The organism is Actinoplanes sp. NPDC000266 (assembly GCF_042899005.1).
Classification (GTDB): Bacteria; Actinomycetota; Actinomycetes; order Mycobacteriales; family Micromonosporaceae; genus Actinoplanes.
Genome location: NZ_JBIAZI010000012.1, coordinates 1 through 55,837, shown reverse-complemented (window position 1 = coordinate 55,837; position 55,837 = coordinate 1). Strand labels below are relative to the sequence as shown.

Sequence of the window (55,837 nt, the reverse complement as noted above, 5' to 3'; positions counted from 1 at the left end):
GCCGGAACTTCATCCCGAGTTGCGGCAATTACGCCTCTTGAGGGAACTCTTGGGAGTGTTTTACGACTTTCCCAGTCGACTTTGATCAGATGGCCGCGTGGCCCGGCGAGTCTTTCTGCACATCGGTGCGCCGAAAACCGGCAGCACCTACATCCAGAACGTCCTGTGGGGCAACGCGGACACCCTCCGCGACCGCGCCGGTGTTCTGGTCCCGCACACCCTCTACGCCCACGACCAGGGCATGGCCGACCTGCGTGAGGTGCCCTGGTACGACCCGTCGTCGGGCTGGACCTGGGACCGCCTGGCCGGGCTGGCCAACGCGTGGCCGGGCGACGCGGTGATCAGCAGCGAAGGTCTGGGCGCGGCGACGCAGACCCAAGCCGCGCGGGCCCTGGAGAGCTTCGGCGCGGCCGAGGTGCACGTCGTCGTGGCCGGGCGCGACCTGTGGCGCACGCTGCCGTCGATGTGGCAGCAGAGCATCCGGGGCCGCAGCACCTGGCGCTTCGAGGACTTCCTGTCGGCCGTCGAGAAGGGCCGCTACCAGGCCTTCTGGGACGAGCACACGGCCGACCGGATGCTGCGCCGCTGGGGCGACCTGCTGCCGCCCGGGCAACGGCATCTGATCACCGTGCCGCCCGCGGGAGCGCCGTACGACCTGTTGTGGCAGCGCTTCGCCGGTGTCATCGGGGTGCCCGCGGACCTCTGCGAGCTCGCCGCGCCCACCGCGAACGTCTCGCTCGGCGCGGCCGAGATCGAGCTCCTGCGCCGGGTCAACCAGGCCCTGGGCGACCTGTACCCGCACCGGGTTCCCTACCAGCGGGTCGTCCAGCGGCACCTGGTCGACGCGGTCCTCAAACAGCGGGCCAACACGCTGCGCTTCGGCATCGGCGCCGACCGGGCGGCCTGGGTCCTCTCGGTGGCCGAGGAGCAGATCGCGACCCTGCGCGACTATCCGTGCGACATCGTGGGCGACCTGGACGAGCTGCGGCCGGTGGCCGTGCCGGTGACCGGGCCCACCCCCGACCAGCTGCCGGACACGCAGGTGCTGGAGGCGGCGATCGACACCATCGTCGGCATGCTCGGCCACGCCGCCTCGCTCGACCAGCCGCTGGAGAAGCGCCCGCCGGGCCCGCTGACCCGGCTGCGCGGCATGAAGCGACGGCTGCGCGACTCGGTCACTTTCGGCACCCGCGTAACCGATCCGGCCGACCGGGTACCCGGGGCGCGCCGCCGGGCATAGCCTGGGCCCATGCCGTACGTCGCCGCCCGCGACGGCCGCCGGCAACGCGGCCCTCAGGATCGGGCACCCTCCGTCCCCGAACGACTCGACGACCTGCGTGGCCACAGCGTGGGGGTGCTGGAGCTCCCGCACCACATGGCCGCCGGTCACAAGTCCCGCCGCCGGTTCGATCTGGAGGACCCGGCCCAGCAGCGTCTGGCCTATCAGACCGTGCTGTGCCAGGCCGCGGACTGCTGCGAGATCAACGATCTCCTGCATCCCGGCGTGCTGCGCCGCCTCTGGCGCCACCTGCACATTCCCGACCGCGTCCGGCAGGCGTGGGAAAACCGCTACCCCGATCTCACCGCGCCCGCGCCGGCCTCCGAGACCAAGGTCCCGACGGCCGAGCTGATCGCGCCGCGCACCGACGACGGCTTCCGCCGCGCCGGTCGCCGGCCGACCGCCTCGGTGCCGGCCGATCGCCTGACGGCCTCGCAGATGATCGCCGCCCGCACGGCCTCCAGCCGTTGATCTCGGTTCGGGGCATCGGCCTGGGCCTCGCCGCCGTCGCCCGCCCGGGATACATCAACCTGGGCCGCGACGCCGACCTGCCGGCCGACCGCACGGTCGACGCGATGCGCTCGCTGGTGTTCACGCTGCTCGACGAGGCGTACGCCCAGGGGGTCCGCTATTTCGACGCCGCCCGTTCCTACGGCCGCGCCGAGGAGTTCCTGGCCGCGTGGCTGGTCGCCCGCGATCCGGTGGGCGTCGTCGTGGGCAGCAAGTGGGGTTACACCTACACCGCCGGCTGGCGGGTCGACGCCGACGTGCACGAGGTCAAGGACCACAGCGTGGCCACCTTCGACCGGCAGATCGAGGAGACCCAGGACCTGCTCGGCGAGCACCTCGACATCTACCACGTCCACTCGGTCACGCCGCACAGCACGGCGCTGACCGACAAGGTGCTGCACCGCCGCCTGGCCGGTCTGGCCGCCCAGGGCATCATCGTCGGCGTCTCCACGAGCGGTCCGGCCCAGGCGACGGCGATTCGAGAGGCTTTGGCCGTACGCATCGACGGCGAACCCCTGTTCCGCAGCATCCAGGCCACGTGGAACCTCCTCGAGACCTCGGCCGGCCCGGCCCTGGCCGAGGCCCACGAGGCGGGCTGCCTGGTCATCGTCAAGGAGGCGATGGCCAACGGCCGCTTGGCCGCCATGCCTTCCCTGGGTGCCTCGCCGGACGCGGTCGCCTTGGCCGCGGCCTTGCGACAGCCGTGGGCCAACGTGGTGCTCTCCGGCGCGGCCACCCGCGAACAGCTCGACTCGAACCTGCGCGCCCCGACCCTCGACGTCGACATCGACGCGCTGGCCGACCTGGCCGAGCCACCCGAGAAATACTGGTCACACCGCTCGGCCCTGGCCTGGAGCTGACTCAGGCGGCGGTGACGCGGCGGGACTTCACCTCGTACATGGCGCCGTCGGCGCGGCGCAGCACCGAGACGGCGTCGTCGCCGGGGGCGGCCCGGACCGCGCCGACGCTCACGCCGACGGCGGCGTGCTCGCCGGTGACCACGAACGGCGCGGTGAAGGCGGCCTCGATCCGCGGCACCACCTCGGCCGAGGCGTCGCGGCAGAGGACGACGAACTCGTCGCCGCCGTACCGGGCGAGCAGGTCGGTCCCACGGACGCAGCCCGTCAGGCGTACGGCGACCTGTCGCAGCAGTTGATCTCCGGCGACGTGACCCAGGCCGTCGTTGACCGCCTTGAAGCCGTCGAGGTCGCAGAACAGGATGAGCGGGGCCCCGCCGGCGGCCAGCTCGGCGTCCCGGCCGTCCAGGAACTTCTTGCGGTTGGCCAGGCCGGTCAGCGCGTCGTGGGTGGCCTCGTGGGCCAGCGCCCGCTCGGCCCGGGACCGCTGAGCCGACAGCATGCCGATGCGGATCATCACCATCGGCACGATCACCGCGGTGCCGACCGCGAGCAGCACGGCGTCGATCGGCCGGCCGGCCAGCTGCTGGACGGCGGCGACGATCGGGTTGAGCGCGAGCGCGCCGCCCAGAAAGGCGAGCCGTCCCGGGCCGAGCCGGTCCACCGAGACCGGGCCGGGGCGCTGCAACTGGTCCATCGAGCGGTCGGCGACGCCGGTCCCGGCCACGATGTAGCCGGCCAGGAAGAGCGTGTCGACCCAGCCCGGCCGGGTCAGCGGGGTGTCGGCGGCGTACCAGAGCAGGCTCAGGTTGCCCACGAGGGCCAGCGGCAGGACCACGATGAAGGCGCGCAGGGCGAGCAGGGACTCGCGGCCCGCGCTCTCCACGCGCAGCAGGGCGCCGAGCATGCCGGCCAGGCACAGGGCCATCACGAGCAGGCCGGCCCGCGAGCCGGTGGACATCGCGGTGGCGTCCAGCCGCGGCTGCACCAGCACGGTCCAGAGCAGCCCGACCAGGCCCACGGCCATCACCGCCGCGTCGAGGATGCCGCCGATGTCGCCGCGCCCGTGCCGCAGAACGATCCACACGGCCGCCGCGAGCAGCAGCAGATGGCCCGCCACGATGAAGACCAGCGAGGTCAGGTCGCGGTTGTCGGTCAGGCCGAGCTGGACCGCCGCCCACAGCCCGCCGGCGTTGATGACGGCGAGCCCGGCGACGATGAGCACCGACGGCCCGCGCCGCTTCCGCAGGGCGAGCGCGGCCGGCACCAGGGACGCCGAGCCGATCAGGAAGTACAGCAGGGGATGGGCGCCTTCCGGCGCCATCGGATAGGCCGAGGCCGCCAGGAGAGCCACCACGGCGTACGCGAGCAGGGGTCCCCGGGGCATGACGCGCCCATCGCCCACGCGGCCCCCGACTTGAGCTTTTCTCCGCGTCGGGCAGGATCGGGCGGGTGACACGGATCGAGGAGTTCCCGGTGCCCGGCGGCCCGTACGCCCTGGCGACCGGCGCCGACGGCGCCCTCTGGTACACGCTGGTGTCGCTCGGGCAGATCGGGCGGCTGACGCCCGCGGCGACGTTCGACGCCGGTTCCGCCTCCCGGCCGACGATCATCACGGCCGGGCCGGACGGAGCGCTCTGGTTCACGTCCTACGGAACGCACCGCCTCGGCCGGATCACGGCCGCCGGCGAGCTGAGCGACGTCGTGCTGCCGACGCCGGAGGCGGGTCCGTTCGGCATCGCGGCCGGCCCGGACGGGGCGATGTGGTTCACCGAGAGCGCGGCCGACCGGATCGGGCGGGTGACGGCCGACGGCACGGTGACGGAGTTCCCCACCGGCTCCTTCCCGTCCGCCATCACGGCCGGGCCCGACGGCGCGATGTGGTTCACCCTGAACCAGGGCAACGCGATCGGCCGGATCGACATGAACGGCGCGACGGCGGTTCATCCGCTGCCGGCCGAGGGCGCGGCCCCGGTCGGCATCACCGCGGGCCGCGACGGCGCCCTGTGGTTCGTGGAGATCGGCGCCGGGCAGATCGGCCGCATCACCCCGGACGGCGGCATCACCGAGTTCCCGCTGCCCGACCGGGCCGGGCGCCCGCACGCCATCACCAGCGGCCCGGACGACCGGTTGTGGTTCACCGAGTGGGCCGGCAACCGGATCGGCTCGATAACCCCCGACGGCACGATCGAGTCGTACGACCTGCCGACCCCGAACAGCGAGCCGCACGGCATCGCGCTCGGCCCGGACGGGGCGGTCTGGGCCGCCCTGGAGATCGGCGCCCTGGCCCGGCTGGAGGTACGGCCTGGGTAGGCTGCGGCCCGTGGGGACGACGATCGACGCGGTGATGTGGCCGGACCGTCCGTGGCGGGAGCTGCGGGGCGAGTGGGAGCGGGCCGAGCGGCTCGGCATCGGGCGGGGGTGGCTCTGGGACCATCTCGTTCTCGGTGGGCGGCCGGTCTGGCACGACGCGTACGCCGTGCTCGCCGCCGCCGCGGCCACCACGGACACCATCGGGGTCGGCACGATGGTGACCGCGCCGAACTTCCGTCATCCCGTCACCACGGCCAAGGCGGCGCTCGCCCTCGACGACGTCAGCGGCGGCCGGTTCGTGCTCGGGCTGGGCGCCGGCGGCCCCGGCGACGACGCCGAGGCGCTGGGCACGCCGCCGCTGAGCGCGGCCGAGCGGGGACGGCGGTTCGTGGAGTTCACCGAGCACGTCCACACGCTGCTGACCGAGCCGGCGCCGACGCTCGAGGGGGAGTGGTTCACCGCCCGCGCGGCCGACATCGGCGGGGGACTGCCGCGGCGGCCGCCTCTCGCGGTGGCCGCGACCGGGCCGCGGGGCATCGCGCTCGCCGCCGAACGGGCCGACTGGTTCGTCACCCAGGACATCCGCAAGCGGTCGGCCACACCACAGGCCGAGGTGGCCCGGCAGTTCGACCGGCTGCGTGAGGCGTGCGCGCTCGCCGGGCGGGCGATGCCGTCGACGGTGGTCGTGCTCGGTTACGGCGGTGAGCAGCCGCTCGCCTCGGCCGAGGCTTTCCACGACTGCGTGGGCCGCTACACCGAGCTCGGCGCGACCCGCGTCGCCGTGCTGTGGCCGCGCGGCGAGGACGCCGAGCGGCAGTTCGCCGTACTGGAGAAAGCCGAGTTAACGGCGTAGAAACCTCCGATACTTCTGGCCGAAGCACCGCGTCCCTAACTTCTTTCTCAGCTTGAGTCTCGCGAGTCATATCCTCGTATTCGCCTCGCACGCTTCTCCGGCTCCATTGACGATTTCTATCTGTCTGGAGACCGCTATGTTCGGAAATTCCGCATGAGCGGAGAGATCCGCGTGACCGGAGTGCGCCGGGTCTACGACATCGGCGCCGGCGGCTCGCTGACCGCCCTCGACGACGTCGATCTCACCGTGGAGACCGGCACCTTCGTCAGCGTGATCGGGCCCAGCGGCTGCGGCAAGTCGACGCTGCTGCGGGCCGTGGCCGGGCTCGAGACGCCGGACGCCGGCCAGATCACCGTCGGCGGGCTCACGCCGGAGCGGGCGGCGGCCGACAAGATGCTCGGCCTGGTGCCGCAGACCCCGGCCCTGCTGCCGTGGCTGTCGGTCCTCAAGAACGTGTCGCTGCCGAAGAAGGTGAACCGCAGGAAGGGCCGCCGCACGGCCGACATGGTCGACCTGCTGAGCAAGGCCGGGCTGGCCGACGTCATGCACAAACTGCCGTCGCAGATCTCCGGCGGCATGCAGCAGCGGGCGGCCATCGTGCGCGCCTTCGGCCTGCACCCCGACGTCCTGCTCATGGACGAGCCGTTCTCGGCGCTCGACGAGTTCACCCGTGAGGCCCTCCAGGAGCAGCTGCTCGACCTGTGGGACGAGCTCAAGGCCACGGTCCTGTTCATCACGCACTCGGTCAGCGAGGCCGTCCGGCTCTCCGACCGGATCGTCGTGATGGCGCCCCGGCCCGGCCGGATCACCGACGTCATCGACATCGATCTGCCTCGCCCGCGCGGCCAGGCCCTTCTGAAAACCCCTGAGTTCCATGCGTACGAGGACCTCGTGCGTGACCGGCTCCGCGGGGCGTTCCACTATGCGAATGCGATCGCCTCATGACCCTCGCCGAGCCCGCCCCCGCGGTAATTGTGGAACCACGCAAGCGCCTCACGCTCCATTTCCTGCATCCGGCGAAATGGCTGCCGCTGGTGCTCATGCTGGCCGTGCTCGGCGGGCTCTGGCAGTGGGGCGCGAGCCGCATGCCGTACCTGCTGCCACCGCTCGGCGACATCGGGCAGACCCTGGCCCAGGACGCCGGCTACTACCTCGAGAACGCCCTCGTGACGCTGCGGGAGGCCGTCGGCGGCCTCGCCATCGGCACGGTGGTGGCCTTCGTGCTGGCGGTCGTGGTCAGTGAGTTCACGCTGGCCCGGCGGGCCATCATGCCGGTCGCGGTCATCCTCAACGTCACCCCGCTGGTGGCGATCGCGCCCGCGCTGGTCGTGGCCTTCGGTTTCGGGGCCGCGCCCAAGCTCATCGTGACCGGGCTGATCTGCTTCTTCCCGGTGCTCATCAACATGTCGATGGGCCTGCGGGCGGTGCCGCTGCCGGTGCTGCAGGTCTACCGGACCATGCACGCCTCGCGGCTCGAGACGCTCTGGTACATCCGGGTCCCCAGCTCGCTGCCGTACCTGTTCGCGGCGCTGCGGATCGTCTTCCCGCTCTCGGTGGTGGGAGCGGTGGTCGCGGAGCTGTCGGCCGCGGGGTCGTCCAAGGGACTGGGCACGGCGATCAGCCTCGCCTCGTCCATGAACCGGCTGGCCGCCGTCTACGCGTCGATCGCCATCCTGGCCGTGCTCGGCTCCCTGCTGCTGCTGGTCGTGACGCTGCTGGAGCGCCGTCTCCTGCACTGGCACGAGACCCGCGCCGGCACCAAATAAGTCAACGCTCTCTCTGACGGGAACTTTCCATGCGTAGTCGTACCCTTTTTGCGGCTTTTTCCGCCGCCGCCCTCCTGATATCCACCGCCGCTTGTGGCTCCTCGGACGACGAAGTCGCCGCCGCCTCGGCCGGCACCGCGATCTCGGCCGACCGCTGCGCGAAGAACAAGGCGGCCGGGAAGATCACCTACCTGTCCGGTTACCAATGGCAGGCGTCCGCCTCGATCCTGGAGTACGCCGCGGCCAAGAAGCTCGGCTACTTCGACGCGGTCTGCCTCGACGTCACCATGCAGCCCGGCACCGGGGACACCAGCCAGAACACCAAGCTCCTGGCCAGCGGCAAGGTCACCGTCAGCCCGGTGAGCCAGCAGGACGTGCTCTCGGCCAACGCCAACGGCATCAAGGTCACCGGCGTCTCGTCGTACTCGAACGTGGGTCTCGAGGTCCTGATGACGAAGAACGACGTCACCGACCTCAAGCAGCTGGACGGCACGACGCTGGGCCAGAAGGGCGCCATGCCGATCGGCGTTCAGGCGATGCTGGTGCAGACGGGCGCCGACTTCGGCTCGGTCAAGCAGGTGACGGTCGGCTACGACCCGTCGGTGCTGACCCGCGGGCAGGTCAAGTCGCTCACCGGCTTCATCTCCAACGAGCCCAACCAGCTCAAGGCGGCCGGCACGCCGGTGACCGTCTGGCGGCCGTACGACTACAAGGTGCCCGGCTCGCTCGGCGCGATGGCCGTGAACCCCGATTTCGCCGCCAAGAACCCGGAGGCCGTGCAGGACTTCCTCCGGGCCGGCCTGCACGCCTTCGAATACTGCGAGGACAACGCCGAGGAGTGCGTGAAGGCGGCGGCCGAGCTGACCGGCGCCGGCTACGACGAGAAGCAGAACCTCGCCGTCTGGCAGACCGAGGACAAGGTCGTGCGGGACAGCCTCAAGCCGGGCGCGGCGCTGGGCGCGATCGACACCGCGAACGTCACCGCGCTGGCCGAGATGCTGAACAAGTACACGAAGACCTCGATCACCCCGGAACAGGCGGCGAGCGAATTCGACTCTTCGTACGTCTCCGCGATCTACCAGGGTGACAAGCTGATCTGGCCCGCACCGTAAGCGTCATCGGAAAGAGGAACGGTATGTCCAGCAAGGAATATGGCGTGTTCCTGCCGATCGGCAACGGCGGTTGGATGATCTCGTCGACGGCACCGCACCCGGAGGCGACCTACGCCTACAACCGGCGCGTGGCGGTGGAAGCGGAGCAGATCGGCCTCGACTTCATCATGTCGATGGCCAAGTGGAAGGGATTCGGCGGCACCACGGACCACTGGGGCCAGACGCTCGAGTCGATGACGATGATGTCGGCGCTGGCCGAGGCCACCTCGACGGTGAAGATCTGGGCCACCATGCACGCGAACATCCACCACCCGGCGGTGGCGGCGAAGATGTTCACCACGCTGCAGGACGTCTCGGGCGGGCGGGCCGGCATGAACATCGTCAACGGCTCGTACGCCGACGAGTTCCAGCAGATGGGGCTCTGGGACGCCGAGCTGTCGCACGCCGACCGCTACCGGATGACCGAGGAGTGGACGCAGGCGGTCGGCCGGCTGTGGACCGAGGACGTGGTGACGATGAAGAGCGACTTCTTCACGCTCGACGCCTGCGAGTCGCGCCCGCATCCGGCGGTGCGGCCGACCATCATCAGCGCCGGGCGCTCGGCGGCGGGCCGCGATTTCCAGGCCAAGTACGCCGACGGGGCATTCCTGAGCGCCGACAACCTCGACCAGATGCGCGAGTTCTCGCGGTACGTCCACGACAAGGGCGCCTCGCACGGGCGCCAGGTCAAGACGTACTCGATGTTGACGGTCGTTCTCGACGAGACCGACGCCAAGGCCGAGGCGAAGGCCGCGCGCTACGGGGAAGGGCTCGACAAGGAGGCGCTGATCGGGATGCGCACGTCGTGGGGCATCCCGGCCGACACGGCGCGGCAGTGGGCCGAGGGGGCGACGGGATCGGAGGCGTTCCAGACGCCGTACGTCACCGGTGGCCCCCAGAAGGTCATCGAGCACATCGAGCAGATCACGGCCAAGGCCGAGCTCGACGGCCTGATGCTGATCTTCCCGGACTACCACGCGGACATGCTGCCGTTCGGCGAGGCCGTCCTGCCGGCCCTGCGAGGCGACTCATGAGCGGCCTTCGCGAGTCACAGCTCGCGGCGTTGGCCGGGCGCAAGGCGGCGCTCATCGTCGTCGACGTGCAGCGGTCGTTCGCCGACCCTTCGATGATCGCGGGCTACGGGGCCGACCTCTCCGTCGTCGCCGACGCGGTCGCCGCCACGGGCGAGCTCGTGCGGGCCGCCCGCGCGGCCGGCGTCACGGTGGCCTGGGTCGAGCTGGGCAGCGATCCCCGCAACCCGTGGCGGGCGAGCCAGTGGTTGCGCTCGGGTGACCCCGGCGCGCCGTACGGCCCGGAGGAGCCTTGTGTTCTGGGCAGTCCGGGCGCCGAGTGGTACGGAACCGGGCCCGCGGAGGGCGAGATCCGGGTGGTCAAGCGCGGCTACAGCGGCTTCCTGGGCACCAGCCTCGAGGCCCAGCTGCGCGCGGCGGGTGTCGAGTGGGTCGCGGTCTGCGGGCTGACCACCGAATGCTGTGTGGCGGCGACCGCCACCGACGCGTTCCAGCTCGACTGGCCTGTCCTGCTGCCAGTCGACGGCGTCGCCGCGTACGACAAAGAAGTGAACGAAGCTTCGCTGGCCGAACTGGCGATGAACGTCGCGGTGCTCAGCGACAGCGACGAGCTCGCGGATCTGTGGGTGACGGCATGAGCGGCATGCACCTCGCCTTCGACCTGTCGTTCACGCACACCGAGGGGCGCTGGGCCCGGCGCGGCTCGTGGGTCGGTCGCGACTTCCCGGATCCCCGGATGTACATGGAGCTCGCCCAGACGGCCGAGCGGGCCGGGATCGGCATGCTGTTCTTCGGCGACGGCACCGGCATCCCCGACACGTGGCGCGGTTCGATCGACGCCGCGGTCGAGTGGGGCGTGCAGTGGCCCCGGCACGACATGAGCCCGATCATCGCGGCCATGTCGACGGTCACCGAGCACATCGGCTTCGGGCTGACGTACTCGTCGACCTTCATGCACCCGTTCTACGTGGCCCGGCTGCTCAACTCGCTCGACCACGTCACCGGCGGGCGGATCGCGTTCAACGTGGTCGCCTCGACGCGGAGCGCGGACGCCGCCAACTACGGCTTCGACCAGCTGATGGCCCACGACATGCGCTACGAGCGGATGGAGGAGTTCATCGACGTCTGTCAGGCGCTCTGGCGGTCGGTCGGCGCCGGCGCCATCGTCCGGGACCGGGAGACGGGCCGCTTCGCCGACCCGGCCCAGGTGCGGGCCATCCACCACCACGGCAAGTTCTTCGACGTCCAGGGCCCGCTGCCGAGCGTGCCGAGCCCGCAGGTGGCGCCGATGCTGGTGCAGGCCGGCAATTCGCCGCGCGGGATCGCGGCGTCGGCCCGCTTCGCCGACCTGGTCTTCGGTTTCGGCGGCAGCCTGCCGTCGCAGCAGCGGCACCGCACGATGCTCGACGAGGCCCTGAAGGAGGAGGGGCGCGACCCGTCGGCGGTCGGCATCCTGTGGGCCACACAGGTCATCGTCGGCCGCACCATGGACGAGGCCCGGGCCCGGCGCGACGAGGTGCTGACGTTCTGGAGCGAGGACGCGGTCGGCGCGTTCCTCTCCCACAACGCCGGCGTCGACTTCTCGAAGCTGCCGTCGTCGTTCCCGCTCGGCGAGCTGAAGCGGCAGGCGGCGGAGGCGCGGGCCACGCCGGGCGGCCTGATCGGCACGTTGCTGGCCGAGCACGGCGAGGACTACGAGATGAGCCGTACGGAGTTCTTCGAGCACGGCTGGCGCAGCGCCACCGGCATGGACCACACGGTCCTGGGCGACCCGGCCACGGTCGCCGACGCGCTGGAGGAGAACTTCGCGGCCACCGGCGCCCGCGGCGGCTACATGTTGTCGAGCCCGCTCGCGATGCCGTCCGGCCTGGCCGACCTGGCCGAGCTGCTCGCGCCGGAGCTGCGCCGCCGGGGAGCGCTGGCGCCGCGCTATCCGGGCCGCACCCTCCGCGAGAACCTCGCGATCTGATGGGCGCTCCTGTTTCGTCGCGCGCCGAGCAGACGGTGCTGGTGTGCGCGCTGATCGGCACGGCCCAGATGACGTGGGGCGTCACGGTCCCGGTGCTGCCGGTCTACCTGGACTCGTACGGCATCGCGGTCGGGCTGATCGGCCCGCTCGTGGCGGCCTTCGCCGTGGGGCGCATCATCGCCAACATCCCGGCCGGCCTGGCCCTGCGCCGATTCCCGGCCCGCACTTATCTCCGGGTCGTGCTGCTGGCGCTGGCGGCGGTCACGGCGCTGACCGGGCTGGCCGGCGCGGCCGGTCCGCTGATCGGCTTCCGGCTGTTCGCCGGTGTGCTCGGCGGTGCCGCCGTCACGGTGGGGTTCGCCCTGCTCGTGGCCGGGGCGCCGCCGGCCCGCCGGGGCGCGGTGATGGCCACGGCCACGGTGGTGCAGATGAGCACGGCCGGGGCCGGGGCGCTGCTCGGCGGGGCCGTGGTGGGCCTCGCCGGGCCGGCCTGGACCTTCGCCGTGGCGGCCCTGCCGGTCCTGGCCGTGCTGCTGTGGGATCTGGCGCGGCCGGCGGCGCACTACTGGTCGTTCGCCGCACCGGCCCCGCGGCGCGGCGGCGTTCGGGCGGGCGGGCCGGCGCGGGTGAAGGTGCCGAAGCGGACCTGGCTGCTCGTCGCGCTCTGCGCGGAGGCGTTCGCCACGTTCTTCGTGCGGTTCGCCGGCGAGCAGGGCCTGGTGCCGGTCCTGGCGTACGACAGCGGTGGCCTGAAGCCGTTCACGCTCGGCCTGGCCACCGCCGCCGGGACCGTGGCCAGCCTGGCCGCCATGCCGCTGATCGCCCGCTGGGTCGACCGCGGCGCCCGGATCGCCCTGCTGGTGCCGGCGGGCATCGCCGGCGCGGTGGCGATGCTCTGCCTGCCGCTGTTGCACGTGCCGGCCGGGTTCGCCGTGGCCATCGTGGCGTACTCCCTGGCCACGAGCGTCATCGGCGTCCTGCCCGGCGTCATCACCGGTGACGCCTTTCCGGCGTCGGCGGCCGGGGGAGTCATCGGCCTCACCCGCACCGCCGGTGACATCGGCGCCGCCATCGGGCCGCTCGCGGTCTTCGCGGTGGCCGGGTTCGCCGGTTACCAGGCGGCCTGCGCGGTGCTGGCCGCGCTGTTCCTGGTCGCGGCGGCGGGCCTGGTGACGGCGCTGCTGCGCCACCGAGCGTCCCAGGCCACGGTGGCGGCCCCGATCCTGGTGGGTGCCCCGTGATTCGCGGTGAGGTGGTGCATGGGGCCGGCCGTGGCCGTCCTCTCGGGTTCCCGACGGCGAACCTGGCCGTCGAGGATCCCGCCGCCCTGCCGGGCGACGGCGTCTATCTCGGCATGTTCGCGCTCGACGGCGGCCCGGCCGCGCCGGCGCTGGTGTCGATCGGGGCCAACCCCACCTTCGGCGGTGAGGTGCGGACCGTCGAGGCGTACGTCCTGGACCGGGATGAGGACATGTACGGAAGGAGGGCGGAATTGCGCATCCTGACGCTCATCCGGGAGCAGGAGCGGTTCGATTCGGCCGAGGCGCTTGTCGAGGCGATGGCCTCGGACGAACGGGCCGCCCGTAGGCTGTTGACCATGGGTGAGGACGCCGAGGAGCGGGGCTGGCGCCGGTTCGGCCCGGACAGCATCGAGCGTGCCATGCTGCTCGCCCTCGGCGAGGAGCTCGGCGTCGATCTGCGGCCGCGGTCGATCGACCTCGGCGACGGCACCCGGCTCGAGATCGAGGGCGCCGACGAGGCGTGCGGGCTGCTCGTGCAGATGGTCGGCAACCAGGGGACGTTCCGTTCCCTTCACCGCAACAAGGTGATGGCCGACATGTTCAAGCTGACCTGGCTGCGGTCGTCGATGTTCCCCGAGAGCCGCATCGTGCTCTGCGTCAGCGCGACCGTGGCCCAGGTCTTCAGCCCGGCCGGCTGGACCACCCGCGCCGCCCGCGACCTCGGCATCGAGGTCCTGCTCTACAACGCCGACGGCAAGCTGGAAACCCTCGTCCAGCGGTCCTGAGCAAGAAGAAACTCCGCAGACGGCCGGTCTCATCCCTCTGTGCCTGGCGACCATTCCGACTGCTCCGCGGTGGCTGATGTTCCGAGCTAGAGAAGGAGTACGCCTCCGCCATGAAGATCACTGTTCTCGTGGGCAACCCCAAACCCCTTTCCCGTACGAGGTCGGCCGCCGAGGCCGTCGCCGATCTGTTCGGCGCGGAAAGCGGTGAGGATCGGCTCGTGGTCGACCTCGCCGACTACGCGGGCCGCCTGTTCACCTGGCCCGAGCCCGAGATCGACGAGCTCACGGCCCGGGTCGCCGGTTCCGATCTGCTGATCGTCGCCTCGCCGACCTACAAGGCCACCTACACCGGTCTGCTCAAGGCCTTCCTCGACCGGTACGGCTCGAACGGGCTGGCCGGGGTCACCGCCGTCCCCGTGATGACCGGCGCGGCGCCCGACCACGCGCTGGCCGTGGAGGCGTACCTGCGTCCCCTGCTGGTGGAGCTGGGCGCGAGCGTGCCCACCCGGGGTCTCTACATGGTGATGTCCCGGATGGACGCGCTCGCCGACATCGTCGAGGAGTGGGGCAAGGCGAACGTGGGGCTGGTGGGCCGTGACTGACACCGCCGTCGCGAGCCGCGAGTTCCGCCGCGTCCTGGGCGGTTTCGCCTCGGGCATCACCGTGGTCACCGCCGTCGTCGACGGGGTGCCGGTCGGCATGACCTGCCAGTCGTTCTTCAGCCTGTCGCTCGATCCGCCGCTCATCGCGTTCTCGCCGTCGCGGGCCTCGGCGTCCTACCCGCTGATCCGCGGCGCCGGCGCGTTCTGCGTGAACATCCTGGAGGCCGGTCAGGAGCAGTTGTGCAACCAGTTCGCCCGTACCGGAACCGACAAGTGGCGGGACGTGAGCTGGCGGCCCGGCAGCACCGGAAGCCCGATCCTGCAAGGGGTCCTGGCCTCCATCGACTGCACGCTGGAGCAGGAGCACGAGACCGGCGACCACTACCTGACGATCGGCCGGGTGGTGGCGCTGGAGAGCGACCCGGACCGTCATCCGCTGCTGTACTTCAACGGCGCCTACGAGCGCCTGCACCGGCCGGCCGCGTGAGTCAGAAGACCCGGGCCCGGTGGTCCTTGGCCAGCCCGTGCACCTCGCAGGCGGTGCGCGGCGCGCGCGGGCAGAGGACCCACAGGGCGCTCACCGAGGCCCGGTAGAGGCGGTACTCCGACGGGGCGGTCACGTCGTCGCGGTCCAGCATCGTGACGTCGTGGCCGTCGCTCCGGGGATAGAGCGAGAGCGCCTCGCCGACGTCGCCGGCCGGCACCTCGAAGGCCTCGGCGTCGGCGTAGACGGCGCGCCCGTGATAGGGCTCTACTGTGGAGTCGAAGACGGTGAAGGCGACCTGCGGACGGTCCCTCAGGTTCTCCGAGTGGCGCGCGGTCGTCTCGGAGCACCAGAGGACCTCGCGCTCACCCACGGGGGCGAAATAGACGGGCGAGGCCCACGGCCGCCCGTCCGGGCCGGCGGTGCTCAGCGTCAGATACAGGTTGGACTCGACGATCGCGCGTGCGTGCTCGGCCAGCGACATGCCGTCATTCTTGCCCGAGCCGCACGGTCTCCGCACGGAGCACGTCGACCATGCGCCGCAGATAGCTGACGATCGCCGCCTGCTCGGCCGGCGTGTATTCGCCCATGGCGCTGCCCAGGGCCCGGCCCAGCCCGGCGAACGCGCCGGACAGCCGCGGATGATCCCCCGGCGCGGCGCGGATGACGGCGCGCCTGCGGTCGGCCGGATCGGTCTCGCGGACGACGTGGCCCCCGGTGGCCAGCCGGGCGATGACGCTGGTGATGCCGGCCGCGGTCAGGCCGGTCTGCTCGGCCAGCTCGCTCGCGCTGAACGGGCCGTGGGCCGCGATCAGCTCGAGCGTCTTGAAGTCGCCCGCCGAGAGGCCCAGCCGCGCCGCGACCGCCTGATGGAAGAGCACCACCGCGGTGCTGAGGTCGCGGCCCAGGGTTTCACCGGTTGACATGCGAACCGCCAATACTTAGATTCGGCGTAGTAATTACTACGATCCGGCTTAGTAAATCAGGAGGGGTCATGCGGCTGCTCGGCGCGTCGGTGATGGCGTACTTCGGCAGCCCGCTGTTGCTGGGCATCGCGCTCGTGCCCGCCGTCCTCCGCGCGTACCAACTGTTCAGCCGCGACGACAACGGGCTGCTGGAGCTGCTCGTGGAGCTGCTGCGGGTGGTGCTGGTGGCCGCGATGATCGCCGTCGTCCGGGGCTGGAGCGTGGCCGCCCTCTTCGACCGGGCCCGGTGGCGGGAGTTGGGCGACGACGTGAGCCGCGCGGTCGGCGCCGGCTGGGTGCCGATCGCCATCCGGCTCGCCGTCGTCCTGCTGGTCGTGATCGCCCTGAGCGTGCTGACCGGGGCCGTCGTCGGTGAGGGCCCGGCCGCGGACGCCGTGCTGTTCGCGGTCAAGAACTTCGTCCTGATCCCGGTCTTGTTGATGGCCGTGCTGCTGAGCGTCACTAGGGTGTGACGATGCTGGTCGAGGAGTACGCCGAGCGGGTCTTGCGGCCCGCGGCCCTGGGAACCGACCGTGACGGCGTACCGGAAAGAACCGTGAGTGACCTTCGCGAGCTCGGCCTGCTCGAGCCCCTCGCGAAGGACGAGGAGCGGCGGGTTCACGAGATCCTGGCCGGCGCCTGCCTCAACACCTGGCTGGTGTGGGCGCAGCACGCGCGCGCCGTGAAGCTGGCGCCGCCCGGCGAGATGCTGCTCGGGGTGGCCCTCAGCGATGTGCGGCGCTTTCCCCGGGGCCACGTCGCCGCCGAGCGGGACGGCGACGGATGGGTCTTCGACGGCACGGTGAGCTGGGTCAGCGGCTGGGGACTGAACGAGGCGCTGGTGATAGCCGGGGTGACCAAGGAACGGGCCGGTATGAGCGGGAAACGGGCCGTGGTGACCGGGCTCGTGCCGGCCGGGCCGGGGATGACCGGCACGCCGCTGCCGCTGGCCGCGGCCGGCGGCAGCCGGACCGCCCGGGTGCGGCTCGACCGCGTACGGGCCCAGGAGGTCCTCGACGTGACTCCGCTGGAGGATTGGCTGCGCGCCGACGCCGCCGGGACGGCCGACGCCAAACCGCACCACTTCGGACTGGCCCGGACCGTGCTGCGGGAGTTGGCCGGCGAGCCCGTGGCGCGGCACGTGGCCGAGACGTGGGCGCCTCGGGTCGAGCGGTTGCGGCGTCAGGCGTACGCGCTGACCGACGCCGACGGCGAGGTGGCCGAGCGGCTGCGGCTGCGGGTGGAGATCGGCGAGGCGCTGTCGACGCTGACCCGGTCCCTCGTCGTGGCGCGGGCCGGGCGAGGGCTGGCGCTGGACGACACGGCGCAGCTGCACGCCCGGTCGGCCCTCTTCATGCTGGTGCAGGCACAGACGGCCGCCGTTCGGGAGGCTCAGCTCGGCAGTACGCATCTGACGCGCGAATAGTTGCTCACTTTGAACAATCCCTCACGGTCTCGCCATTTTTGACCCCGTACGGCACCATGCTCGGGTGCAACGAATCCAACTCGTCTCGTTGATCGTCGCAGCGGTGGTGGCAGTCGGAGGTGGCGCGCTGATCGTTCAGGGCCTCCAGAGCGGCGACGACTCCGGAGGGTCGTCGGCCTCGGGCGGACCGTCACCGACCCGCACCACCGTCGATCCGGCGATCGCCCTGCGCGCCCAGCGCCGCCAGCAGCTCACCGCGGCGCTCACCAAGCTCGCCCCGACCGTTCCCGAGTTCTCGGTCGCGGTCCTCGACCGCAAGACGGGGGAGCGGTTCGAGTTCAAGGGCACCGAGAAATTCGACACCGCCAGCGTCGTCAAGGCCTCCATCCTCGCCTGCACGCTGCTGCAGGCCCAGGACGACGACCGCAAGCTCACGACCAACCAGCGCGACCTGACCGCCCGGTCGATCCGCAACAGCGACAACGACGCCACCACCGCGCTCTTCGGTGACCTGGGCAAGGTACAGGGGCTGACCGCGTGCAACAAGCGCCTCGGCCTGACCCAGACGGCCGTGAACAGCGCCTGGGGCTTGACCCGCACCACCGCCGACGACCAGGTGCGCCTGCTGGCCGAGTTCGTCGATCCGAAGAGCCCGCTGTCGGTGCCTTCCCGGCAGTACGCCTTCTCGCTGATGACCAGCGTCCAGGAGGACCAGGACTGGGGTGTGCCGGCCGCGGCCAAGGCCGGCGAGACGGCCACCGTCAAGAACGGCTGGGACACCCGCGACGCCGACAACGGCCTGTGGGCGGTCAACTCGATCGGCCGCATCACCTCGGCCGACCGCAAGACCGACGTCTCCGTGGCCGTGCTTTCCCACAACAATCAGACGTACGAGGATGGCATCGCTCTCGTGGAGAAGGTCGCGAAACTGACGAGGCAGTACCTGAAGTACTAGGACCGGAAGCCCGCGAAGAGCGAAGTGAACGCGTAGTCGCTCTGCGCGATGCCGCTGCACGAGCTGCTGACGGTGCCGTCGGCGCAGCCGTCGTTGTCGCGGTCGGCCGACCAGAAGCGGACAAAGCCCAGCTTCTTCTCCTCGGCGTAGTCGAGCAGGGTCCGCGCGTTCGCGACCGTGGTGGTGGCGCCGCTGTCGTTGACGCCGATCATCGGGGTGACGCCGAGCATCTCGTACAGGTCGGCGTCGGCGACGTCCGGCCAGATCGCGGCCACGTCGTCGCGGACCGCCTCGGCCGCCTTCGTCATGGCCGTGCCCCAGTCACCGGACGCCTCGAAGTTCATCGTCATCACGTTGACGGTGACGTCGAGGCCGGCGCTCTTCACGCTTGTCAGCAGCTCGGTGGCGTCGTCGGTCAGGCCGTCGCCGTCCTCGGCCACCGGCACGGTGACCGAGACGACCGTGTCCCGCGCGGCCTGCACCGCTTCGAGCGCCGTGGCCACCGTGCCGGCGCTGAACTGCTGGCCGTCGCCGATCAGGATGTCGACGTCGAGCCGGTTGCTGCCGGCGGCGTCGAGGGCTTTCTCGTACGCCGTGGCGAGCTCCGTGGCGGTGCAGACGGCCTCGAGATAGGTCCCGTCCGCCCCGCCCGTGGCCACGGTGATCTGCCCGCCCAGATCGGCGATCGCGTCGAGGTCGTCCTTCACGTCGGCGTCGTCCAGCGCGGTCGAGCCGCCCCACGTGGCCGTGCAGTCCCCGGCGCTGTTCGCGACCGCGAAGGCCACGGTGTAGTCGGCCTGCCCGGTCGCCTCGGCGATCGCCGTGACGTCCGCCGTCCCGCTCTCGATGTCCAGATATGGCGAGACCCGATGGTTCCCGGTGACCGAGACGCTCGGCGTGGGCGAGGCCGCTTCATCACCGTTGCCGCATCCGGCCACCAGCAGCAGGCCACACAGGCCGGCGAGGACGCGCATTTCCCTACTTTATCGGTGAATACCGAAAAATGATGCGGCCCGGGAGAACCTCCCGGGCCGCATCACTGCTGATGGTCAGCGTTTGGTGACGGTGGCGTCGCCGGTCCAGGTGGCCGTGTTGCCGGCCTTGTCGGTGGCGGTCGCCGTCAGGGTGTAGGTGCCGTCGAGGCGGGTGGCGTTCCAGAGCAGGGTCCACGGCGCCTTGGTCGCCGCCACCGTGTTGATGACCTTGCCGTCCTGGGTGACGACCAGCTTGACCTGCTTGACACCGCCGTTGTCCTCGGCCGTCGGCGTGAGCTTGACCAGGCCGGTCACGGTGCCCGGCAGCGCGATGTCGATGACCGGCGCCTCGTTGTCGACGGTGAAGACGCGGCTCAGCGTGCTGACATTGCCCAGCTTGTCGGTCGCCCGCAGGGTCAGGACCTGGGTGGCCTCCAGCGTGGTGGTGTCGACCTCGATGGCGTACGGGCCGCTGGTGTCCTCGCCGATGACCTGGTCGCCGGCGAGCAGCTCGACCGACGCCACCCCGGACGGGTCGGTGGCGGTGGCGTTCGCCGTCACCGTGCCGCGCAGCGGGGCCGACGCGATCGGGGTGGGCCAGGCGATCCGCGGGCCGGCCAGGTCGGCGACGACCTTGCGGGTGGTGGTGGCGCTGTTGCCGACGGCGTCGGTGGTGCGCACGCCCAGGGCGTACGTGGTGGAGACGGCCGGCGTCCACTCGATCGACCACGGCGCCGACTCGATCGTCTGGATCACCTTGCCGTTGAGGAGCAGCTCCATCCTGGCGGTGTCGTCCGACGGGTCGCTCAGCGCGACCGTGACCGGGCCGCTGATCGCGACGGGCACGTCGGCGGCGGCCGACGGGGCCGCGTTGTCCACGGTCACCGTGGTCGAGGCGGTCGTGGTGTTGCCGGTGGTGTCGAACGCCGTCACGTCGAGCTTGTAGTCGCCGGCGAGCTTGCCGGTGGTCCAGGCCAGCGTCCACGGGGCCTTGTTGGAGACGACGGTGGTCAGCACCTTGCCGTTGTCGTCGGTGACGACGCCCTTGACCTGCTTGACCGCCACGTCGTCGTCGACGGTGGGGGTGATCTTCACGGCGCCCTTGAGGATGTCCGGCACCGAGATCTCGACGGTGGGCGCGGTGTTGTCCACGGTGAAGGCGCGGGCGATGGCGCTCTCGTTGCCCAGCGTGTCGGTGGACCGCAGCGTCACGGTGTCACCGCTGGACAGGGCGGTGGTGTCGACGGCGATGGCGTACGGCGCGGTGTCGTCGGCGCCGATGACCTGGCCCCCGGCCAGCACCTCGACCGAGGTGACCCCGCTGGGGTCGGAGGCGGTCGCGGTCACCACGACGGTGCCGCGCATGCTGCCCTTGGCGGCCGGGGTGACCCACTTGAGGGCCGGGCCGAGGTTGTCGATCTTGACGGGGACGCTGGCCGCCGTGGTCACGTTGCCGGAGGTGTCGGTGACGCGCACCTTCACCGCCTTCTGGCCGGTGAGCCCGGCCGTGTCCCAGTCGATGCTCCACGGCGCCGAGGTGGCGGTGCCGGCCAGCTTGTCGGCGACGAACAGCTCCATGCGGGCGGTGTCGTCGGACGGCGCGGTCAGGGCGACCGGGATGACGCCGGAGGCCGTGGAGGCGACGCTGAAGGCGGCCGACGGGGCGATGGTGTCCTTGACGGCCGGCGTGGGCACGACGCCGCCCGTGATGGCCTTCAGGGCGTTCTCGGCGTTGACGCGACCGTGGGCCACCCACGAACCGACCGAGTCGGTGGTCCCCTCGACGGCGGCGCGGATCTGCTCGGCGGTGGCCGACGGCTTGGCCGCGCGGGCCAGCGCGGCGACGCCGGCGACGACCGGGCCGGCCGAGCTGGTGCCCGCGTACCAGTAGAACTTGTTGTCGGTGCCCTGCGCGTAGTTCTGGCCCGGGGCGGCCACGTCGACCCACGGGTTGCTCGCGCCGTTGTAGTTCGACCAGCTGTAGCGCAGGTCGCTGGTGTCCGAGCCGGCCACGGCGATCGCGGACGGCACCGCGGCCGGGTAGAACGGGCTGGTCACGCCGTCGTTGCCGGCGGACGCGATGACGACGACGTCCTTCGAGGCGGCGTACGCCACGGCGTCGCGCACCACCTGGGTGTCGGTGGCCGTGCCGAGCGAGAGGTTGATGACGTCGGCGTTGTGGTCGACGGCGTACACGATGCCCTTGGCGATGACGTCGGTGGTGCCCTTGCCGTCGGCGCCCATCGCCTTGACCGGCAGGATCTTGCAGGTCCAGCACACGCCGGCGACGCCGGTGGCGTTGTCGCCCTTGGCCGCGATGACCGAGGCGGCCTTCGTGCCGTGCCCGTTGTCGTCGGCCGGGCTGGAGTCGTTGTTGACGAAGTCGTAGCCGGGCAGCAGCCGCCCGGAGAGCTCGCTGATCGCGCTGACGCCGGTGTCGACCACGGCCACCACGACGTCGTCGCCGGTGGTGTAGGCCCAGGCGCCGGGCGCCTTGATCTTCGAGAGGCCCCACTGGTTCGGGTAGCTGGGGTCGTTCGGGGCGGCGGTGGAGACGACCGAGGCGACGGCCTTGGACTCGACGTAGGTGACGTTCGGGTCGTCGCGCAGCGCCTCGACGGCCTCGGCCCGGTCGCCGGCCGGCACCGTCACGGTCAGGCTGTCCAGGGCGGGGGTGGCGGAGCTGCTCAGCACGTCGACGCCGGGCTCGGCGTCGAGGGCGCTCACCGTGGTGGCGGCGGCGCTGTCGCTGCGCAGGCCGACTACCAGTGAGGACGGGTTCGGGTCAGCGGGCGCGGCGGCGAGAGCCGGCGCGGCGGTGACGGCGGTCAGCGAGGCGGTCGCGAGGGCCGCGGCAGCTGCAGTCTTCATTCGGTAGGCCACGGCGTTGTCGATCGGCCGTGCGGTGCCCGCACTCCACCGGAAAAAGGATGACCCCACCTCGGCCGAACGGACGATGGGCGTCGAGAAACCGCTGGCAGATTTAGGACACCGGGGCGGAAACGGCGATCATCTGCGGCATCCTCCGGTGTGCAGATCTCTGAGGAGGGGACGACCGTGGCGATCCTTGCCGATGCACCGAAGATCCAGGGCAACATCCTTCTGCCCTTCGGCGGCCGGTACCAGGCCTTTGTGACCCTGTCCTTCCGCAACGACCGGCACGGCGCCCGCGCCTGGCTGCGCGAGGCCGCCGGCCGGGTGGCGGGCACCGACGACGTCGAGCAGGCGCTGGACGGCGACGACGAGGGCCGAGGGCGGTCCCGCCGCGGCCGGCGCCTCAAGCAGTCGGCCGTGCTGCTCAACGTCGGGCTGACCGCCACCGGCCTGACCCTGCTGCACCAGGAGGTGGCGGCCGACCTGGCGCCGTTCGACGCGTTCTGGCGCGGCCCGCTCGGCACCCGGCTCGACGCCGACGGGCGGCTCACGACGGCGCCGGCCCTGCTCGGCGACATCGGCGACAGCGATCCCGCGAACTGGGTCGTCGGCCGTCCCTCCGGCGCGCCGGTCGACGCGCTGCTGACCCTGGCCGCCGACGACGCCGGGACGATCCGTGACGCGCTGCGCGACGAGCGGCGGATGGCCGAGGACGCGGGCCTGGAGGTCCTCTGGTCCGAGCAGGGCGAGGTGCGCCGCAACGAGGGCAACCGGCGGGTCGAGCACTTCGGGTTCGCCGACGGCATCTCGCAGCCCGGCGTGCGCGGCTTCAGCGACCCCGAGCAGAGCGGCGCGGTCATCGCGCCCGGCGAGTTCGTGCTGGGCTACCCGGGCGAGCGCCGCCCGCAGAACTGGGCGCCCCGGCCGAATCCGGCGTCCTGGATGCGCGGCGGCTCCTTCCAGGTGTTCCGCCGGATGAACCAGGACGCGGCCGGCTGGTGGCGCCGGATGGGCGGCAGCGGCGCCGAGGCCGACTCGGCCGCGGCCAAGGCGCTGGGCCGGTCCCTCGACGGCGCCCCGCTCGAGCCGGGCGCCACGCCGGAGAACCAGAACGGCTTCACGTACGGCGACGACGAGGCGGGCCGGCACACCCCGCTCTACGCGCACATCCGCAAGATGAACCCGCGTGAGGACGACGTGTTCCGCGACCGTGGCCACAAGATGCTGCGCCGGGGCATCACGTTCGGGCCGGCCTTCGACCGGGAGCGTCCCGACGACCAGGAGCGCGGCATCCTCTTCAACGCCTACGTGGCCAGCATCGAGGACCAGTTCGAGTTCCTGCTGCGCCACTGGGCGAACGAGCCGAAGTTCCCGACCAGCGCCCTCAACGCGTACGGGCGCGGCCTCGCCGACAAGGACCGGATCGACGGCCTCGACCCGGTCGTGGGCCTGAGCGAGGAGCAGGCACGCGAGCGCCTGCCGCAGGAGGTGGTCGACCGCATTCCGCGACAGGCGTTCGGTGGCTTCGTGACAACGACCGGTTGTGTGTACGCCTTCGCGCCCTCCCTGCCCGCGCTCAAGCAGCTCGCGGGGGAGGCGCCGGTCGGTTAGTCAGGCCCGTTCGGCCTGGCGCAGCAACGCGTCGAGGTCGGCGCCGTCGTCGGCCGCGATCCAGTCCGGCAGCTCGGGCAGGATCGGGCCGGGCGGCAGGAGCGTGCCGGTGAGCCGGCGGTATGCCTCGCGGTAGTCGACGCTGGGCGCCCGCCGGTACAGCGTGCGGTAGATCTCGGCTGCGGTGTCGCGGGCCTCCGAGTCCTCGGGATCGGCCTGCCACACCGCGTCGAGCACGGCCGCCCGCTCGTGCGGCTCGGTCCACTCGGCGGCCGCCTCGCGCAGCGTCTCCGCCGCGCGGGCGGCGTCGATCTCGCCGGCCACGGCCCGCAGGCGTACCGACATGATGAAGGCGCTCACCAGCGTGTCCTGCTCGCCGTGTTCCTCGGCGATCCGCAGCGCCTCACTGTTGAGCCGCTCGGCCACCGCCAGGCGGTCCTCGGCCAGGTGCAGGCGGGCCAGGCGGTGCAGCCAGTCGCAAAGGAAGTACGGCGCGTCCAGCTCCCGGGCCATCTCGATGGCCCGTTCCAGCAGCCGTTGCGCCTCGCCCGGCCGGCCCTCGCCGGCGGTGATCGCGGCCAGTTCGGCCACCTGGTCGGCCATGCTGGAGGTGTCGCGCAGCTCGACCGCCACCCGCAGCGAGCGCATCGAGCACTTGCGGGCCCGGGCGTAGTCACCCTCCTTGCGGTAGATCTCGCCGATGTTGCCGACGATGACGTTGGCCTCGTGCCGAGCGCCGATCTCGCGGGCCACCTCCATGGCCTGCCGATAGGAGGCGATGGCCTGGGCGTGGTCGCGGGCGCGCATCGCGGCCCAGCCGAGGTTGCCGGCGGTGTGCAGGATGCGGTGCCGGTCGCCGGCCCGGTCGGCCTCGGTGAGCGAGCGGCGCAGGTTGTCGAGCGCCTCCTCGAGGCGGCCACTGTTGAGGTGAACGAGGCCGATGTGGCCGAGCGCGGCGCTCATGGCCGACAGATCTCGGTGCCGGGTGGCCAGCGTGAGGTGGCGCTCGGCCATCGCCAGGGCCTCCGGATAGGCGCCCTGGCGGTAGAGCGCGAAGGTCAGCCGGTCCATCGTGCGGGACAGGCCGGCCTCGTCGCCCAGCTTCTCGAAGCCGGCGATCGCCCGCTCCAGCCAGGTCACCGACTCGGCGTACGAATGCGTGTACATCAGCAGGTCGCCCAGCTGGCGCTGGCCGGCCGCGACGATGTCGGCCCGGCCGGTGGCCCCCGCGACCAGCATCGCCCGCCGGTAGTGGTCCTCGGCCTCGGCCCACTCCCCGGTGTGCTGGTGCACGGCGCCGATCTCGATGTGCAGCTCGGCCTGCTCGGCCCGGGGCAGTAGAGGCAGCAGACGGCCGTAGTAGTACGTCGCGGCCTCGTTGGCGAAGATGGCCTTGGCCCGGTCGCCCGCCGCGCGGTACCAGAACCGCTGTTTGTCGACCCGGCCGGTGCGCGCGTAGTGGAAAGCCAGCACGTCCACGTACTGCGGAAGCCGGTCGGGGAAAGACTGCTCGATGAACAGGCCGACCCGCTCGTGCAGGGTGGATCGGGTGTCGTACGTGATGCTCTGGTAGGCCGTCTCCTGAGTGATCGGGTGCTTGAACTCGTACTCCGGCTCCGGCTCGGGCTCGACCTGCGGAGTCAGGTCGAGGTTGTGCAGCCGCCGCAGGCTGTTGGTGACCTGGCGCCGGGTGCCGGCGGGCGGGTAGACCGAGTGGATCCACGGCGGCCGGAATCGCCGCCCGATCACGCTGGCCACCTTGATGGCCGCCTTCTCGGCGTCGGTGAGCTGGTCGATGCGGGCCATCACGAGCCGTTGCAGGCTGCCCGGCGGGTGCAGCTCGGCCAGGGCGCCCGGATCGCCTGGGTCGACGCCGTTGAGGTGCAGGTAGCTGACCAGCTCCTCGATGTAGAAGGCGTTGCCGCCGGTCTGCTCGCGCAGTCTGCGGACCAGGCTGGGCGAGATCAGCGTGCCCGGCCCGTAGCGCTCCCGCAGCCGCAGCCGGGTCAGCCGGTCGGCGTCGTCGTCGGTCATCGACGTCAGAGGCAGATCGACCACCTGGTCGCGCCCGCTCAGCCGGTACGGCAGCGGCTCCCGCGAGGTGGCCAGGATCAGCACCGGCACATCGGCGATGTGCCGGGAGATGAGGTCGAGCAGGGTCAGTGAAGCCGGGTCGATCCAGTGGCAGTCCTCCAGCAGCAGAATCAGAGGCTCGGCCGTGGCCCGGTCGTACAGGCAGGCCAGCAGGGTCGAGCGCAGCAGATGGTCGCGGCCGGCCGCGTCGAGCTGGGCGGTGAGCTCGGTGTCCGGCATCGGCAGATTGATGACCGCGGCCAGCAGCGGCGCCCTCTGGCCGTTGCCGTCGTAGCGGGTGCTGCGCTCGGTGAGCAGCCGGCGCTGCTCGTCGATCGGCAGCTCGGGGGCGATGTCGAGCAGCTCGCGCCAGATCGAGCGCCAGACCAGATAGCTGGCGCTGGTGCCGTGCGAGCGGCAGCTGTCGCCGTAGCCGGTGAAGCCGAGCTCGCCGGTGAGCCGGCAGGTCTCGGCGGCGAGCCGGGACTTGCCGATGCCGGCCTCGCCGTGCAGCCACACCACCCGTCCGGCGCCGCTGTGCACCTGCCGGACCACCCGGTCGAGCACGGCCAGCTCGCGCGACCGGCCGACCACCGGGCCGGGCGCGGGCGACGGCAGCGGGGCCGGCGCCTCGTACACCTCGACGACGGTCCAGGCCGGCACCGGCTCGGCCTTGCCCTTGGCGGTCACGAACCGGGGTCCGTCGGCGATGAGAAGATCGCGGGTCCGCTCGTACGTCGCCTGGTCGATCAGCAGGCGGCGGTTCGGCGCCGCCTGCATCAGCCGGGCGGCCAGGTTGACCGCGTCGCCCACGACCGCGTACTCGCGGCGCACGTCCGAGCCGACCTCGCCGCAGTAGACCGGCCCGGTGGTCACCCCGCCCCGGTACGGGCCGCCGGGCAGCGCCAGCAGTTCCAGGCAGCAGCGCAGCGCGCGTTCTTCGTCGTCCTCGTGGCTGACCGGGGTGCCGAAGACGGCGACCAGCACGGTGCCCTTGTCGTCGGCCATCAGGTGGCGCAGGTGGCCTTCGTACTGGTCGATGATCGCGACCCCGGCCGCCAGGTAGTCCTGGAGGGCCTGGACCGTGCCGGGGTCGTCGGCCGAGAGGTCGGGAAGGCGTACGAAGGCCGTGGTGACCTTGCGGTGTTCGTTGACCAGCTCGTGGCGGCCCGAGCGCAGCCGTTGCCGGATCGCCGGATGCAGGAAGGGTTTCAGCAGCCGTTCGAGTTCGGCGCCGGCCAGCGTCGGCCGTGGCGTGCCGTCGACGGTGGCCCGTCCGGCGGCCAGGCCGGCCGTCTTTTGCAATGCCTCGTCGGCGACGATCTCGCCCTGGCCGGCCCGGTGCAGCGCGACGATCGCGTCGTCCAGCGCGGGGCCGGCGATCAGGTGCTGGAGGCGGATCGCGGGATCGCCGACCAGCATCACCTGAAGTGGGCCGCCGGCCAGCCCGACGCGGATGGTCAGCGAGCGCGGCCCGTCCGGGGTGTCGACCGGCGCCACCGCGGCCGTGGCGGCCCGGATCAGCTCGGCGCACTCGATGGCCCGGCGGGCGACCTCGGCGGCGTCGCCGGGCGTGTGCAGGAAGGTACCGACGAGGGCGTCGCCGGCGAAGTCGACCACGCTGCCGCCGGAGCGGGCGATGGTGTCGGCGGTCAGCTCGAACCAGCGGTTGATGATCCGGGTGAGCTGCTCGGTGCCGTACGCGCCGGATCCGGCGAAACTCTCCGTCATCGCCGTGAAGCCCACCACGTCGGCGAACAGAACGACGGCCTCGGTACGCTGGGTGACTGGCGGATTGCTGACACTCTCGGTTGCCAGATGGAGCGCGAGGGCGTAGTCGGGCAGGTAGGAACGCCAGGTCGCGGCCAGTTCGCTCACGATCTGTGACGATGGGGTAACCGGGGGCTCCTCGGTCACGCCTTGTGCCGCCACCCTTCGGATCCTACTGTCGGGTTCGCTCGGCTCGTTCTTGGGTTGTTCGTGCCGCCAGTCTCGCCAATTTCGTCTATTTCGACATTTTCGTCAATGTCCTTTTCATCACTGTCGATCTTGAGGGGACCCGGACATGAGTCAGCCGCTCAGTGACGTCGCTTTCGAGCTCCTCGGCGCGTGCGTCCACTCCCTACGATTTGCCTTCGGTTCGCCGCTCGACTATCCGTACGCCCCGCCGATCGCGGAAAGCAATCCACCGTCCGCTCTGTACCGTCGCGTGCTGGCCGCCTCGCCGCCGCCCAAGCGCGAGGGCGCGGCCTGGCACACGGGCCTCAGCCTGGACGGCAAGCCCTTCCAGCCCGACGCCTTCTCCGACCGCCTGGCCGAGGTCGTCCCCGACGAGGGCGTGCCCTCGCTCGACGTGCCCGAGCCCGAGACCGTCGTGCTGGACCAGATGATCACCGTCTCGCGCACGCCCGGGACGATGAGCTTCCCGGGCCGCGACCACGGTAAATACGTGCTGTCCACCCGCTACTGGAGCCCGCAGGTCGACACGGCCGAGGTCAGCAAGGACGTCGACTACTACGGCGAGTTCCGGCTGAACTGGAACCGGCCGCCGGCCGGGCCGTGGGTGGCGGTCAGCCTCGACGGCTTCTGGCCGGCCGAGCGCGACAGCGCCGACGTGGTCATCCCGCTCGGCGCCTGCGACTCGTCCTGCAAGGATTGACGTTCATCTAATCACGTGATCCGATCGAGGGCATGTGGCGCCGATTCGCCGTCCCCGCTGTCCTCGCCCTCCTTCCCCTCCTGCTGATCCAAGCCCCCGCGCGGGCTGCGCTGCCCACCGCCGCCGTCGCCCTGGGCGACAGCTTCATCAGCGGTGAGGGCGCCGGAAACTACCAGCCCGTCGTCGACGCCTCCGGGCAGGCGCAAGCCTTCCCGGGGTGGTCGGCGGCGAACAGCAACGCGTTCTTCTGCCACCGCTCGGCCAACGCCTCGCTGCTGAAGGCGAGCCTGCCGGGCATCCAGGACCGCTTCAACCTGGCCTGCTCCGGCGGGCAGCCGGCCGACATCGCGGCCGCGTCGAGCGCCCGCGAGAAGGGCCGCACAGTGGCCTCCCAGCTCGACCAGCTGCGGGCGGTGGGCCGCACCCACGACATCGACCTGGTGCTGATCGGGCTCGGCTCGAACAATTCGTCGTTCACCTTCGGCGACGTGGCGGTCAAGTGCGCCAACCGGTTCGTGGCCGACGCGTGGACCGGGTGGTGGGAGTTCTGGGCCTACCTGGGCGGGCCGGTGCCGCAGGAGCCGTGCGCGGCGGGCGACCTGGCCACCCCGGCCCAGCTGTCGGCGGCCGAGGCGGAGACGGTCACGGCGGTCCGGTCCATCCTGAGCACGCTGGACGAGATCGACGCGGACGGTGTCCATCGCGTGGTCTTCCAGGACTACACGAACCCGCTGCCGACCGAGCTCGAGAGCAGCCTGCACTCCGAGGACGGCCGGGCCGACGACCGGGACAAGTTCCGGGCGCTGGGCGCGGAGCGCTATCGGGCGGGCTGCCCGATCCACCGGGCGAGTCTGGGCCCCGGGCACACGTTCTCGGCAGGGCTGGGCACGCTGGTGGCGGGGGTGCACGGCACGGTCAGCGCCGAGTTCCCGGGCGCAGACCTGGTCCATCTGAACGTGCAGTCGGCGTTCGACGGGGCCCGGTTGTGCGAGCGGGCGGGAAGTCCGGGCAACGCGCTGGCGACCCCGATCCGTCTGCAGGACGGCCCGACCGGCGTGTTCCTGACCGACCTGGCCGGCCGCGACAAGCTGGACATCCAGCGGATAGCGAACGCCTGCGTAACGTACTTCCAGACCTGCCAGGAGTCCTGGCACCCGAACGCGGCCGGCCACGCCGTCCTGGCCCAGTGCTTGTCGGGAGCCGCGACCACAGCGTCCCACTCGGTCCGCTGCACCCGCTCCACCAGCGGAACGATCAGCGTGGGCTGAAGCGTTCGTTTGTGCCCGTTCGGCCACGTGCGCGCGTTCGCCTGATCGATCAGCGGGCGCGGATGTGCGATTCGCCGTCGAGGGCGGCCGCGAGGTCGTCGTCGGCGGCGAGTGCGGGGTCGAGCAGGCCGAGCAGCTCGCGCGCGGTGGTGGCCGCCGCGAAGCGGGCCGCGCCGGCGTCGCCGACCGGGGCGCCGGCGCCGTGCAGGTGACGGCGCCAGGCGGCCAGGATGCTGATCGCGCCTAGCGGCATGCCGCCTCGCTCGCGGGTGTGCCTCAGCACGGGCAGGACGCGGATCGGGATCTTCTGGGAGCCGTCCATGGCGATCTGCGCCAGCAGGTGCCGGATGCGGGCGTTCTCCCAGCGCTCGACCAGCGCGGCCCGATAGTCGCGGATCTCGGCGCCGGGTAGCGGGAGCGCCGCGGCCGCCTCGTCCCACCAGGTCTCCAACAGGGCGCGGCACTCCGGGTCGTCCACCGCCTCGGCCACCGTCGTCAGTCCGCGCGCGCTTCCCACGTACGCCAGAAGCGAATGGCCCCCGTTCAGCAACCACAGCTTGCGCTGCTCATGCGGCAGCACGTCGTCGACGAAGCGGGCGCCCACGGCGTCCCAGGCGGGCCGGCCGGCCGGGAAGTCGCCCTGGATGACCCACTCGTGGTACGGCTCGGTGACGACCTCGGGCGGCGTCGAGGCCGGCGTGATGCGGTCGACCATCGTGGACACAAAGGACACGTTCTCTTCGATCCAGCCGGCCAGGGCCGGATCGGCTCGGCGCGCCGCCTCGGTGACCACGCGGCGGGTCACGTCGCCGTTGCCCGGCAGGTTGTCACACGGGACGATCGCGATCGGGCCGCCCTTGCTGTCCCGCCGGGCTCCCAGACCCGCCACCAGACGGTTGGGCACGTCCTCGCCCGCGTACGCCTTCTCCGTGACCGTGAGCGTGACGATGGCCGTTTCCCGCTGTGCGAGCAGCCTCTCCCATGCCGCCCGGTCGGTGCCCGGATGTGTCTCGCGGATCGCGTCCGGCCAGGAGACCTCGTCGGTCTCCGGTCCCCGCGTGACGAGCTTGTAGCGGGGGTCCGGGGCCTGCGCGGAACGGCCGGTGAAGGCCGCGATGCCCCACCCGTCCTTCGCCTCGGCCGTGTACCAGGCCTGGTGCGCGCGGAAGAAGTTGCCGAGTCCGAGGTGGACGATCACAGCTTGAAGACCTTCCGGGGCTGGTCGGAGACGAGGGCGGTGAGCGTCTCGACGGCCTCGTCCTCGTCGAGGCGGTGCGTGCACACCAGGTCGGCCAGATAGGCGGCGTCGAGGCGGCGGGACATGTCGTGCCGGGCCGGGATCGAGCAGAGCGCGCGGGTGTCGTCGATGAAGCCGGACAGGCGGCTGAACCCGGCGATCTCGGTGACCGACTCCTGGAAGCGCCGGATGGCCGACGGGTTGTCGAGGAACCACCAGGGCACGCCCGCGAAGACCGCGGGGTAGAAGCCGGCCAGCGGGGCGATCTCGCGGCTGTAGACGGTGGCGTCGACGGTGAACAGCACCAGGTGGAAGCCCGGGTCGGTGCCGTGCCGGGCCAGCAGGGGCTGGAGAGCGCGGGTGAACTCGACGGTGGTGGGGATGTCATGGCCGGTGTCCGGGCCGTACCGCTGGAAGCTCTGGGGGTGATGGTTGCGGAAGATGCCGGGATGCAGGGTCATCACGAGGCCGTCCTCGGACGACATCCGGGCCATCTCCAGCATCATGTGGCGGCGGAACTTGGCGCCCTCCTCGGCCGAGATCTCCCCGGCGAGGGCCTTCTTGTAGAGCCGGTCCGGGTTGTCGAGGGGCTCGGCCCGGGCGTCGGCGTGGCTGTGGTCGGCCGAGACGGCGCCGTTCGCCTTGAAGTAGCGGCGGCGGTTCTCCAGCGCGGCCAGGTAGCCCTGATAGTGGGAGACGTCCGTGTCGGCGGCGGCGCCCAGCCGCTCGACCTTCGCGGCCCAGCCGGGGCGGGCCGGCTCGAGGTAGGCGTCGGGGCGGAACGTGGGGGCGATGCGGGTCTTCACGGTCCGGGCCAGCTCGCGGTGCGGGGCGAGGTCGTCGGCCGGGTCGTCGGTGGTGGCCAGGAACTCGATGCCGAAGCCGTTGAGCAGGTCCTGTGGCCGTTTGGCGGCGCCGGCGATCCGGTCGTAGAGGTCGTCCGCGTTGGCGGCCGAGGGGCGCTCGGTGATGCCGTAGATGTCGGCGAACTCGGTCTCCAGCCAGTAGCGCACGGGCGTTCCGCGCAGGAGCGCCCAGTTCGCGCAGAGCAGCCGCCACGCCTCCCGCGACTTCCCGGCCGTCAGCGGGCCCTGGCCGACGCCGAGCTGGTCGAGCGTGACGCCGCCGGCGTGCAGCAGCCGGGTGACGTAGTGGTCGGGGGTGATGAACAGGGCCGTGGGATCGGTGAACGGCTCGTCGGCCAGCAGCATGGCCGGATCGACGTGGCCGTGCGGCGAGATGATCGGCAGGCCCCGGACCGCCTCGTAAAGTCGCCGGGCCACGGGCCGTACCGCTGGATCCGCCGGAAACAACCGGTCCTCTCGCATCACCATGAGGTCGAGGTTTCCTTCGCGGGAGCGGGCTCCGCAAGCGGTTGCCATGTGTTGCCCGGTCCGCTTGCCAGGTCGCGGCGCGCGGGCGCAGGGTGGAGTCATGATCGAGCTCCTCGGCGGCCCCGAGACGACCCTGGACGAGGCGGCCGTGCGCGACTACGTCCTGCGTACCCTCGCGTCGGAAGATCTCGACGGCCGCAGCGTATGCGTGATCGTGCCGGACGGCACCAGGAGCTGCCCGCTGCCGATGCTGCTGTCCGCGGTGCACGAGGCCCTGCGCGGGCGCGCCTCACACGTCACGGTTCTGGTCGCGCTCGGCACCCACGCGCCGATGAGCGAAGAGCAGTTGACCTCCCACCTCGGCGGCCCGTACGAGGGCTTCGACGTCCGCAATCACGAGTGGTGGCAACCGTCGGCGCTGACCTCGATCGGGGTCATCCCGGCAGCCCGGGTGGCCGAGCTGTCCGAGGGGCGGATGAGCCAGGACGTCGACGTGGTGCTCAACCGGGCCGTCGTCGAGCACGACGTGTGCCTGGTGATCGGGCCGGTCTTCCCGCACGAGGTGGTCGGCTTCTCCGGCGGCAACAAATACTTCTTCCCGGGCGTGGCCGGTCAGGAGATCATCGACTTCTCGCACTGGCTGGGCGCGCTCATCACCAGCGCCTCCATCATCGGCACGCGCGGGGTGACGCCGGTGCGGGCCCTCATCAACCAGGCCGCGGCGCTGATTCCGAGCCGCCGGCTGGCGCTCTGCCTGGTGGTGCAGTCCGGAACGGGCGCCCTGCACGCGGCGGCGCTGGGCTCGCCCGAGGAGGCGTGGGCGGCGGCGGCGGAGGTGTCGGCCCAGACCCACGTACGCTATCTCGACGCCCCTGTCTCAAAGGTTTTGTCGATCATCCCCGCGAAGTACGACGACATGTGGACGGGCGCGAAAGGCTTCTACAAGGTGGAGCCGGTCGTGGCCGACGGCGGCCAGGTGATCCTGTACGCCCCGCACATCACCCGGATCGCGGCCATGCACCCCGAGATCGAGAAGATCGGCTACCACTGCCGTGACTACTTCCTGAAGCAGTGGGACAGGTTCAAGGGCTACCACTGGGGCGTGCTGGCCCACTCGACCCACCTGCGCGGGGCCGGCACGTACGACCCGGAGGCGGGCGAACGGCTGCGCGTGACGGTCACGCTGGCGACGGGGATTCCCGAGGACGTCGTACGGGCCGCGAATCTCGACTATCTCGACCCGGCCTCGGTGCGCCTCGACGATCCGGACGCGTTCGTCGTCCCCCAGGCCGGCGAGGTGCTGTTCCGGCTGCGCTGAGCCGTCGACTGCCGGACGACCAGCCGCGAGGGCAGAACCATCGGCTTCGTCGTCCGCGGCACCGCGCCGTTCGCGATGGCGAGCACGGTGTCAACGGCCGTTCGCCCCATCGCGCGCAGCGGCGCCGCCACGGTCGTCAGCGCGGGCGTCACCAGTTCGGCCGCCTCGATGTTGTCGAAGCTGACCACGCTCACGTCCCGGGGCACGCGCGCGCCCATGGCCGTGAGCCGCCGGATCAGGCCGATCGCCATCGCGTCGTTGTAGACGAGAACGGCCCCGCCCGGCTGCCGGGCGAAGTCGGCCACCGCCTCCATACCCCCGTGCACGCTCGGGGCGTACGGGCCCAGGCGCCGGCTGCCCGGGGCGAGCTCCCGCAGCGAACGCCAGCGCGTGCCGTCCGCCCACGACGCCTCCGGCCCGGCCAGATAGGTGATGTCGCGATGCCCCTTCTCGTCCAGGTGAGCGACGGCCTGGCGTACACCATCGGGGTTGTCGGAAATGACGCTGGGAACGTCGGCCACCGCCCGGTTCAGCACCACCACGGGCCGCTGCTTGGCGAGCGCGCGAATGGCCGAGTCCGACATGCGCGAGGTGGCCAGCACGAGCCCGTCGACGGCCGTGAGCGCCCGTTCCAGCGCCTCGCGCTCCCGCACGCCCGATTCGCGGGCATCGGTCAGCACCAGCGTGTAGCCGGCCTCGGTGGCCGCGTCCTGCGCCCCACGGATGATCTCTGTATAGAACGGGTTCCCGATGTCAGCAACCCCAAGACCGATCATTTGGGTACGCCCGGAGGGCAGCTCCCGCACGAGCGGATGAGACCGGTATCCGAGCTCGGCCGCGACCCGCCGGATCCGCTCCGCGGTCTCGAAGTTCACCCGCCCCGGCCGCGCGAACGCCCGCGACACGGTGGAGGCCGCGACGCCCGCCGCCCGGGCCACGTCGTAGATGGTCGGCCCCCGCTCAGCCACCACACACCTCCCGCAACATGTGGCAACCGCTTGCCGCCCCGCACACCCCGGGCATCAAATAAGGATCATGAACGATCATCCCACCGCTACCGGGACCGCGCCGTCATCGGCCGACGACATCGTTCGGCAGGTCACCGGGCTGCTGGCCGGCGTCCGGCGCCTCGGGGTGGCCTTCTCCGGCGGCGTCGACTCGTCGGTGCTGCTCGCGCTGGCCGTCCGCATCCTCGGCGCCGACCGCGTGGTGGCGATCCTCGGCGTCTCACCGAGCCTGGCCGCGGACGAGCGAGCGGGAGCGCACACGGTCGCCGGGCACATCGGGGTCCCGGTGGTGGAGGTCCGCACCCACGAGGGCGAGGTGGCCGCCTACCAGGCCAACGGCCCCGACCGCTGCTTCCACTGCAAGCACGAGCTGTTCACCCGCATCGACGACGAGGTGGTGGCCGCGCACGGGCTGGACGCCGTCGCCTACGGCGAGAACGCCGACGATGCCCGCCGCCCCGACCGCCCCGGCAGCCGAGCCGCGACCGACCATCGCGTCCTGCGCCCCCTGGCCGACGCGGGCTTGGACAAGGCCGCCGTACGTCACCTGGCCCGGGAGTTCGGCCTGCCCAGCGCGGACAAGCCGGCCGCGCCGTGCCTGGCCTCGCGCATCCCGCACTTCACCCCGGTGACCAGGGAGAAGCTGGCCCAGATCGAGGCCGCCGAGTCGGCCCTGCGCCGGCTGGGCCTGGGCGATCTCCGCGTACGCCACCACGGCGAGGTGGCCCGCGTCGAACTACCGGCCGACGACCTGGTCCGAGCGGTCACGACGTTGCGCGAGGAGATCCACGCCGCGATCGTGGCCGCCGGGTTCCGTTTCGCCGCGCTCGACTTGGCCACGGGCATCCAGTCCGGCGCTTTCACCCTTCCACTGGTTACGTCCCTCCATGCATGACCGCGCAGAGCCTGTGGACGACACGACGGCTGTGGACAGCGCGAGGGAGGGCGTGAGGGCCGTGGACGACGGAGATCCCGCCGGAATTGCGAGACTTGCGGACTTCGCCCGGCTGGACGCGGAGCGGCATGCGCGGCGGGGATATCCCGAGGCGGTGTACTGCGAAGGAAAGACCCCAGCCCAGGTCGCGGCCATCGCCGCGGCGAGTGGGGGAGCGGGCGTCACGTTGTTCACGCGCGCGAGCGAGGAACACGCCGCGGCGGTGCTGAGAGCGCTGCCGGACGCCTTCCACGACCCGGACGCGGGGCTGCTGGCCCACCCGCCGGAGCCACCCGCGCCGGGCGGCGGGCTGGTCGTCGTGGTGGCCGCCGGAACCTCCGACCTGCGGGTCGCCAAGGAGGCGATGCACACCGCGCGTTATCTGGGCCGGGAGACCGAACTGGTCGTCGACGTCGGGGTGGCCGGCCTGCACCGGGTACTCGCCCAGCTGCCGCTGCTGCGCCGGGCCCGGGCCGTCGTGGTCGCCGCGGGCATGGACGGCGCGCTGCCCAGCGTGGTCGCCGGCCTGATCTCGGCGCCCGTGGTGGCCCTGCCGACCTCGGTCGGCTACGGCGCGGCCTTCGGCGGCCTGGCCCCACTGCTGGCCATGCTCAACGCCTGCGCGCCCGGCGTCGCGGTCGTCAACATCGACAACGGCTACGGCGCCGGCCACCTCGCGGCCCAGATAGCGGCCCCCGCGTGAGCCCCGGCGGCAACACCGAGCGGCAGGGCCACGGCGAGGGCCAGGATCACGGAGTGGGCGCGGGGCAGGGGCGCGACGGCGGCGTGCGGCACGCGTGGATCGACGCGTCGGCTGGGGTGGCGGGGGACATGCTGCTCGCGGCCCTGCACGATGCCGGGGCCGGCCTTGATGCCATTCGTGCCGCCGTCGAAGCGGTGGTCCCGGGTTCGGTGGAGATCGGCGTTCGTGGCGTCTCGCGCGCCGGGCTGCGAGCTCTCAAGGCCGACGTGCGCCCGCTGACCGATGACCCGCCGCATCGCACGTGGCGAGGGATCCGCGAGATGCTTTCAGCCGCGGATCTGCGGCCGGGTGTCCGTGAGCGAGCGGTCGCCGTCTTCGAGCGCCTGGCCGGGGCCGAAGCGGCCGTGCACGGCGTCCCGGCCGAAGACGTGCACTTCCACGAGGTCGGCGCTCTCGACTCCATCGCCGACGTGGTCGGGGTGTGCGCCGCCCTGGACGACCTCGGCATCGGCACCGTCTCGGCGGGGGAGGTCGCGGTCGGCTCAGGTCGGGTGCGTACCGCCCATGGCGAGCTGCCGGTTCCCGCCCCGGCCGTCGCCGAGCTGTCCCGGGGCTGGCGAATCCGCGCGGGCGGCCCCGGCGAACTGGCCACCCCGACCGGCATGGCCGTCATCCGCGCCCTCGCCGACCGCTGCGAAGACCTCCCGCCGATGAACCTCGAGGTGACCGGCGTAGGCGCGGGCGGCCGCGACACCCCAGGACGCCCGAACGTCGTCCGAGTCTTCGTCGGCCATCCCCAGCCCGCCGGCTCCGAGGCGGGCGCGGGACAGGTGAGCGCTGCGGAGGCGGACGGCGCTCAGGCGGGCGCGGGACAGGTGGGCGGTGCGCAAGCGGGCGGCGATGTGCGCGGTTCTGAGCGAACGGACGCATTGCTGCTGGAAGCGAACATCGACGACCTGGACCCGCGGCTCTGGCCCGGCGTCATCCGAGGGCTGATGGCCGCCGGGGCCTCGGACGCCTGGCTCGTACCGATCCTCATGAAGAAGGGGCGGCCCGCACACACCCTGAGCGTGCTCTGCGCGCCCTCCCAGGCCGCCGCGCTTCGGGCGGTGATCTTCCGGGACACGAGCACGCTTGGCGTCCGGGAATCGGCCCGGGTCAAGACCGCCCTGCCCCGCGTCTTCGTCCCGGTCGAGGTCGGCGGTGTCGCCGTGGCGGTCAAAGTCGGCCACCTGGACGGTGTGATCGTGCAGGTCATGCCGGAGTTCGCCGACGTGGCCGCCCTCGCCGCCCGGCAGGGGCGCCCCGAACGGGCCGTCCTTCACGACGCGCTCGCCGCCGCGGCCGCCCTCGACCTGGTCGTAGGGGCGCCGCTGCCGAAGGCGTGAGCACTTCGACCAAGTACGGTGGGATTTGTGATTGACATCAGCCGGATCTACTACGAGGCCGCCGCGGCCGAGCTTCCGCGCGGCAAGGAGATCCTCGCCCGGTTCCCCGGGGCCACGCTGGTGGAGGTCGAGAGTCACAACCGCATCCCCGAGTTGTACGGGGACGAGTCGAACGTGAATCGGTGGGTACGTATCAAGCAAGAGGCACTCGTCCTCGGGGTGAAGAAGTCGCTGAGCGCCCGTCCCAACGGGCGCTCAGCCGACTTCATCGCTCCCTCGACGGCCAACGGCTGCGCCATGGCCTGTGCCTATTGCTACGTGCCACGGCACAAGGGCTACTCCAACCCGATCACGGTCTTCGCCAACATCGACAAGATCATGGGGTACGTGCAGCGGCACGCGGGCCGACAGGGTGTGAAGCCGGCCGGCAACGAGTGTGACCCGCTCGCCTGGGTCTACGACATCGGCGAGAACTCCGACTGCAGCGTCGACGCTCTTCTCAGCGACAACGTGCGCGACCTGGTCGAGCTCTTCCGGTGGATTCCGACCGCCAAGGCGTCGTTCGCCACCAAATACGTGAACCGGGACCTGCTCGGCTGGGATCCGCAGGGGCGCACCCGGGTCCGCTTCTCGCTGATGCCTCAGGCCGACGCGAAGTTACTGGACATTCGCACCTCGCCCATCGCCGACCGGATCGCCGCCATCGACGACTTCGTGGCCGCCGGGTACGAAGTTCACGTGAACTTCAGCCCGGTCGTCGTGCGCGACGGCTGGCTCGAGGCCTGGTCGGAGCTCTTCGACCAGCTCGACGCGGGCATCGGGGCGGCCGCCAAGCAGCAGCTGGCTTGCGAGGTCATCTTCCTGACCCACAACCGCGACCTGCACGAGGTGAACCTGGGCTGGCACCCGAAGGCCGAGGACGTCCTCTGGCGCCCCGAGCTGCAGCAGCCGAAGCGGTCGCAGAACGGCAGCTGGAACGTGCGCTACCGCACGGGCAGCAAGGGCCGCTATGTCCAGGCCCTGACGGACCTGATCGCCGAGCGGATCCCCTACTGCCGCGTGCGGTACGCCTTCTAACCCTCGCGCCACTCGTCGGTCCTCAGGTGGGAGCCGGCCTGCGGGCCCATCAGCAGCATGCCGCCGTCGACGACCCAGGACGAGCCGGTCACGTAGGCGCCCTGGGGGCCGGCGAGCATCGCCACGACGGCCGCCACCTCGTTCCCGTCGCCGGGCCGGCCGGCCGGGATGCCGGGGCGCTCGACCGTGAACGGGTCGACGTCCTCGTTGCCGGTCATCGGCGTGGCAATCTCGCCCGGGGCGACCGCGTTGACGGTGATGCCGTGGCTGGCCAGCTCCTGCGCCATCACCTTCGTCAACAGCCCCAGACCGCCCTTGGCCGCGCAGTACGCCCCCGCGCCCACCCGAGGGGCGTGCTCGTGCACGCTCGTGATGTTGATGATCCGGCCGCCCCGCCCGGCGGCCGACATCCGCCGGGCGGCCCGCTGCGCGCAGAGGAACGGCCCGTCCAGGTCGACGGCCAGGACCTCGCGCCACTGCTCGTATCCGGTGTCGATGACCGGCGTCGAAATTCCGGTGCCGGCGCAGTTGACGAGCACCCCGAGCCCGCCCAGCGCCCCCGCGAGGTCGTCCACCACGTCCGCCGCCGATGGCAGGTTTGTCAGGTCGAGGTGGCGCGTCTCGGCCCGGCGGCCGGCCGCGCGCACCTTCTCCGCCGTGGCCTTGGCGCCGCCGTCGTCGGACCGATAGGTGACGCCCACGTCGAACCCGGCCTCCGCGAGCGCCACCGCGATGGCCTCGCCGATTCCGGAGTCGGAACCCGTCACCACCGCAACCTTGTCGTATGCGTCATATCGCACAGTCATGCCCCGGTGAATACCCCGCCGTCGCGAGCTTATGCGATTCCCAGGTTCCGCACATTGGCCGGACAACTTCGGGAAATAGCTTTTTCTCTGCAAGCGCCGCCAGGCGGAATTCGAACGAAAGGAATCGGCCATGCCGCTCCAGAACATCCTCCCGAAGAAGCGCGAAGAGCTCCCCCGCCCGCCGGCCGAGCTGAAGAAGAAGAACAAGAAGGCGAAGAAGTTCGACCCGCGCCGCGACGGCAAGTGACGAGCCGCACGCACGGGTGAACGGAGTGGGGCCGGTCCCGTCGGGCCGGCCCCCACTCCTGTGGCCGGGGGAGACGTTGAAAACGATAAAGCGGTTCTGGCCGCTGGTCGCGGCCGACCGGAAGATGGTTCTCGGTGGCGGGGCGCTCGCCATCGGCGCGGCCGGGGCCGAGGTTGTCGCCGTTTATCTGTTCGGTGTCATCACCGACGAGGTGCTGGCCGCCGGAAATCTCCGCGCATTCTGGGCACCGGCGACATCGTGGCTCGTCATTGCCGTCGCGGGCGCTGCCGCCTCCTATTTCGCGGGCATTCTGGTGACGCTGGCCGGTGAACGATTCCTGTTGCGATTACGCGACCGCGTGTTCGCGCACGTGCAGCGCATTCCGCTCGATTTCCTCGACCAGAGCCGCCTCGGCGACCTGATGACCAGGCTCACCGACGACCTCGAATCGGTCGAGGGCCTCGTCGTGTCCGGCCTCGTCCGCACGGCCACGGCGGGGGTCAGCGTCATCGCGTTCGCGACCGCCGCTCTTCTCGTACGATGGGAACTCGCTCTTGCCTCTTTCGCTCTCGCGCCCCTGTTCTGGCTGGTGTCGCGGGCGATCGGCGGCCGTTTCCAGGCGGCCGCGGCCGAGGAGCGGGCCGGCAACGGCGGCATCGCCACCGTGGTCGAGGAGAGCCTGTCCAACCAGGCGGTGGTGCGGGCGTACAACCGGCAGGAGGCCGAGCAGGACCGCCTGCACCGGCAGGGCCTGGTCTGGCTGCGGGCCCGCATGGCCGAGACCCGCCTGGGCTCGCTCTACGGGCCTCTGGTGGGCGTCGTGGAGACCGTCTGCGTGCTGACCGTCCTGGGCCTGGGCGCGTGGGAGCTGTCGGCGGGCCGGGTCAGCCTCGGCGGCCTGCTGTCGTTCGCCGGTTACCTCGGCTATCTCTACCCGCCGATCCAGACGCTGGGCCAGTTCCCGCTCAGCGCCGCCGAGGCGGCGGCCGCGGTGGAGCGCCTGGACGACCTGCTGCGCGTACGCCCCGCCGTGGCCGACGCCGAACCTGGCGCCGCCTGGCGGGCCTCGGGCCGGGTCGACGTCGCCGGCGTCGCCTTCAGCTATCCCCGGGCCGGCACGCCCGCCCTGCGCGGCCTGTCGTTCACCGCCGACCCCGGCGACCTGGTGCTGCTCGCCGGCCCGAGCGGCGCCGGCAAGTCGACGGTGACCAAGCTGCTGCTGCGCTTCTACGACCCGAGCGCCGGGCGGATCCTGCTCGACGGCGTCGACATCCGGCGCATGCCGGTGCGCACGCTGCGGGCCAACGTCACCCTGCTGCACCAGGAGAGCCAGCTGTTCGGTGGCAGCCTCTACGACAACATCGCCTACGGCCGCCCGTCGGCGGCCGCATGGGAGGTCGAGGCGGCGGCCCGCGCCGCCGACGCCCACGACTTCATCGCCGCGATGCCGGAGGGCTACCGCACCGACGTCGGACACCGGGGCCGTCTGCTCTCCGGGGGCCAGCGCCAGCGCGTGGCGATCGCCCGGGCCCTGCTGCGCGACACCCCGGTCCTGGTGCTGGACGAGCCCACCACCGGCCTGGACCGCGACTCGGCGGCCCGGATCATGGTGCCGTTGCGCCGCCTGATGGCCGGCCGCACCACCATCCTCATCACCCACGACACCCATCTCGACGTGTCGCCGAGCCGGGTGGTCCACATTGGCGATCCATCTTTGTCGCTATGACGGTCTGGTTCTGTTCACCTACTTTCTGATACACAGAAGATCACCGATCTTGGAGGTCTTCTGTGCACAGCACCACCTGGCGGCGTCGCGGCGGCGCCGCCTTCGCCGCGACCACGGCTCTGCTGGCCGTATCGGCCGCACCGGCCTACGCGGACGTGTCCGGAGAGTTCGAAAACGGCGTCATCTCGCCCACGTCGAACGCGAAGGCGGCATCGGAGACGGCGGCCGGCGGAGGGGCCGCCGTGGAGATGTGGGACCCCAGCAGCGTCGCGCTGACCGTCACCAACGGGGCCGACGCCACCTCGGCCTACAAGGTCCGCGCCCGGCAGGAGATCTGCGGGCCGGCGGCGGCCCAGATGGTGGTCAAGGTGGACGGCGTCACCGCCGGCACCTTCACCGTCTCGGCCACCACCTACACCGACTACACGGTGACCGGGAACTGGGCCGCCGGAGCGCACACGATCGCCGTGGGCTTCCCCAACGCTTACCACAACAGCAATTGCATCGCCCGCGAGCTGTGGGTGGACCGGGTCACCGCCGTGTCGGCGGCCACCGGCCCGGTCTATTACGTCGACCCGACCGCTCCCGCCGGCGGCAACGGCACCTCGGCCGCCACCGCGTGGGACTCGATCAGCGACGTCAACGCGGCCAGTCTCCCGTCCGGCGCCACCGTCCTGTTCCGGACGGGCCAGACGTTCACCGGCGCGGCCCTGGTCGCCGACAACGCCGGGGTCACCTACGGGTCGTACGGCGGTGGCGCCCGCCCGATCCTCGACGGCGGCGGCAGCAGCTATCCGATCACCATCAGCGCCCCGTTCGTCACGGTCAAGGACGTGCACGTCCGCAACGCCGGCCAGGCCGACAAGATCGGCCTTGTGGTGGACGCCCCGGACGCGAAGGTGCAGGCGGTGACGGCCACCGGCAACGCGATCGGCGTCCAGGCCATGGACGGCGCGCACCGGCTGCGGGTCACCGGCAGCACGGTCACCGACAACACCACGGTCATCGCCCCCGGCGGCACCCACGACGACTACGGCGCGAGCGGCATCGTGGTCCTCGACGCCGACGACGTCGAGATCGACCACAACACGATCAGCCGTAACGTCGGCCCGTCACCCGACTTCGTGTTCGACGGCTCGGCCGTGGAGATCTTCGGCGGGATCGGCACCTCGGTCCACCACAACGTCGCCGTGGACAACCAGACCTTCTCCGAGCTCGGCGACAACCGGACGGCGAACACGCGGTTCCACGACAACCTGGTCACCACGTCGGCCTCGTTCAGCGCCGGCCAGGTCCTCGGCATCAACGTCCAGGGCAGCGAGGGCGACTTCGGCGTCGTCAAGAACACGGTCATCACGAACAACACGTTCGTGCTGCGCAACCCCGACGCCGGCGTGCTGGTCGTCGGTCTCGGGGCGGACGCGACGTTCCACAACAACATCGTCGAGGCCGACCAGTCCGGCTACACCTACCAGCCCATCGACGAGGGCCACAACGTCTACCACGGCGAGTACTACAACGGCGTCACGTCGACCGCCAACACCAGCGCCAACGGCGGCATCGCACCCTCCTCGGTCACGGCCGACCCGCTGTTCGTGTCCGCCACCGACTTCCACCTCCAGACCGGTTCACCGGCCAAGAACAGGGGCGTCAGCGCGTACGGCGTGACGACCGACCTCGACGGCCTTCCCCGCCTCTACGGCAGCGGGGTCGACGCCGGGGCGTACGAGCGCCAGTCCAACTAAGACTCAGGCCGGGAGCCGGGGCACGCTGGACAGGAGCTTCCGGGTGTACGGATGGGACGGGGCGCCCAGCACTTGGGCCGTCCCGCCCTGTTCGACCAGCCGGCCGCGCTCCAGCACGGCCGTGTACCGGCACAGCTCGGCGACGACCCCGAGGTCGTGCGAGACGAGCAGGATGGTGAGGTCCCGCTCGGCGCACAGCGACGACAGCAGGTCGACGATGCGGACCCGGGTGGTCAGGTCGAGGGCGCTCACCGGCTCGTCGGCCAGCAGCACCTTCGGGTGGCAGACGATGGCCCGGGCGATGGCGATCCGCTGGCGCTGACCGCCGGAGAACTCGTGCGGAAAACGGCTCGCGGTGTCGGCCGGCAGGCCCACCGCGTCCAGCGCCTCGGCCACCCGGGCCGGGTCGGCGCCCAGTCCGAGGCCCCGCAAGGGCTCGGCCACGATCCGGCCGATCCGGTGGCGGGGGTCCAGTGAGGAGTACGGGTCCTGGAACACCGCCTGTACGGATCGCCGGTAGTCCCGTAGCCGTCCTCGCGTCAGCGGCTGCCCGCCGAAGGTGATGGTGCCGGTCGAGGGCTTGGCCAGCCCGAGCAGCAGCCGCAGCAGCGTGCTCTTTCCGGCGCCGGATTCGCCCACGAGGGCCACGTTGCGGCCGGCCTCCACGGTCAGCGACACGTCGGTCAGCGCCGGCGCGCCGCCGCGGTAGGAGAAGCCGACGGCCTCGGCCGCGAGCAGGGGTGTGTCAGTCACGGGCGGTCCGCTCCAGGGCGGCGTCGAAGCGGCGGGCGCTGTCGACGAGGGTTCGGGTGTAAGGGTGTGCGGGGTCGGCGATCAGCGAGGAGATCGGGCCGGACTCGACGATCCGGCCGCCGCGCATCACGTGGGTGTCGCGGGCGACCCGGGCCGCCACCGGCAGGTCGTGGGTGATGAAGACCAGCGCGGTGCCGTGGGCGGTGGCCAGCCGGTCGAGCAGGTCGAGAATCTCGGCCTGGACGGTCACGTCGAGCGCGGTGGTGGGCTCGTCGGCGATCAGCAGCCGGGGGCGGCAGGCGATCGCCATCGCGATGGCCACCCGCTGGCGCTGGCCGCCGGAGAGCTGGTGCGGGTACGAGCGGGCGATCCGGTCGGTGTCGTCGAGCAGAACCTCCCGCAGCGCGCCGTGCACGGCGTCGCGCAGCGCCGCGCCCCGCAGGCCCCGGACGCGGCGCAGGGGCTCGGCGATCTGGCGGCCGGCCCGCATCAGCGGGTTCAGCGCGGTCAGCGGCTCCTGGAAGACGATCGCCGCCACCGGGCCCCGTACCGCCGTGCGCTGCCGCTCAGGACCGCCGATCATGTCGACGCCGTCCAGGCGTACCTCTCCCGAAGCCGTCAGTCCTGGCGGAAGCAGGCCGGTGACCGCGAGGGCCGTCAGTGACTTCCCGGACCCGGATTCGCCGATCAGGCCGACCCGGTCACCCGGGGCCACCGTGAACGAGACGTCGTCGACCAGCGCGGCGCGACCGCTGCGAACGGTCAGCCCGGAAACGGAGAGCAGGCTCATCGGTCCTCCCGGCGAGCGGAGTCGGCGCCGACGGTGTTGAGGGCCGGGTCGACGACCTCGGTGTAGTCGGCGACATCAAAGGCGGAGGCACGGCCCCGGCGGCGGGTCGGGTCGGTCAGGTCGCGCAGGCCGTCGGCGGTCAGGTTCATGCCGATGACCAGCACCACCAGGGCGATGCCGGGCGCCAGCGCGGCCACCGGCGAGGTCAGCACGGTGGCCTGAGCCTCGTACAGCATGCGGCCCCACGAGGCGTTCGGCGGCGGCGTGCCCAGGCCCAGATACGACAGGCTCGCCTCGGCCAGGACGGCCAATCCGGCCTGCAGGGCCAGGTTCACCATGACGACCGGCCCGATGTTGGGCAGGATGTGGCCGGCCACGATCCGCGGCCACGACACCCCGGCGATCCGGGCCGCCGTGATGTAGTCGCGGGCCAGCACCTGCTTGACCAGCACCCGCACGAGCCGGGCCACGATGGCGGCCATGGCCAGGCCGATGGCCAGGATCGCCGTGCCCAGCGAGGCGCCGGTGCCGGCCACGATGAGCATCGCCAGCAGCAGGGTCGGAAAGGCGATCAGGATGTCCAGCACCACCGCGAAGGCGTCGTCGAGCCAGCGCTGGGCGAAACCGGCGAGCAGGCCGGCGCTCACCCCGAGCACGCCGCCGACCGCGACCGCGCCCAGCGCCGTGCCGATCGCGATGCGGCCGCCGATCAGCAACTGGGTGAACAGGTCCCGGCCGAGCTTGTCGGTGCCGAGCAGATGGTCGCCGCCCGGCGGTGTCAGGCGGCCGCCCGAGGTGTCGTCCGGGGCGAAGGGCAGCCAGAAGTACGACACCAGCACCGCGCCGGCCACGATGAGCACCAGCACGAGCCCGATGACCAGGTGAAGTGAACGACGGTTCACGAGGCGCTCCGATGCAGCAGGCGGGGATCGACCAGGCGCTGCGACACGTCGCCGAGGAAGCCGACCACCAGCACGGCCGCGGTGCTGACCAGCATCACGCCCTGAATGACCGGGAAGTCGTGCTCGCCGATCGCCTTGACCAGCATGCCGCCGAGGCCGGGCAGCGCGAACACGCTCTCCACGACCACCGCGCCCAGGAACGTCGTGGCCAGCTCCATGGCGAGCACCGCGATGACCGGCACGGCCGCGTTGCGCAGCCCGTGACGCCACAGGGCGCGGGCGGGGGAGGAGCCGAGCGACCGGGCCGTACGGAGATAGTCGGCGCCCTTGACCTCGAGGACGGCCGCCCGGACGTACCGGATGAGAGAGGCCGACATGACCAGCGCGACCGTCACGACCGGCAGGACCAGCGACTCGAACGCGGCCGGGAAATCGGCCCAGCCGTCCGGCGGGAAGCCGCCGGCCGGAAGCACCTGCAGCTTCAGGGCGAAAACGGTGACGAGCAGAAGGCCGACCCAGAACGCGGGGACCGCGATGCCGAACTGGGCCACCGCGTTGAGCACCACCCCGTACCACCGGTCGGCCCGGACCGCGGCCAGCGTGCCCACCGGCACCGCCACCACGACCGCGAGCACGAACGCGGCCAGGGTCAGCGGCACGGTCACCGGCAGCCGGGCCGCGATCTCCGGCGCCACCGGCAGCTTGCTGATCAGCGAGGTGCCGAGGTCGCCCGAGAACAGGTCGCCGAGCCAGGTGAGGAACTGGGTGATCAGCGGTTCATTGGTGCCCAGCTCCCGCCGGGCGGCCTCGATCTGCTCGGGGGTCGCGCCCACCGGGAGCAGAGCGTTGGCCGGGTCGCCCGGCAGGAGCCGCAGCAGCACGAACAGCGCCACCGCGGCGAGGAACAGCGATCCCAGCAGGATCGCTGCCCGTCGCAGCAGGTAGCGGGTCATCAGCTCTTGACGATGTCGTACGCCGGGAACTGCGCGTTGAGGCCGTTGACCGGATATCCGGACAGCTTGGACGAGGCCACCACGATCTGCGGGTACAGGTACAACCAGTCACTCGCCGCGTCGGTGGCGATCTGCTTGTTGGCCTGCTTCAGCAGCGCGGTCTGCTCGTCGGTGGTCTTGGCCTCCTCGGCCTGGTTGATCCAGGCCGTGACCTGCTTGTTGTCGTAGCCCCAGTAGAAGGTGGGGTCGCCGTACCAGACCACGTCCCGATCGTTGACGTGCTCCTGCATCGTCGCCTGGAAGTCACGCTTCTGGTACACCTTCGTGTACCACTGGTCGGCCGTGATCGTGTTGATGTTGACCGTGACGCCGACCTTCGCGAGCTCCGACTTGATGAAAGTCGCCGCGGTCGGGTGCGGGTCGTAGTTCGGCGTGTCGAGCGTGAACGTGAAGCCGTTCGGGAAGCCGGCGGCGGCCAGCTTGGCCTTGGCCGCGTTCACGTCGTACGCGTTGACCGAGGTCAGATCCTCGTACCACGGGTCGGTGGGCGGGACCATCGAGCCGATGACCGTGCCGTAGTCGCCCCAGATCGAGTTGAGCAGCTTCTTCTTGTCGATGGCCTGGGTGATCGCCTGGCGTACCTCGACCTTGTTGAACGGCGCGACCTTGTCGTTGAAGGCCAGCAGCAGCTTGGTCGTCGACTTGCCGTCGTTCACCTTGTACGAGGAGTTGTCCTTGAACTGGGCCAGCGCGTCCGGGCTCTGCTCGCTGGTGACGACGTCGACCGCGTTCGTCAGCAGCGCGTTGTTCAGCGCCGTGGCGTCCGTGTAGTAGTGGAAGACCACGCCGGCGTTCTTCGCGGGCGTACCCCAGTAGCCGTCGAACTTTGTCAGCGACAGCGTCGAGCCGCGCTTCCAGTCGCCCAGCTTGTACGGGCCGGTGCCGTCGGCCTTGGTCGTGTAATCAGAAGACGAAGAGTTGACGATCCAGACGTAGCTGAGGTTGTAGACGAACGAGATCGAGCGCTTCGACAGTGTGACCACGACCGTCGCGTCGTCCGGGGTGGCGATGCTCTTGACGACCTCGAGGTTGCTCTTGCGGGCCGACTTGGAGTTCCCGGCGGTGACCCGCTCGATGCTCGCCTTGACGTCGGCCGAGGTCAGCGCCTTGCCGGACTGGAACTTGACGTTCGGCTGGAGGGTGAACGTGTAGGTCAGGCCGTCGTCGCTGACCTTCTGGCTCTTGGCCAGCAGCGGCTCGACCTTGCCGTCGTCGGTGAGCTTGTACAGGCCCTCGTAGACGTTGCCGTTGAGCGCCTCGGTGACGCCCTGGCCGCCGCCGGCGGTGTTGTCCAGATTCTGCGGCTCATAGACCGAGCCGACCTGAATGGTGGCGGCCGCGTCCGATTTGTCCGACGACGAGGAGCCACCGCCGCCGCACGCGGCCAGCAGACTCAGTGCGGAGACTGCCGCGAGCGAGGCCAGGAGCTTTCTCATACTTCGAATCCATTCTTGAAAACGGGGAGCTTCTCGCCGGCGAGGACCGGGACGGCGATGCGGTTCTGCGGTGGCGGCATCGGGCAGTTGTAGGCCGCGGAGAAGCCACACGGCGGAACGAAGGCCCGGTTGAAGTCGAGGACGATCTTGTCGGTGCCGGGTGTCAGGGTGGGGAAGAGAAAACGCCCGGAGTGGTACGTCTCGGCGCCGTTGGTCGGGTCGCCGAAGACCAGCAACAGCGTGCCCTCGTCGTCGAAGGCGCTCAGGTTGTAGTCGCGACCGGCGATGGTGAGGTGAATATCACCCGGCACCGGGAGATCGCGGGTGCGGCCCTCGTCGCGGGCGTGCTCGAAGGGCAGATAGCGGGCCCCGGGCACCTCGGTCCAGGTTCCCTCAAGCACCCAGTCCTGCGCATATGGGTAGGCGTCGATGCCTGCGAAAGCACGGATGGCCGGCGACTCGGCGTCCCAGAGGCGGACGCCGCGCTGCTCGATGCCCGTGATCAAATCACGTCGGGCCAGCGTGCTGGCGGTTACTGTGGGTGGCTGACCGGCGAGGGCGGCCGCAGGATCGTCGGCCCCCCAGCGGGTCTCGACCAGGGCGAGATTGCCGGTAGGTGCGGTGACCTTGCGCTCCCGCGCCTGTCGCCACGCAGCGTATTCGTCTGCCGTCATGGAGGGGCCTCAGCTAGTTGATCATGGTGTCTGCCATCGCAACCCTACATTCCCCATGGGTTTAATAGCACGGTGGGTCTCGTCACGCTCAGCGACGGAATATCACCCGGCGGGACCTGATTTGATCTGAACCTAGGTTGAGGTTTTACAGTTAGGTTTGCCTAACGTCGATCTTGTTAAGGAACCGCGTTTATGGATCGCCCTCTGCGGGTTGCCGTCATCGGCGCCGGCCCGGCCGGCATCTACGCCGCCGACCACCTCATCAAGGCCGTCGAGAACGTCACCGTCGACATCTTCGACAAGCTCCCGACCCCCTACGGTCTGATCCGGTACGGCGTCGCACCGGACCACCCGCGGATCAAGGAGATCATCAAGGCTCTCCACCGGGTGATGGACAACCCGCGGATCCGCTTCATCGGCAACGTCGCCTACGGCGTGGACGTCAAGCCCGAGGAGATGAGCCGCTTCTACGACGCGACGATCATCGCCACCGGCGCCGAGAAGGACCGCGAGCTCGACATCCCCGGCATCGACAAGCTGGGCAGCTACGGCGCCGCCGACTTCGCGTCCTGGTACAACGGGCACCCCGACGTCTCCCGCGACTGGCCGCTGACCGCGCGGAAGGTCGCCGTCATCGGCGCCGGCAACGTCGCCGTCGACGTGGCCCGGATCCTGGCCAAGACGGCCGACGAGCTGCTCGAGACCGAGATCCCGGACAACGTCTACCAGCACCTGAAGGCCAGCCCGGTCACCGACGTGCACGTCTTCTCGCGGCGCGGACCGGCCCAGGTCAAGTTCACCCCGCAGGAGCTGCGCGAGCTCGACCACTCGCCGAACGTCGACGTCATCGTGCACCCCGAGGGCATCGAGTTCGACGAGGGCAGCCTCGAGGCGATGCGGCAGACCCGGCACGTCAAGATGTGCGTCGACATCCTGCAGAACTGGGCCGTCCGCGACCCCCGTGAGGACCGTCCGCGCCGCCTGCACCTGCACTTCCTTCAGGCGCCGGTCGAGGTCCTGGGCGAGAACGGCAAGGTCGAGGGCCTTCGTACGGAGACGCAGGAGCTCACCGGCGACGGCTGGGTCCGCGGCACCGGCGAGTTCACCGACTGGGACGTCCAGGCCGTCTACCGTGCTGTCGGCTACCTCAGCACCGCCCTGCCGGACCTGCCGTTCGACGCCAAGAGCGGCACCATCCCGCACGAGGCCGGCCGCGTCCTGGACCTCGACGGCGAGCACATCCCCGGCATGTACGTGACCGGCTGGATCAAGCGTGGCCCGGTCGGCCTCATCGGCCACACCAAGGGCGACGCCAACGAGACGGTCACCAGCCTGCTGGCCGACGTCGAGAAGCTGCCGGCCGCGCCGTCACGCGAGCACGACGACGTGACGAACTACCTGCGCGGCCGCGGCCTGCCCATCACCACGTGGGAGGGCTGGCAGAAGCTCGACGCGCACGAGGTCACCCTCGGCGAGCCGCACGGCCGCCAGCGCGTCAAGGTCGTCGCCCGCGACGAGATGACCACCATCTGCAACGGCTAGCGGGGTGGGGGGCCTTTCCGGTCGACGATCGGGAAGGCCCGCCGCACGTCACTCAGAAAGACAGAGCGTTCCTGGGCGTACGTCGTCACGCCAGCCCACAGCGCCTCCAGCGCCGCCTGGAGCGGCTCGGGCGCGGCCGCGGCCCACAGTGCCGGAGCGGCCATCGCAATCCGGTCGACGGGGCCGTCCAGCATGCGGGGCAGTCGCTTGTCCAGGCTCTCGTAGAGCGGGCGGAGCGAGACCTTCGAGTACGTCTTGGGCGCCGCACCCAGGATGCGTGTCCACAACGCCTTCGAGGTGGTGTATTCCGCCGGCAGGGGCTCGCCCCGCTCCAGCGCGGCCCACGCCGGGGCCATCCAGTCGAGGTCGCCGACACCGGCGTACGTGAACGCCCGCCGCGCCGCCCAGACCGCGATCCGCCGCTGCGTCTCGCCGCCCGCCTCGGCCACCCCGTCGACCAGATCCCGGTCGAGCCGGGCCATGCCGTGCACGTTGCCCTTGACCTGGCGCAGCCGGTCGCTCGGCGGGCGCCCGCCCCACAGCCGCGCCTCCTCCCGCCGCCGGTATTCCTCGGCCCGGCGGGCCTGCTCCGCCCGTTCGCGTTCCGCGGCCTCGACCTGCTCCCACAGCGCCGGCGGCGCCGGTAGCGCGGCGGCCCAGCCGTGCCAGTAGGCGGCCGACCGGCTGGTCTGCCGCACGATCGTGTCGCCGTCGTCCGCCTGGTCGTCCGGCCAGAAACACAGCAGATAGCGATCCGGGCGCTGATCCATGTACGTGTAGTCGTCGTCCTCGATCTCGTCCGGATCGAAGGCGCCGTACGGCTTGCTGCCCTCGTCCATGCCGGCCGCGCAGTACCGGACCCGGTACCGCGGCCGGGGGAGGGGCAGCTCGGCCAGCGTCCCGTCACCCCAGGGAACCAGGCCGGCCGTGGCCGCCCGCGGCACGAAGGACACCTCGACGACCTCTTCCCAGGCCGCGTCCGCGGGCGGGGGCTCGGCATCGTACGACTCAATGGTGAATGTGACCCGGCCCGAATGCGTGCCGGTCATGAGGAAGAGCGTGCCGGGATCGCCGGCCCCGCAGAGCCCGTTGACCTGGCCGGCGAAAGCGCGGTCCATGTCGGGCAGCTCGCGGCTCGTCACGTAGCCCTGGCCGTACGCGACCGGCAGCGGACCGTCGAAGAGGATTCGCATCGGTCGATCCTGCCATCGTCAGGTCCCGCGTGTTGTCCCGTAGGCGGCGCGGCTGGCCTCGATGGCCGGCACGTGCTCGATGGCCCATCCGGCCAGGGCCAGCGCGGGCCCGATCAGGCTCTTGCCCATCGCCGTCAGCGCGTATTCGACCCGGGGCGGCACCTCGGCGTACACCGTGCGGGAGACCAGCCCGTCGCGTTCCAGATGGCGCAGGGTCAGCGTCAGCATCCGCTGCGAGATGCCCGGGATCTGGTGATGGAGGTCGGTGAAACGGACCGTGCCCTGATCGAGCGTGGCCACGATCAGCAGGGTCCACTTGTTGCAGATCTGATCCAGGATCGCCCGCAGCGTCTCGCCGCCGTCGCCGCGGATCATGCACGTGTGCTCGTACTCCGACATGACACCCCCTCAGGCACACGGATGTGCCTTTTGTAGGCCCTTGAAAAGTGCCGCATGATCCAACCATGCAGATCGCCTACTGGATCGTCGCCGTGCTGCTCGCTCTCGTCTACCTGTACTCGGGCGGCCTCAAGGTGCTCCGGAGCCGCGACCAGCTCCGGCCCATGATGGGCTGGGTCGACAGCGTTCCGCTGCCCCTGCTCCGTACGATCGGCGTGCTCGAGATCCTGGGCGCCGCCGGCCTGATCCTGCCGCCCCTGACCGGGATCCTGCCCGGTCTCGCGCTCGCCGCGGCCGTCGGTCTCGTGCTCGTCCAGATCGGCGGCATAGCGCTGCACCTCTCGCGGGGCGAGGCCCGGCTGATCGGCTTCAACATCGTGCTTCTCGTGCTCGCCGCCGTGGCGGTCTGGCTCGCGACCGTCTGGGTGTGATCATCTATGACATGACCAGGATCGGATTCATGTTCGACCGTGACCGGCAGCCCGAAGAGCTGACCGGCTTCGCCGCCGACCTCGAGCAGCTCGGCGCGGACGACCTGTGGGTGATCGAGGACCTCGGCTGGACCGGCGCGATCAGCTCGGCCGCGCTCGCCCTGGCCGCCACCTCGCGCCTGCGGGTGGGCATCGGCATCACGCCGGTCGCGTTCCGCAACCCGGCGCTGCTGGCCATGGAGGTGGGCAACCTGGCCCGGGTGCACGAGAGCCGGCTGGTGGCGGGCGTCGGCCACGGCGTGCCCGACTGGATGCGCAAGGTGGGCGCCGAGCGCACCCGCAAGCTGGCCCTGCTGGAGGAGACGATCGTCGGCGCCCGCGGCCTGCTGGCCGGCGAGACGGTCACCCTGCACGGCCAGGAGGTGACCCTGGACGGCGTCTCGCTGGTCCACCCGCCCCGGGTGGTCCCGCCGATCGTGACGGGTGTGGTGAAGCCGAAGTCGCTCGAACTGTCGGGCCGGGTCGCCGACGGCACGATCCTGGCCGAGGGCGCCGGCCCGGCCGAGATCACGGCCGCCCTGTCGCACATCGCCCGCGGGCGTGAGTCGGGCGACCGCCCGGCCCACGAGCTGATCGTCTTCACGTACCTGCGGACCGACGACTTCGAGGTGACCCGCGAGATGGTCGAGGCCCAGGCGGCGTGGCTCGGCGTGGACCCGTCGGAGGTCTTCTCGCTGATCGGCCCGCCGTCGGAGATCCCCGGGAAGATCGAGGCCCTGCGCGCGGCGGGCGCCGACACGATCGTGCTGCGGCCGCTCGGCCCCGACCCGCTCGCGCAGGTGCGCACGGCCATGGAGGTCATCGCCCCGCGATAGGCCGGGTCTGGGATGTATTGATGAAGGTCTATTTGTAGCTACGGTTTGTCCTCCATCGATTTCGCTTCGAGGAGGACAAACCGATGCGCATCCTCGCCCGAACGCTGGCCGCGCTCGCCGTCGTGGCGGCCGGTCTGCTGGCCCCTTCCGCCGCCGGCGCCGATCCGGGGGTCGGCACGAACGTCGTCAACGGCCGCCCGGCCAGCGAGAACTACTCGTTCATGGTCTACGTGTCCGGTTGCACCGGCTCGCTCATCAAGGCCAACTGGGCGGTCACGGCCAAACACTGCCCGACCCCTTCGTCCGTACGGGTCGGCAGCGTCGACCGGGCCAGCGGCGGCACCGTGGTCGCGGTGCGGAGGGCCGTCAACCACCCGTCGATCGACGTGAAGCTGCTGGAGCTGGCCAGTTCGGTGACGTACGCCCCGGCCCCGATCCCGACCGCGTCGGGCGCGGTGGGCACCGCCACCCGCATCATCGGCTGGGGTCAGACGTGCCCGACGCGCGGTTGCGGCTCCACGCCGCGGGTGGCCAACGAACTGGACACGTCGATCGTGGCCGACAGCCGCTGCTCGGGCATCAACGCCGCGTACGAGATCTGCACCAACAACACGAACGGCAACGCCGGCGCCTGCTACGGCGACTCGGGCGGCCCCCAGGTGCGGGTGATCAGCGGCCGCTGGGCCCTGATCGGCGTGACGAGCCGGGCCGGCAACAACAGTTCGACCTGCGCCACCGCCCCGTCCATCTACGGCGACCTTTCGTCGATCCGCGCGTGGGTCAACACCCAGGTCGGCGGCCTTCCCGCCTGACATGAACGAGAGGGCCGGCGCTCGGCCCCGGCCCTCTCCCTCTCCCGCGCTATCCGGCCCAGACGTACACCTGAGGCGCGACCGTGGCGACCGCTGAGGCGAAGTTGCCGTTGACCGTCGTGGCCTCGCGGGTGCTCGGGTAGGCGTTGGTGCACGACACCGGGGCGCTGCTACCGGACATCAGGTCGGAGCAGAGGCCGGTGCGGCGGTCGGGCAGGCCGAGCAGGTGGCCGAACTCGTGTGCGGCGATCCGCGGCTGGTAGTAGCCGTCGTTCACCGCCTCGCGGCCCATGTACCAGCGGCCGTTGCCGAGCGAGGTCGTGATGGCGCGCGGCCAGCCGTTGTCGGCGTACACCCGGATGTTGGGGGTCTGGCCGGCGGAGACCGGCACCAGGCGCACGTTGGTCACGCGGCTGTTCCAGATCTGCGCGCCCTGGTCGACGACCGAGCGGAACTCCTGGGCCTGGCTCGCGTCGTAGTAGAGCACCCTGGCGGCGGCGGTGGCCGGTCCGGCGCTCGTGGCCTGCAGTCCGGCGGCGGCGAGCGCGGTGGCGCACAGGGCCGCGGCGATCCTGCGTAACAGCATGACGTCCTCCTTGGGGGAATCGGTGGTTCGAGCGTCCCCCTCAGATCGACATCAATCAATGTTAACGGGCATACCGGATATGGACTCTGCGGCGTGTGATGCCGGTGCCCCGCGGTCGCGCTAGCGTTCAGGAGTTGATCAAAGGCATCGTCACGAAAATGGAGCCCCATGGCGACTCTCGGAAACTCCGGCATCGACGTCTTCCCGCTCTCCCTGGGTGGCAACGTCTTCGGCTGGACCAGCGACAAAGACGCTTCGTTCGAGGTGCTTGACCGGTACGTCTCCGGCGGCGGCAATTTCGTCGACACGGCCGACGGCTACTCGGCCTGGGTGCCCGGCAACTCGGGCGGCGAGTCCGAGACGATCATCGGTGAGTGGCTGCGCTCGCGCGGCAACCGCGACCAGATCGTCGTGGCGACAAAAGTCAGCCAGCACCCGCAGTTCCGCGGCCTCTCGGCGAACAACGTCGCCGCGGCGGCGGAGGCGTCGCTCGACCGGCTGGGAATCGAGCACATCGACCTCTACTACGCCCACTACGACGACGAGGCGACCCCGCTGATCGAGACGGCGGCCGCGTTCGACGCGCTGGTCCGGGCGGGCAAGGTACGCGCGATCGCGGTCTCCAACTACACCGGCGCCCGCATCCGCGAGTGGTTCGAGATCGCCCGCCGCGAGGGTTTCGCGCTGCCGGTGGCCGTGCAGCCGCACTACAACCTGGTGGTCCGGGCCAACTACGAGAAGGACATCGCGCCGGTGGCCGCCGACGAGAACCTGGCCGTGATGCCGTACTACGGCTTGGCCAGCGGCTTCCTGACCGGCAAGTACCGCACCACCGGCGACCTCTCGAAGTCCCCGCGCGGCGGCGGAGCGGCCGACCTGCTGAAGAGCGGCGGCCTGGAGGTCATCGACGCCCTGGACAAAATCGCCCGCGACCGCGACGCGCAGATCGCCACCGTGGCCCTGGCCTGGCTACGCCAGCGCCCGCAGGTGGCCGCCCCGATCGCCAGCGCCAGCACCGCCGCCCAGCTGCCGGCCCTGCTGGCCTCCGCGACTTTCGACCTGTCCGCGGAAGAGGCCGCCGCCTTGGACGCCGCCTCCGCCAAATTCGCATAGCCCCACCCCCCCCCCAGGGCCCCCCCCCCCCCCAGGCCCCCCCCCCCCCCCCCGGGCCCCCCCCCCCCCGGGGGCGGCCCCCCCCCCCCCCCCCCCGGCCCGGGCCCTTCGGTCGACGTGGCCGCCTTCACCCGCTGCGAGGCGTGGCGC

At 71.3% G+C, this 55,837-nt stretch carries 52 protein-coding genes; 33 read left to right on the top strand and 19 right to left on the bottom strand.

Annotated elements, in window-relative coordinates; genetic code table 11:
* Positions 1-97 precede the first annotated feature (97 nt).
* From ACFY36_RS39585 to ACFY36_RS39575, 3 genes are read left to right on the top strand one after another with little or no spacing between them, the layout of a single operon-like run.
* Entirely contained in the window at positions 98-1,240 is a 1,143-nt protein-coding gene (locus ACFY36_RS39585; RefSeq protein WP_499751036.1) for a hypothetical protein, read from the top strand.
* A gap of 9 nt (positions 1,241-1,249) precedes the next feature.
* Positions 1,250-1,750 (top strand): hypothetical protein, encoded by a 501-nt coding sequence (locus tag ACFY36_RS39580; protein WP_499751035.1) that lies wholly within the window; start codon positions 1,250-1,252, stop codon positions 1,748-1,750.
* Entirely contained in the window at positions 1,747-2,649 is a 903-nt protein-coding gene (locus tag ACFY36_RS39575) for an aldo/keto reductase (RefSeq protein ID WP_499751034.1), read from the top strand. The genes ACFY36_RS39580 and ACFY36_RS39575 overlap by 4 nt, the downstream gene beginning before the upstream one ends.
* 1 nt (position 2,650) lies before the next feature.
* Here ACFY36_RS39575 and ACFY36_RS39570 read toward each other — a convergent pair whose 3' ends face one another.
* On the bottom strand, positions 2,651-4,033 hold the full coding sequence (locus ACFY36_RS39570; RefSeq protein ID WP_499751033.1) for a diguanylate cyclase domain-containing protein: 1,383 nt from the start codon (positions 4,031-4,033) through the stop codon (positions 2,651-2,653).
* Between the two features lie 65 nt (positions 4,034-4,098).
* Between ACFY36_RS39570 and ACFY36_RS39565 the strand changes: the two genes are divergently transcribed.
* From ACFY36_RS39565 to ACFY36_RS39510, 12 genes are all read left to right on the top strand, one after another.
* Positions 4,099-4,959 (top strand): Vgb family protein, encoded by an 861-nt coding sequence (locus tag ACFY36_RS39565; protein WP_499751032.1) that lies wholly within the window; start codon positions 4,099-4,101, stop codon positions 4,957-4,959.
* 10 nt (positions 4,960-4,969) lie between these two features.
* The gene (locus tag ACFY36_RS39560; RefSeq protein WP_499751031.1) at positions 4,970-5,812 is read left to right on the top strand and encodes an LLM class flavin-dependent oxidoreductase; all 843 of its coding nucleotides are present in this window, start codon (positions 4,970-4,972) and stop codon (positions 5,810-5,812) included.
* 153 nt (positions 5,813-5,965) lie between these two features.
* Positions 5,966-6,757 carry an ABC transporter ATP-binding protein gene (locus tag ACFY36_RS39555; RefSeq protein WP_499751030.1) on the top strand — a complete coding sequence of 264 codons (792 nt, stop codon included), beginning with the start codon at positions 5,966-5,968 and terminating at the stop codon, positions 6,755-6,757.
* Complete coding sequence (locus ACFY36_RS39550; RefSeq protein WP_499751029.1) at positions 6,754-7,578, top strand: ABC transporter permease; 825 nt, start codon at positions 6,754-6,756, stop codon at positions 7,576-7,578. The genes ACFY36_RS39555 and ACFY36_RS39550 overlap by 4 nt, the downstream gene beginning before the upstream one ends.
* 29 nt (positions 7,579-7,607) lie before the next feature.
* Positions 7,608-8,690: an ABC transporter substrate-binding protein gene (locus ACFY36_RS39545; protein WP_499751028.1), complete on the top strand. Its 1,083-nt coding sequence runs from the start codon at positions 7,608-7,610 to the stop codon at positions 8,688-8,690.
* Positions 8,691-8,713: 23 nt separating this feature from the next.
* Positions 8,714-9,763, top strand: coding sequence for an LLM class flavin-dependent oxidoreductase (locus ACFY36_RS39540; RefSeq protein WP_499751027.1), 1,050 nt, complete (start codon positions 8,714-8,716; stop codon positions 9,761-9,763).
* Positions 9,760-10,398, top strand: coding sequence for a cysteine hydrolase family protein (locus ACFY36_RS39535; RefSeq protein WP_499751026.1), 639 nt, complete (start codon positions 9,760-9,762; stop codon positions 10,396-10,398). Before ACFY36_RS39540 ends, ACFY36_RS39535 begins: the two co-directional genes overlap by 4 nt.
* Positions 10,395-11,729, top strand: coding sequence for an NtaA/DmoA family FMN-dependent monooxygenase (locus tag ACFY36_RS39530; protein ID WP_499751025.1), 1,335 nt, complete (start codon positions 10,395-10,397; stop codon positions 11,727-11,729). Before ACFY36_RS39535 ends, ACFY36_RS39530 begins: the two co-directional genes overlap by 4 nt.
* Complete coding sequence (locus ACFY36_RS39525; RefSeq protein WP_499751024.1) at positions 11,729-12,970, top strand: MFS transporter; 1,242 nt, start codon at positions 11,729-11,731, stop codon at positions 12,968-12,970. The genes ACFY36_RS39530 and ACFY36_RS39525 overlap by 1 nt, the downstream gene beginning before the upstream one ends.
* Entirely contained in the window at positions 12,967-13,755 is a 789-nt protein-coding gene (locus tag ACFY36_RS39520) for a riboflavin kinase (protein WP_499751023.1), read from the top strand. The genes ACFY36_RS39525 and ACFY36_RS39520 overlap by 4 nt, the downstream gene beginning before the upstream one ends.
* Before the next feature lie 110 nt (positions 13,756-13,865).
* Positions 13,866-14,357 carry an NADPH-dependent FMN reductase gene (locus ACFY36_RS39515; protein WP_499751022.1) on the top strand — a complete coding sequence of 164 codons (492 nt, stop codon included), beginning with the start codon at positions 13,866-13,868 and terminating at the stop codon, positions 14,355-14,357.
* Entirely contained in the window at positions 14,350-14,844 is a 495-nt protein-coding gene (locus tag ACFY36_RS39510; protein ID WP_499751021.1) for a flavin reductase family protein, read from the top strand. The genes ACFY36_RS39515 and ACFY36_RS39510 overlap by 8 nt, the downstream gene beginning before the upstream one ends.
* A gap of 1 nt (position 14,845) precedes the next feature.
* Here ACFY36_RS39510 and ACFY36_RS39505 read toward each other — a convergent pair whose 3' ends face one another.
* Together ACFY36_RS39505 and ACFY36_RS39500 are read right to left on the bottom strand one after the other, a co-directional pair.
* Positions 14,846-15,325, bottom strand: coding sequence for a pyridoxamine 5'-phosphate oxidase family protein (locus ACFY36_RS39505; protein ID WP_499751020.1), 480 nt, complete (start codon positions 15,323-15,325; stop codon positions 14,846-14,848).
* Between the two features lie 4 nt (positions 15,326-15,329).
* Positions 15,330-15,767, bottom strand: coding sequence for a MarR family winged helix-turn-helix transcriptional regulator (locus ACFY36_RS39500; RefSeq protein WP_499751019.1), 438 nt, complete (start codon positions 15,765-15,767; stop codon positions 15,330-15,332).
* 68 nt (positions 15,768-15,835) lie between these two features.
* Here ACFY36_RS39500 and ACFY36_RS39495 point away from each other — a divergent pair, with 68 nt between their 5' ends.
* The 3 genes from ACFY36_RS39495 to ACFY36_RS39485 all read left to right on the top strand — a co-directional run bounded on the left by ACFY36_RS39495 (position 15,836) and on the right by ACFY36_RS39485 (position 18,187).
* A complete protein-coding gene (locus ACFY36_RS39495) occupies positions 15,836-16,279 on the top strand; it encodes a hypothetical protein (RefSeq protein ID WP_499751018.1) in 444 nt (147 codons plus the stop codon).
* A 2-nt stretch (positions 16,280-16,281) separates the two neighbouring features.
* Positions 16,282-17,232, top strand: coding sequence for an acyl-CoA dehydrogenase family protein (locus tag ACFY36_RS39490; RefSeq protein ID WP_499751017.1), 951 nt, complete (start codon positions 16,282-16,284; stop codon positions 17,230-17,232).
* 64 nt (positions 17,233-17,296) lie between these two features.
* Positions 17,297-18,187, top strand: coding sequence for a serine hydrolase (locus ACFY36_RS39485; protein WP_499751016.1), 891 nt, complete (start codon positions 17,297-17,299; stop codon positions 18,185-18,187).
* On the opposite strand, the gene ACFY36_RS39480 is transcribed toward ACFY36_RS39485, so the two are convergent.
* Together ACFY36_RS39480 and ACFY36_RS39475 are read right to left on the bottom strand one after the other, a co-directional pair.
* On the bottom strand, positions 18,184-19,161 hold the full coding sequence (locus ACFY36_RS39480) for a glycoside hydrolase family 18 protein (protein WP_499751015.1): 978 nt from the start codon (positions 19,159-19,161) through the stop codon (positions 18,184-18,186). The genes ACFY36_RS39485 and ACFY36_RS39480 overlap by 4 nt on opposite strands.
* A gap of 75 nt (positions 19,162-19,236) precedes the next feature.
* Positions 19,237-22,032, bottom strand: coding sequence for a S8 family serine peptidase (locus tag ACFY36_RS39475; protein ID WP_499751014.1), 2,796 nt, complete (start codon positions 22,030-22,032; stop codon positions 19,237-19,239).
* Between the two features lie 186 nt (positions 22,033-22,218).
* On the opposite strand from ACFY36_RS39475, the gene ACFY36_RS39470 reads away from it, so the two are divergent.
* On the top strand, positions 22,219-23,646 hold the full coding sequence (locus ACFY36_RS39470) for a Dyp-type peroxidase (RefSeq protein WP_499751013.1): 1,428 nt from the start codon (positions 22,219-22,221) through the stop codon (positions 23,644-23,646).
* Here ACFY36_RS39470 and ACFY36_RS39465 read toward each other — a convergent pair whose 3' ends face one another.
* Positions 23,647-27,597, bottom strand: a complete 3,951-nt coding sequence (locus tag ACFY36_RS39465) for a tetratricopeptide repeat protein (protein WP_499751012.1) — start codon at positions 27,595-27,597, stop codon at positions 23,647-23,649.
* A 187-nt stretch (positions 27,598-27,784) separates the two neighbouring features.
* On the opposite strand from ACFY36_RS39465, the gene ACFY36_RS39460 reads away from it, so the two are divergent.
* Both ACFY36_RS39460 and ACFY36_RS39455 read left to right on the top strand, forming a co-directional pair.
* Complete coding sequence (locus ACFY36_RS39460; RefSeq protein ID WP_499751011.1) at positions 27,785-28,378, top strand: hypothetical protein; 594 nt, start codon at positions 27,785-27,787, stop codon at positions 28,376-28,378.
* Positions 28,379-28,410: 32 nt separating this feature from the next.
* Positions 28,411-29,646: an SGNH/GDSL hydrolase family protein gene (locus tag ACFY36_RS39455; protein ID WP_499751010.1), complete on the top strand. Its 1,236-nt coding sequence runs from the start codon at positions 28,411-28,413 to the stop codon at positions 29,644-29,646.
* A gap of 49 nt (positions 29,647-29,695) precedes the next feature.
* On the opposite strand, the gene ACFY36_RS39450 is transcribed toward ACFY36_RS39455, so the two are convergent.
* Both ACFY36_RS39450 and uxaC read right to left on the bottom strand, forming a co-directional pair.
* The gene (locus tag ACFY36_RS39450; protein WP_499751009.1) at positions 29,696-30,844 is read right to left on the bottom strand and encodes a mannitol dehydrogenase family protein; all 1,149 of its coding nucleotides are present in this window, start codon (positions 30,842-30,844) and stop codon (positions 29,696-29,698) included.
* Positions 30,841-32,166 carry a glucuronate isomerase gene (gene uxaC, locus ACFY36_RS39445; RefSeq protein ID WP_499751008.1) on the bottom strand — a complete coding sequence of 442 codons (1,326 nt, stop codon included), beginning with the start codon at positions 32,164-32,166 and terminating at the stop codon, positions 30,841-30,843. The genes ACFY36_RS39450 and uxaC overlap by 4 nt, the downstream gene beginning before the upstream one ends.
* 151 nt (positions 32,167-32,317) lie before the next feature.
* Between uxaC and ACFY36_RS39440 the strand changes: the two genes are divergently transcribed.
* Positions 32,318-33,535 carry a lactate racemase domain-containing protein gene (locus ACFY36_RS39440; RefSeq protein WP_499751007.1) on the top strand — a complete coding sequence of 406 codons (1,218 nt, stop codon included), beginning with the start codon at positions 32,318-32,320 and terminating at the stop codon, positions 33,533-33,535.
* Here ACFY36_RS39440 and ACFY36_RS39435 read toward each other — a convergent pair.
* Positions 33,448-34,503, bottom strand: coding sequence for a LacI family DNA-binding transcriptional regulator (locus ACFY36_RS39435; RefSeq protein ID WP_499751006.1), 1,056 nt, complete (start codon positions 34,501-34,503; stop codon positions 33,448-33,450). The genes ACFY36_RS39440 and ACFY36_RS39435 overlap by 88 nt on opposite strands.
* A gap of 67 nt (positions 34,504-34,570) precedes the next feature.
* Between ACFY36_RS39435 and larE the strand changes: the two genes are divergently transcribed.
* The 4 genes from larE to ACFY36_RS39415 all read left to right on the top strand — a co-directional run bounded on the left by larE (position 34,571) and on the right by ACFY36_RS39415 (position 38,644).
* Positions 34,571-35,437, top strand: coding sequence for an ATP-dependent sacrificial sulfur transferase LarE (larE, locus tag ACFY36_RS39430; RefSeq protein WP_499751005.1), 867 nt, complete (start codon positions 34,571-34,573; stop codon positions 35,435-35,437).
* 61 nt (positions 35,438-35,498) lie between these two features.
* Complete coding sequence (larB, locus tag ACFY36_RS39425) at positions 35,499-36,179, top strand: nickel pincer cofactor biosynthesis protein LarB (RefSeq protein WP_499751004.1); 681 nt, start codon at positions 35,499-35,501, stop codon at positions 36,177-36,179.
* Positions 36,176-37,567, top strand: a complete 1,392-nt coding sequence (gene larC / locus ACFY36_RS39420; RefSeq protein ID WP_499751003.1) for a nickel pincer cofactor biosynthesis protein LarC — start codon at positions 36,176-36,178, stop codon at positions 37,565-37,567. The genes larB and larC overlap by 4 nt, the downstream gene beginning before the upstream one ends.
* A 27-nt stretch (positions 37,568-37,594) precedes the next feature.
* Positions 37,595-38,644: a spore photoproduct lyase family protein gene (locus tag ACFY36_RS39415; protein WP_499751002.1), complete on the top strand. Its 1,050-nt coding sequence runs from the start codon at positions 37,595-37,597 to the stop codon at positions 38,642-38,644.
* On the opposite strand, the gene ACFY36_RS39410 is transcribed toward ACFY36_RS39415, so the two are convergent.
* Positions 38,641-39,450, bottom strand: coding sequence for an SDR family oxidoreductase (locus tag ACFY36_RS39410; protein WP_499751001.1), 810 nt, complete (start codon positions 39,448-39,450; stop codon positions 38,641-38,643). The two genes, ACFY36_RS39415 and ACFY36_RS39410, sit on opposite strands and share 4 nt — an antisense overlap.
* 323 nt (positions 39,451-39,773) lie before the next feature.
* On the opposite strand from ACFY36_RS39410, the gene ACFY36_RS39405 reads away from it, so the two are divergent.
* Positions 39,774-41,423, top strand: coding sequence for an ABC transporter ATP-binding protein (locus ACFY36_RS39405; protein ID WP_499751000.1), 1,650 nt, complete (start codon positions 39,774-39,776; stop codon positions 41,421-41,423).
* Positions 41,424-41,485: 62 nt separating this feature from the next.
* Positions 41,486-43,168 carry a carbohydrate-binding domain-containing protein gene (locus ACFY36_RS39400; RefSeq protein WP_499750999.1) on the top strand — a complete coding sequence of 561 codons (1,683 nt, stop codon included), beginning with the start codon at positions 41,486-41,488 and terminating at the stop codon, positions 43,166-43,168.
* Between the two features lie 3 nt (positions 43,169-43,171).
* Here the strand turns inward: ACFY36_RS39400 and ACFY36_RS39395 are convergent, their stop codons facing one another.
* Genes ACFY36_RS39395 through ACFY36_RS39370 form a run of 6 tightly spaced genes read right to left on the bottom strand, consistent with a single transcriptional unit; the run spans position 43,172 to position 48,736 of the window.
* The gene (locus tag ACFY36_RS39395) at positions 43,172-43,921 is read right to left on the bottom strand and encodes an ABC transporter ATP-binding protein (RefSeq protein ID WP_499750998.1); all 750 of its coding nucleotides are present in this window, start codon (positions 43,919-43,921) and stop codon (positions 43,172-43,174) included.
* Positions 43,914-44,711, bottom strand: coding sequence for an ABC transporter ATP-binding protein (locus ACFY36_RS39390; RefSeq protein WP_499750997.1), 798 nt, complete (start codon positions 44,709-44,711; stop codon positions 43,914-43,916). Before ACFY36_RS39390 ends, ACFY36_RS39395 begins: the two co-directional genes overlap by 8 nt.
* A complete protein-coding gene (locus ACFY36_RS39385) occupies positions 44,708-45,613 on the bottom strand; it encodes an ABC transporter permease (RefSeq protein ID WP_499750996.1) in 906 nt (301 codons plus the stop codon). The genes ACFY36_RS39390 and ACFY36_RS39385 overlap by 4 nt, the downstream gene beginning before the upstream one ends.
* Complete coding sequence (locus ACFY36_RS39380) at positions 45,610-46,566, bottom strand: ABC transporter permease (RefSeq protein ID WP_499750995.1); 957 nt, start codon at positions 46,564-46,566, stop codon at positions 45,610-45,612. The genes ACFY36_RS39385 and ACFY36_RS39380 overlap by 4 nt, the downstream gene beginning before the upstream one ends.
* A complete protein-coding gene (locus tag ACFY36_RS39375) occupies positions 46,566-48,062 on the bottom strand; it encodes an ABC transporter substrate-binding protein (RefSeq protein WP_499750994.1) in 1,497 nt (498 codons plus the stop codon). The genes ACFY36_RS39380 and ACFY36_RS39375 overlap by 1 nt, the downstream gene beginning before the upstream one ends.
* Entirely contained in the window at positions 48,059-48,736 is a 678-nt protein-coding gene (locus tag ACFY36_RS39370) for a DUF1684 domain-containing protein (protein ID WP_499750993.1), read from the bottom strand. Before ACFY36_RS39370 ends, ACFY36_RS39375 begins: the two co-directional genes overlap by 4 nt.
* Before the next feature lie 192 nt (positions 48,737-48,928).
* Between ACFY36_RS39370 and ACFY36_RS39365 the strand changes: the two genes are divergently transcribed.
* Entirely contained in the window at positions 48,929-50,278 is a 1,350-nt protein-coding gene (locus tag ACFY36_RS39365) for an FAD-dependent oxidoreductase (RefSeq protein ID WP_499750992.1), read from the top strand.
* On the opposite strand, the gene ACFY36_RS39360 is transcribed toward ACFY36_RS39365, so the two are convergent.
* Positions 50,275-51,471, bottom strand: coding sequence for a hypothetical protein (locus ACFY36_RS39360; RefSeq protein ID WP_499750991.1), 1,197 nt, complete (start codon positions 51,469-51,471; stop codon positions 50,275-50,277). The genes ACFY36_RS39365 and ACFY36_RS39360 overlap by 4 nt on opposite strands.
* 18 nt (positions 51,472-51,489) lie before the next feature.
* Positions 51,490-51,870 carry a winged helix-turn-helix transcriptional regulator gene (locus ACFY36_RS39355; RefSeq protein ID WP_499750990.1) on the bottom strand — a complete coding sequence of 127 codons (381 nt, stop codon included), beginning with the start codon at positions 51,868-51,870 and terminating at the stop codon, positions 51,490-51,492.
* A 65-nt stretch (positions 51,871-51,935) separates the two neighbouring features.
* On the opposite strand from ACFY36_RS39355, the gene ACFY36_RS39350 reads away from it, so the two are divergent.
* The 3 genes from ACFY36_RS39350 to ACFY36_RS39340 all read left to right on the top strand — a co-directional run bounded on the left by ACFY36_RS39350 (position 51,936) and on the right by ACFY36_RS39340 (position 53,988).
* Complete coding sequence (locus ACFY36_RS39350) at positions 51,936-52,301, top strand: DoxX family protein (RefSeq protein WP_499750989.1); 366 nt, start codon at positions 51,936-51,938, stop codon at positions 52,299-52,301.
* An 11-nt stretch (positions 52,302-52,312) separates the two neighbouring features.
* The gene (locus ACFY36_RS39345; protein ID WP_499750988.1) at positions 52,313-53,176 is read left to right on the top strand and encodes an LLM class flavin-dependent oxidoreductase; all 864 of its coding nucleotides are present in this window, start codon (positions 52,313-52,315) and stop codon (positions 53,174-53,176) included.
* 83 nt (positions 53,177-53,259) lie between these two features.
* Positions 53,260-53,988 carry a S1 family peptidase gene (locus ACFY36_RS39340; RefSeq protein ID WP_499750987.1) on the top strand — a complete coding sequence of 243 codons (729 nt, stop codon included), beginning with the start codon at positions 53,260-53,262 and terminating at the stop codon, positions 53,986-53,988.
* A 49-nt stretch (positions 53,989-54,037) separates the two neighbouring features.
* Here ACFY36_RS39340 and ACFY36_RS39335 read toward each other — a convergent pair whose 3' ends face one another.
* Positions 54,038-54,574: a snapalysin family zinc-dependent metalloprotease gene (locus ACFY36_RS39335; protein WP_499750986.1), complete on the bottom strand. Its 537-nt coding sequence runs from the start codon at positions 54,572-54,574 to the stop codon at positions 54,038-54,040.
* Positions 54,575-54,742: 168 nt separating this feature from the next.
* Here ACFY36_RS39335 and ACFY36_RS39330 point away from each other — a divergent pair, with 168 nt between their 5' ends.
* Complete coding sequence (locus ACFY36_RS39330) at positions 54,743-55,687, top strand: aldo/keto reductase (RefSeq protein WP_499750985.1); 945 nt, start codon at positions 54,743-54,745, stop codon at positions 55,685-55,687.
* Positions 55,688-55,837 lie beyond the last annotated feature (150 nt).

Coding starts and splice junctions, on each gene's coding strand:
- ACFY36_RS39355 (WP_499750990.1), bottom strand. CDS start 51,870: ATGTCGGAGTACGAGCACACGTGCATGATCCGCGGCGACGGCGGCGAG.
- ACFY36_RS39580 (WP_499751035.1), top strand. CDS start 1,250: ATGCCGTACGTCGCCGCCCGCGACGGCCGCCGGCAACGCGGCCCTCAG.
- larE (WP_499751005.1), top strand. CDS start 34,571: ATGAACGATCATCCCACCGCTACCGGGACCGCGCCGTCATCGGCCGAC.
- ACFY36_RS39535 (WP_499751026.1), top strand. CDS start 9,760: ATGAGCGGCCTTCGCGAGTCACAGCTCGCGGCGTTGGCCGGGCGCAAG.
- ACFY36_RS39545 (WP_499751028.1), top strand. CDS start 7,608: ATGCGTAGTCGTACCCTTTTTGCGGCTTTTTCCGCCGCCGCCCTCCTG.
- ACFY36_RS39550 (WP_499751029.1), top strand. CDS start 6,754: ATGACCCTCGCCGAGCCCGCCCCCGCGGTAATTGTGGAACCACGCAAG.
- ACFY36_RS39475 (WP_499751014.1), bottom strand. CDS start 22,032: ATGAAGACTGCAGCTGCCGCGGCCCTCGCGACCGCCTCGCTGACCGCC.
- ACFY36_RS39370 (WP_499750993.1), bottom strand. CDS start 48,736: ATGACGGCAGACGAATACGCTGCGTGGCGACAGGCGCGGGAGCGCAAG.
- ACFY36_RS39335 (WP_499750986.1), bottom strand. CDS start 54,574: ATGCTGTTACGCAGGATCGCCGCGGCCCTGTGCGCCACCGCGCTCGCC.
- ACFY36_RS39490 (WP_499751017.1), top strand. CDS start 16,282: ATGCTGGTCGAGGAGTACGCCGAGCGGGTCTTGCGGCCCGCGGCCCTG.
- ACFY36_RS39455 (WP_499751010.1), top strand. CDS start 28,411: ATGTGGCGCCGATTCGCCGTCCCCGCTGTCCTCGCCCTCCTTCCCCTC.
- ACFY36_RS39375 (WP_499750994.1), bottom strand. CDS start 48,062: ATGAGAAAGCTCCTGGCCTCGCTCGCGGCAGTCTCCGCACTGAGTCTG.
- ACFY36_RS39500 (WP_499751019.1), bottom strand. CDS start 15,767: ATGTCAACCGGTGAAACCCTGGGCCGCGACCTCAGCACCGCGGTGGTG.
- ACFY36_RS39505 (WP_499751020.1), bottom strand. CDS start 15,325: ATGTCGCTGGCCGAGCACGCACGCGCGATCGTCGAGTCCAACCTGTAT.
- ACFY36_RS39540 (WP_499751027.1), top strand. CDS start 8,714: ATGTCCAGCAAGGAATATGGCGTGTTCCTGCCGATCGGCAACGGCGGT.
- ACFY36_RS39530 (WP_499751025.1), top strand. CDS start 10,395: ATGAGCGGCATGCACCTCGCCTTCGACCTGTCGTTCACGCACACCGAG.
- ACFY36_RS39495 (WP_499751018.1), top strand. CDS start 15,836: ATGCGGCTGCTCGGCGCGTCGGTGATGGCGTACTTCGGCAGCCCGCTG.
- ACFY36_RS39360 (WP_499750991.1), bottom strand. CDS start 51,471: ATGCGAATCCTCTTCGACGGTCCGCTGCCGGTCGCGTACGGCCAGGGC.
- ACFY36_RS39365 (WP_499750992.1), top strand. CDS start 48,929: ATGGATCGCCCTCTGCGGGTTGCCGTCATCGGCGCCGGCCCGGCCGGC.
- ACFY36_RS39440 (WP_499751007.1), top strand. CDS start 32,318: ATGATCGAGCTCCTCGGCGGCCCCGAGACGACCCTGGACGAGGCGGCC.
- ACFY36_RS39340 (WP_499750987.1), top strand. CDS start 53,260: ATGCGCATCCTCGCCCGAACGCTGGCCGCGCTCGCCGTCGTGGCGGCC.
- ACFY36_RS39460 (WP_499751011.1), top strand. CDS start 27,785: ATGAGTCAGCCGCTCAGTGACGTCGCTTTCGAGCTCCTCGGCGCGTGC.
- ACFY36_RS39390 (WP_499750997.1), bottom strand. CDS start 44,711: ATGAGCCTGCTCTCCGTTTCCGGGCTGACCGTTCGCAGCGGTCGCGCC.
- ACFY36_RS39350 (WP_499750989.1), top strand. CDS start 51,936: ATGCAGATCGCCTACTGGATCGTCGCCGTGCTGCTCGCTCTCGTCTAC.
- ACFY36_RS39570 (WP_499751033.1), bottom strand. CDS start 4,033: ATGCCCCGGGGACCCCTGCTCGCGTACGCCGTGGTGGCTCTCCTGGCG.
- ACFY36_RS39555 (WP_499751030.1), top strand. CDS start 5,966: ATGAGCGGAGAGATCCGCGTGACCGGAGTGCGCCGGGTCTACGACATC.
- ACFY36_RS39525 (WP_499751024.1), top strand. CDS start 11,729: ATGGGCGCTCCTGTTTCGTCGCGCGCCGAGCAGACGGTGCTGGTGTGC.
- ACFY36_RS39515 (WP_499751022.1), top strand. CDS start 13,866: ATGAAGATCACTGTTCTCGTGGGCAACCCCAAACCCCTTTCCCGTACG.
- ACFY36_RS39345 (WP_499750988.1), top strand. CDS start 52,313: ATGACCAGGATCGGATTCATGTTCGACCGTGACCGGCAGCCCGAAGAG.
- ACFY36_RS39480 (WP_499751015.1), bottom strand. CDS start 19,161: ATGCGCGTCCTCGCCGGCCTGTGTGGCCTGCTGCTGGTGGCCGGATGC.
- ACFY36_RS39330 (WP_499750985.1), top strand. CDS start 54,743: ATGGCGACTCTCGGAAACTCCGGCATCGACGTCTTCCCGCTCTCCCTG.
- ACFY36_RS39380 (WP_499750995.1), bottom strand. CDS start 46,566: ATGACCCGCTACCTGCTGCGACGGGCAGCGATCCTGCTGGGATCGCTG.
- ACFY36_RS39410 (WP_499751001.1), bottom strand. CDS start 39,450: ATGACTGTGCGATATGACGCATACGACAAGGTTGCGGTGGTGACGGGT.